This window comes from Prevotella herbatica (genome assembly GCF_017347605.1).
Classification (GTDB): domain Bacteria; phylum Bacteroidota; class Bacteroidia; order Bacteroidales; family Bacteroidaceae; genus Prevotella; species Prevotella herbatica.
In genome coordinates, this window is record NZ_AP024484.1 from 2929902 (window position 1) to 2987572 (window position 57671).

The 57671-nt window shown below is 37.6% G+C and carries 53 protein-coding genes (2 of these 53 cut by a window edge); 42 read left to right on the top strand and 11 right to left on the bottom strand.

The annotated features are described in order from the left end of the window. The 5 genes in view from prwr041_RS11025 to prwr041_RS11045 are tightly spaced (at most 36 nt apart) and all read left to right on the top strand, a layout consistent with a single transcriptional unit that may run on beyond the window. A protein-coding gene (locus prwr041_RS11025; RefSeq protein ID WP_207153819.1) for an NADH-quinone oxidoreductase subunit J family protein crosses the window boundary here: on the top strand, positions 1-513 show its 3' portion. Its footprint begins 9 nt before the window's first position; only the last 513 of its 522 coding nucleotides appear in the window; its start codon lies beyond the left edge, outside the window; its stop codon occupies positions 511-513. Next, entirely contained in the window at positions 510-821 is a 312-nt protein-coding gene (nuoK, locus tag prwr041_RS11030; RefSeq protein WP_018463932.1) for an NADH-quinone oxidoreductase subunit NuoK, read from the top strand. Before prwr041_RS11025 ends, nuoK begins: the two co-directional genes overlap by 4 nt. A gap of 5 nt (positions 822-826) precedes the next feature. Next, complete coding sequence (gene nuoL / locus prwr041_RS11035) at positions 827-2809, top strand: NADH-quinone oxidoreductase subunit L (protein WP_207153820.1); 1983 nt, start codon at positions 827-829, stop codon at positions 2807-2809. A gap of 36 nt (positions 2810-2845) precedes the next feature. Continuing rightward, positions 2846-4348: a complex I subunit 4 family protein gene (locus prwr041_RS11040; RefSeq protein WP_207153821.1), complete on the top strand. Its 1503-nt coding sequence runs from the start codon at positions 2846-2848 to the stop codon at positions 4346-4348. 34 nt (positions 4349-4382) lie between these two features. Then, the gene (locus tag prwr041_RS11045; RefSeq protein WP_207153822.1) at positions 4383-5882 is read left to right on the top strand and encodes an NADH-quinone oxidoreductase subunit N; all 1500 of its coding nucleotides are present in this window, start codon (positions 4383-4385) and stop codon (positions 5880-5882) included. A 74-nt stretch (positions 5883-5956) separates the two neighbouring features. Here the strand turns inward: prwr041_RS11045 and rd are convergent, their stop codons facing one another. Both rd and prwr041_RS11055 read right to left on the bottom strand, forming a co-directional pair. Beyond that, positions 5957-6118, bottom strand: coding sequence for a rubredoxin (rd, locus tag prwr041_RS11050; protein ID WP_207153823.1), 162 nt, complete (start codon positions 6116-6118; stop codon positions 5957-5959). Positions 6119-6146: 28 nt separating this feature from the next. Beyond that, complete coding sequence (locus prwr041_RS11055; RefSeq protein WP_207153824.1) at positions 6147-7340, bottom strand: anaerobic nitric oxide reductase flavorubredoxin; 1194 nt, start codon at positions 7338-7340, stop codon at positions 6147-6149. 235 nt (positions 7341-7575) lie between these two features. Between prwr041_RS11055 and prwr041_RS11060 the strand changes: the two genes are divergently transcribed. Then, positions 7576-10386: a rhamnogalacturonan lyase family protein gene (locus tag prwr041_RS11060; protein WP_237072229.1), complete on the top strand. Its 2811-nt coding sequence runs from the start codon at positions 7576-7578 to the stop codon at positions 10384-10386. A 31-nt stretch (positions 10387-10417) separates the two neighbouring features. Here the strand turns inward: prwr041_RS11060 and prwr041_RS11065 are convergent, their stop codons facing one another. The 3 genes from prwr041_RS11065 to prwr041_RS11075 form a co-directional block, all read right to left on the bottom strand. Then, complete coding sequence (locus prwr041_RS11065) at positions 10418-11497, bottom strand: acyltransferase family protein (RefSeq protein ID WP_207153825.1); 1080 nt, start codon at positions 11495-11497, stop codon at positions 10418-10420. Between the two features lie 7 nt (positions 11498-11504). Further along, on the bottom strand, positions 11505-14024 hold the full coding sequence (locus tag prwr041_RS11070; protein ID WP_207153826.1) for a HigA family addiction module antitoxin: 2520 nt from the start codon (positions 14022-14024) through the stop codon (positions 11505-11507). Between the two features lie 2376 nt (positions 14025-16400). Beyond that, on the bottom strand, positions 16401-17681 hold the full coding sequence (locus prwr041_RS11075; protein WP_207153827.1) for an ATP-binding protein: 1281 nt from the start codon (positions 17679-17681) through the stop codon (positions 16401-16403). Between the two features lie 815 nt (positions 17682-18496). On the opposite strand from prwr041_RS11075, the gene prwr041_RS11080 reads away from it, so the two are divergent. Beyond that, positions 18497-19585: an AAA family ATPase gene (locus tag prwr041_RS11080; protein WP_207153828.1), complete on the top strand. Its 1089-nt coding sequence runs from the start codon at positions 18497-18499 to the stop codon at positions 19583-19585. Continuing rightward, a complete protein-coding gene (locus prwr041_RS11085) occupies positions 19582-20238 on the top strand; it encodes a DUF4276 family protein (protein ID WP_207153829.1) in 657 nt (218 codons plus the stop codon). Before prwr041_RS11080 ends, prwr041_RS11085 begins: the two co-directional genes overlap by 4 nt. Before the next feature lie 187 nt (positions 20239-20425). On the opposite strand, the gene prwr041_RS11090 is transcribed toward prwr041_RS11085, so the two are convergent. Next, positions 20426-21391 (bottom strand): type II toxin-antitoxin system antitoxin SocA domain-containing protein, encoded by a 966-nt coding sequence (locus prwr041_RS11090; protein WP_207153830.1) that lies wholly within the window; start codon positions 21389-21391, stop codon positions 20426-20428. Between the two features lie 767 nt (positions 21392-22158). Here prwr041_RS11090 and prwr041_RS11095 point away from each other — a divergent pair. Beyond that, complete coding sequence (locus prwr041_RS11095) at positions 22159-22902, top strand: DUF6577 family protein (protein WP_207153831.1); 744 nt, start codon at positions 22159-22161, stop codon at positions 22900-22902. 23 nt (positions 22903-22925) lie between these two features. After that, positions 22926-23990 carry a nucleotidyl transferase AbiEii/AbiGii toxin family protein gene (locus prwr041_RS11100; protein ID WP_237072230.1) on the top strand — a complete coding sequence of 355 codons (1065 nt, stop codon included), beginning with the start codon at positions 22926-22928 and terminating at the stop codon, positions 23988-23990. A gap of 253 nt (positions 23991-24243) precedes the next feature. On the opposite strand, the gene prwr041_RS11105 is transcribed toward prwr041_RS11100, so the two are convergent. Together prwr041_RS11105 and prwr041_RS11110 are read right to left on the bottom strand one after the other, a co-directional pair. Continuing rightward, positions 24244-24420, bottom strand: coding sequence for a PG1828 family lipoprotein (locus prwr041_RS11105; RefSeq protein WP_207153833.1), 177 nt, complete (start codon positions 24418-24420; stop codon positions 24244-24246). Positions 24421-24627: 207 nt separating this feature from the next. Continuing rightward, the gene (locus prwr041_RS11110) at positions 24628-25269 is read right to left on the bottom strand and encodes a DKNYY domain-containing protein (RefSeq protein ID WP_207153834.1); all 642 of its coding nucleotides are present in this window, start codon (positions 25267-25269) and stop codon (positions 24628-24630) included. A 637-nt stretch (positions 25270-25906) separates the two neighbouring features. On the opposite strand from prwr041_RS11110, the gene prwr041_RS11115 reads away from it, so the two are divergent. The 9 genes from prwr041_RS11115 to prwr041_RS11155 all read left to right on the top strand — a co-directional run bounded on the left by prwr041_RS11115 (position 25907) and on the right by prwr041_RS11155 (position 34064). Continuing rightward, the gene (locus tag prwr041_RS11115) at positions 25907-26311 is read left to right on the top strand and encodes a LytTR family DNA-binding domain-containing protein (RefSeq protein WP_207153835.1); all 405 of its coding nucleotides are present in this window, start codon (positions 25907-25909) and stop codon (positions 26309-26311) included. Positions 26312-26454: 143 nt separating this feature from the next. Next, positions 26455-27264 carry a DUF2589 domain-containing protein gene (locus prwr041_RS11120; RefSeq protein ID WP_207153836.1) on the top strand — a complete coding sequence of 270 codons (810 nt, stop codon included), beginning with the start codon at positions 26455-26457 and terminating at the stop codon, positions 27262-27264. A gap of 105 nt (positions 27265-27369) precedes the next feature. After that, entirely contained in the window at positions 27370-28182 is an 813-nt protein-coding gene (locus tag prwr041_RS11125; protein ID WP_207153837.1) for a hypothetical protein, read from the top strand. 57 nt (positions 28183-28239) lie between these two features. After that, a complete protein-coding gene (locus prwr041_RS11130) occupies positions 28240-28821 on the top strand; it encodes a DUF2589 domain-containing protein (RefSeq protein ID WP_237072231.1) in 582 nt (193 codons plus the stop codon). Further along, entirely contained in the window at positions 28811-29053 is a 243-nt protein-coding gene (locus prwr041_RS11135; protein WP_207153839.1) for a hypothetical protein, read from the top strand. Before prwr041_RS11130 ends, prwr041_RS11135 begins: the two co-directional genes overlap by 11 nt. A 453-nt stretch (positions 29054-29506) precedes the next feature. Next, positions 29507-30307, top strand: a complete 801-nt coding sequence (locus tag prwr041_RS11140) for an N-acetylmuramidase domain-containing protein (protein ID WP_207153840.1) — start codon at positions 29507-29509, stop codon at positions 30305-30307. 217 nt (positions 30308-30524) lie between these two features. Continuing rightward, positions 30525-30992, top strand: a complete 468-nt coding sequence (locus tag prwr041_RS11145; RefSeq protein WP_207153841.1) for a hypothetical protein — start codon at positions 30525-30527, stop codon at positions 30990-30992. Beyond that, complete coding sequence (locus tag prwr041_RS11150; protein WP_207153842.1) at positions 30989-31996, top strand: BMP family ABC transporter substrate-binding protein; 1008 nt, start codon at positions 30989-30991, stop codon at positions 31994-31996. Before prwr041_RS11145 ends, prwr041_RS11150 begins: the two co-directional genes overlap by 4 nt. Next, on the top strand, positions 31977-34064 hold the full coding sequence (locus prwr041_RS11155; RefSeq protein ID WP_207153843.1) for a C13 family peptidase: 2088 nt from the start codon (positions 31977-31979) through the stop codon (positions 34062-34064). The genes prwr041_RS11150 and prwr041_RS11155 overlap by 20 nt, the downstream gene beginning before the upstream one ends. On the opposite strand, the gene prwr041_RS11160 is transcribed toward prwr041_RS11155, so the two are convergent. Continuing rightward, positions 34039-34869, bottom strand: coding sequence for a hypothetical protein (locus prwr041_RS11160; RefSeq protein WP_207153844.1), 831 nt, complete (start codon positions 34867-34869; stop codon positions 34039-34041). The genes prwr041_RS11155 and prwr041_RS11160 overlap by 26 nt on opposite strands. Positions 34870-35063: 194 nt before the next feature. On the opposite strand from prwr041_RS11160, the gene prwr041_RS11165 reads away from it, so the two are divergent. From prwr041_RS11165 to prwr041_RS11195, 7 genes are all read left to right on the top strand, one after another. Beyond that, entirely contained in the window at positions 35064-35813 is a 750-nt protein-coding gene (locus prwr041_RS11165) for a hypothetical protein (RefSeq protein ID WP_207153845.1), read from the top strand. A gap of 5 nt (positions 35814-35818) precedes the next feature. After that, positions 35819-36355, top strand: coding sequence for a fibroblast growth factor (locus prwr041_RS11170; protein ID WP_207153846.1), 537 nt, complete (start codon positions 35819-35821; stop codon positions 36353-36355). 328 nt (positions 36356-36683) lie between these two features. Next, positions 36684-37163, top strand: coding sequence for a hypothetical protein (locus tag prwr041_RS11175; RefSeq protein WP_207153847.1), 480 nt, complete (start codon positions 36684-36686; stop codon positions 37161-37163). 214 nt (positions 37164-37377) lie between these two features. Beyond that, positions 37378-38604: a BaiN/RdsA family NAD(P)/FAD-dependent oxidoreductase gene (locus tag prwr041_RS11180; RefSeq protein ID WP_207153848.1), complete on the top strand. Its 1227-nt coding sequence runs from the start codon at positions 37378-37380 to the stop codon at positions 38602-38604. A 162-nt stretch (positions 38605-38766) separates the two neighbouring features. Beyond that, positions 38767-41235: a phenylalanine--tRNA ligase subunit beta gene (gene pheT / locus prwr041_RS11185; RefSeq protein ID WP_207153849.1), complete on the top strand. Its 2469-nt coding sequence runs from the start codon at positions 38767-38769 to the stop codon at positions 41233-41235. Between the two features lie 49 nt (positions 41236-41284). Then, entirely contained in the window at positions 41285-42025 is a 741-nt protein-coding gene (locus prwr041_RS11190; protein WP_207153850.1) for a YebC/PmpR family DNA-binding transcriptional regulator, read from the top strand. 5 nt (positions 42026-42030) lie between these two features. Beyond that, positions 42031-42291, top strand: coding sequence for a TIGR03905 family TSCPD domain-containing protein (locus tag prwr041_RS11195; protein WP_207153851.1), 261 nt, complete (start codon positions 42031-42033; stop codon positions 42289-42291). 61 nt (positions 42292-42352) lie between these two features. On the opposite strand, the gene prwr041_RS11200 is transcribed toward prwr041_RS11195, so the two are convergent. Next, positions 42353-42751, bottom strand: a complete 399-nt coding sequence (locus prwr041_RS11200) for a hypothetical protein (RefSeq protein ID WP_207153852.1) — start codon at positions 42749-42751, stop codon at positions 42353-42355. Positions 42752-42837: 86 nt separating this feature from the next. Between prwr041_RS11200 and lepA the strand changes: the two genes are divergently transcribed. Beyond that, positions 42838-44631: a translation elongation factor 4 gene (gene lepA, locus prwr041_RS11205; protein WP_207153853.1), complete on the top strand. Its 1794-nt coding sequence runs from the start codon at positions 42838-42840 to the stop codon at positions 44629-44631. Positions 44632-44678: 47 nt separating this feature from the next. Next, a complete protein-coding gene (locus tag prwr041_RS11210) occupies positions 44679-45275 on the top strand; it encodes a Crp/Fnr family transcriptional regulator (RefSeq protein WP_207153854.1) in 597 nt (198 codons plus the stop codon). A gap of 96 nt (positions 45276-45371) precedes the next feature. Here the strand turns inward: prwr041_RS11210 and prwr041_RS11215 are convergent, their stop codons facing one another. Further along, the gene (locus prwr041_RS11215; RefSeq protein WP_207153855.1) at positions 45372-47660 is read right to left on the bottom strand and encodes an NADP-dependent malic enzyme; all 2289 of its coding nucleotides are present in this window, start codon (positions 47658-47660) and stop codon (positions 45372-45374) included. Positions 47661-47812: 152 nt separating this feature from the next. Between prwr041_RS11215 and prwr041_RS11220 the strand changes: the two genes are divergently transcribed. The 14 genes from prwr041_RS11220 to atpA all read left to right on the top strand — a co-directional run. Next, positions 47813-48445, top strand: a complete 633-nt coding sequence (locus prwr041_RS11220; RefSeq protein ID WP_207153856.1) for a TetR/AcrR family transcriptional regulator — start codon at positions 47813-47815, stop codon at positions 48443-48445. Then, positions 48442-49230, top strand: a complete 789-nt coding sequence (locus prwr041_RS11225) for a Rossmann-like and DUF2520 domain-containing protein (RefSeq protein WP_207153857.1) — start codon at positions 48442-48444, stop codon at positions 49228-49230. Before prwr041_RS11220 ends, prwr041_RS11225 begins: the two co-directional genes overlap by 4 nt. Next, complete coding sequence (locus prwr041_RS11230; protein ID WP_207153858.1) at positions 49227-49745, top strand: KdsC family phosphatase; 519 nt, start codon at positions 49227-49229, stop codon at positions 49743-49745. The genes prwr041_RS11225 and prwr041_RS11230 overlap by 4 nt, the downstream gene beginning before the upstream one ends. Before the next feature lie 9 nt (positions 49746-49754). Next, positions 49755-50321: a Maf-like protein gene (locus prwr041_RS11235; RefSeq protein WP_207153859.1), complete on the top strand. Its 567-nt coding sequence runs from the start codon at positions 49755-49757 to the stop codon at positions 50319-50321. A gap of 195 nt (positions 50322-50516) precedes the next feature. Then, positions 50517-51866 carry an SLC13 family permease gene (locus prwr041_RS11240; RefSeq protein ID WP_207153860.1) on the top strand — a complete coding sequence of 450 codons (1350 nt, stop codon included), beginning with the start codon at positions 50517-50519 and terminating at the stop codon, positions 51864-51866. A gap of 55 nt (positions 51867-51921) precedes the next feature. Then, positions 51922-52899 (top strand): 6-phosphofructokinase, encoded by a 978-nt coding sequence (gene pfkA / locus prwr041_RS11245; RefSeq protein WP_207153861.1) that lies wholly within the window; start codon positions 51922-51924, stop codon positions 52897-52899. Positions 52900-53035: 136 nt separating this feature from the next. Then, on the top strand, positions 53036-54565 hold the full coding sequence (gene atpD / locus prwr041_RS11250; RefSeq protein WP_207153862.1) for a F0F1 ATP synthase subunit beta: 1530 nt from the start codon (positions 53036-53038) through the stop codon (positions 54563-54565). A gap of 4 nt (positions 54566-54569) precedes the next feature. Then, complete coding sequence (gene atpC / locus prwr041_RS11255) at positions 54570-54827, top strand: ATP synthase F1 subunit epsilon (RefSeq protein WP_207153863.1); 258 nt, start codon at positions 54570-54572, stop codon at positions 54825-54827. Further along, positions 54824-55096: a hypothetical protein gene (locus tag prwr041_RS11260; RefSeq protein ID WP_207153864.1), complete on the top strand. Its 273-nt coding sequence runs from the start codon at positions 54824-54826 to the stop codon at positions 55094-55096. The genes atpC and prwr041_RS11260 overlap by 4 nt, the downstream gene beginning before the upstream one ends. 6 nt (positions 55097-55102) lie before the next feature. Next, positions 55103-56176, top strand: a complete 1074-nt coding sequence (gene atpB / locus prwr041_RS11265; RefSeq protein ID WP_207153865.1) for a F0F1 ATP synthase subunit A — start codon at positions 55103-55105, stop codon at positions 56174-56176. A gap of 41 nt (positions 56177-56217) precedes the next feature. After that, positions 56218-56454 carry an ATP synthase F0 subunit C gene (atpE, locus tag prwr041_RS11270; RefSeq protein WP_207153866.1) on the top strand — a complete coding sequence of 79 codons (237 nt, stop codon included), beginning with the start codon at positions 56218-56220 and terminating at the stop codon, positions 56452-56454. Positions 56455-56538: 84 nt separating this feature from the next. After that, positions 56539-57042 carry a F0F1 ATP synthase subunit B gene (atpF, locus tag prwr041_RS11275; protein WP_207153867.1) on the top strand — a complete coding sequence of 168 codons (504 nt, stop codon included), beginning with the start codon at positions 56539-56541 and terminating at the stop codon, positions 57040-57042. 6 nt (positions 57043-57048) lie between these two features. After that, positions 57049-57585 (top strand): F0F1 ATP synthase subunit delta, encoded by a 537-nt coding sequence (locus tag prwr041_RS11280; RefSeq protein WP_207153868.1) that lies wholly within the window; start codon positions 57049-57051, stop codon positions 57583-57585. Between the two features lie 17 nt (positions 57586-57602). After that, positions 57603-57671: the 5' portion of a F0F1 ATP synthase subunit alpha gene (atpA, locus tag prwr041_RS11285; protein ID WP_207153869.1), read on the top strand. 1518 nt of this gene lie beyond the right edge of the window; 69 of the gene's 1587 nt are visible here — the first part of the coding sequence; the start codon lies at positions 57603-57605; its stop codon lies beyond the right edge, outside the window.

Genomic DNA, 57671 nt, shown 5'->3' on the forward strand with positions numbered 1-57671 from the left:
TTAGTTATGTTTTGCATTTTGGCTGTAGTCATTCTTGGATCAGCCGTAATGTGCGTAATTACAAAACGAATCATAAGAGCAGCAACATTTTTGCTCTTCGTTTTGTTTGGTGTTGCAGGAATTTATTTCCTGCTTGACTACACATACCTGGGTGCCGCTCAGATTTCTGTTTATGCCGGAGGTATCACTGTTATGTATATCTTTGCTATTCAGCTTGTTTCTAAGCGTTCACTTCAAGGACTTATTGAGCGTTTCAAGGGTAGCCGTGTCATAAGCGGTTTGCTTTTATCGCTTGTAGGTCTTGCTACTGTAGGTGTAGTTTTAATTAAGAATAATTTTATCAATGCTGCTGCTCAGGTTACTGATACAGAAGTTCCTATGGATCAAATTGGTACAGCCCTTCTTGGAAGTGGTAAGTATCAGTATGTACTTCCATTCGAGTTCATTTCAGTATTTCTTTTGGCATGTATCATTGGAGGTATAATGATTGCACGAAAGGAGGACAAGAAATGAATATCCCTGTAGAATATTTTATAGCACTTAGTACACTGCTTTTCTTTATTGGAGTGTTTGGCTTTGTTACGCGTCGTAACCTTGTAGCTATGCTTATCTCTATAGAATTGATATTGAATTCTGTAGATATAAATTTTGCAGTCTTCAACCGCATTCTTTTCCCAGCACAGTTTGAAGGTTTCTTCTTCACATTGTTCTCTATCGGAGTAAGTGCAGCTGAGACAGCCGTGGCTTTGGCTATTATTATTAATGTTTACCGTAACTATCACAGTGACCAGGTGAACAGTATTGAAAACATGAAATTCTAAAAGAAATGGAATACAGTTATGCATTTTTAATACTTCTTCTACCATTCTTGAGCTTTTTGGTTCTTGGTCTTTGTGGTATGAAGATGAAAAAGCCGGTTGCCGGTTTAATCGGTACTATAATGTTGGGTAGCCTTTTCGCTATGTCATTGTATACTGCTTATGAGTATTTCTTTGTTATAGGAAGAGATGCTGCTACTGGTTTATACCCGACAGTTACCGTATTTAATTTTACTTGGTTGAAATTTACCGAACTTCTGACATTCAACATTGGTTTCCGTCTTACTCCAATAAGCGTAATGATGTTGATCGTTATCACAACGGTAAGTTTTATGGTTCATATTTACAGTTTTGGCTATATGGCTGAGCGTGATGACAAGTATAAGTTTGAAGAATACGAACATGGTTTCCAGCGTTTCTATGCTTATCTTTCTTTGTTCACCATGAGTATGCTTGGACTTGTTGTAGCTACAAACATTTTCCAGATGTATATGTTCTGGGAGCTGGTTGGTGTATGTTCTTATTTGTTGATTGGATTCTATTATCCTAAGCATTCTGCCGTACACGCTTCAAAGAAAGCTTTCATCGTTACTCGTTTCGCTGACTTGTTCTTCTTGATAGGAATCTTGTTCTTTAGCTACTATGTCGGAACATTTAATTACGACATGAATGCTAACCCTGAGCTTATCGGTAAGTTAGCTTCTGTAGCTGCTAAATATTCTTGGTTGTTGCCTTCAGCATTATTCTTAATGTTTATTGGTGGTGCTGGTAAGAGTGCGATGTTCCCATTGCATATTTGGTTGCCAGATGCTATGGAAGGCCCAACTCCTGTATCTGCGTTGATTCATGCTGCAACTATGGTTGTTGCTGGTGTTTACCAGGTAGCAAGTCTTTTCCCAATTTGGGTGCAATATGCTCCTAATCAACTTCATTGGGTAGCTTACATTGCTGCTTTTACTTCGTTCTATGCAGCTGCTGTAGCTTGTTGCCAGAGCGATATCAAGCGTGGTCTTGCATTCTCAACTATATCTCAGATTGCTTATATGTTGGTTGCACTTGGCGTAAGTTACGCTATCGACAATCATGAAGGTGGTTTGGGTTATATGGCAGGTATGTTCCACTTGTTCACACACGCTATGTTTAAGGCTTTGTTGTTCCTTTGCTCTGGTGCTATTATTGTCATCATAGGAAGCAACTTCAAGCAGTATATGGGTGGACTTCATAAGTATATGCCTATTACAAACATTTGTTTCCTTATTGGTTGTATCGCCATCAGTGGTGTATGGCCTTTGGCAGGATTCTTCTCAAAGGATGAAATTGTTTCAGCTTGTTTTGAGTTCTCTCCATTCATGGGATGGTTTATGACTCTTGTATCAGGTATGACAGCATTCTATATGTTCCGCTTGTATTATGTTATTTTCTGGGGACAGAGCTATTATGAGCTTGATCCAGAGAATCGCAAGAAGCCAGGTGAGGTTCCTTTCGTTATGTGGGGACCATTGGTATTCCTTGCAATAGTATCAATATTTGCTGGTTGGATTCCTTTTGGACATTTCATTTCAGCTACTGGTCAGAGTATGGAGATTGGATTACAGCATTTTGAGTTTTCTGGTGTTGCGTGGTTCAGTTTGTTGGCTGCTGCCATTGGTATTGGTCTTGCGACATGGATGTATCTTCCAAAGAACAATCCTGTTCCAGATATGCTAGCCAAGAAAATGCCTAGACTTCATAAGGCAGCTCTCAATCGTTTTTATATTGATGATGCTTGGCAGTTCTTTACTCATAAAATCGTGTTTGGTTGTTTCTCTAAGCCTATTGCTTGGTTTGACCGCCATGTTATCGATGGTACTTTTAACTTCATGGCATGGAGTGCTCAGGAAGCCGGTGAGACTATTCGTCCATGGCAGAGTGGAGACGTTCGTTCTTATGCTGCATGGTTCCTTACTGGTACTGTAGCTTTGACTCTGATTTTGCTTTGCATTCTCAGCTAATGAATAATGAAGATTTAATAAAGAATAAATAGAAAAATGAGTATATTAACATTATTCGTAGTAATTCCGGTACTTATGCTTGTTGGTCTTTGGTTAGCAAAGAATGACAATCAGGTACGTGGTGTGATGGTTGTTGGAGCCTCTGCGTTGCTTGGTCTTGCAATATGGCTTACTATCACTTTCATTCAAATGCGTCATGCGGGTAATACCGAACTGATGCTGTTTACATATAGCACACCTTGGTTTGCACCTCTTAATATAGCATATAGCGTTGGTGTTGACGGTATATCTGTTGTGATGATATTGCTTTCTGCTGTTATCGTTTTCACAGGTACTTTTGCATCATGGCAGCTAGAACCAATGAAGAAAGAATATTTCCTTTGGTTTGTTCTTCTTAGCATTGGTGTTTTCGGTTTCTTTATATCAACCGATCTCTTCACCATGTTCATGTTCTATGAAGTTGCTCTTATCCCAATGTACCTTCTTATTGGTGTATGGGGTACAGGGCCTAAGGAATATGCAGCAATGAAGCTTACCCTTATGCTTATGGGTGGTAGTGCTCTTTTGATTCTCGGTATTCTCGGAATATATTATTTTAGTGGTGCAACAACAATGAATATTAATGAAATTGCTGCATTACATAATATACCAGTAGCAGTTCAGAAGGTATTCTTCCCATTCATATTTATTGGTTTTGGTGTACTTGGTGCTTTGTTCCCATTCCATACATGGTCTCCTGACGGTCATGCTTCAGCCCCTACGGCTGTGTCAATGCTCCATGCAGGTGTGCTTATGAAGCTTGGTGGTTACGGATGTTTCCGTATTGCCATGTATTTGTTGCCTGAGGCTGCTCAGCAACTATCTTGGATATTCCTAGTACTTACAACATGTTCTGTCGTATATGGTGCACTCGCTGCATGTGTACAGACTGACTTGAAATATATCAATGCCTATTCATCAGTATCACACTGTGGTATGGTGCTCTTCGCATTGTGTATGATGACACAGACTGCAATTACAGGTGCTGTTCTTCAGATGCTTTCACATGGTCTTATGACAGCTTTGTTCTTCGCTTGTATCGGTATGATCTATCACCGTGCCGGAACTCGAGACGTACGTTATCTTGGTGGTTTAATGAAAGTTCTTCCATTCCTTTCTGTATCTTATGTTATAGCAGGTTTGGCTAACTTAGGTCTACCAGGTTTCTCTGGTTTCGTTGCTGAGATGACAATCTTCGTAGGTTCATTCCAAAATGCAGATACTTTCCATCGTGTATGTACGATAATCGCTTGTACATCTATCGTTGTAACTGCCGTTTACATTCTTCGTGTTGTTGGTAAGATTCTTTTCCAGAAGGTACCAAACAAGAAGTTCTTTGAACTTCATGATGCAACTTGGGATGAGAGGTTAGCAATTGGAGGTCTTATCTTCTGTGTTGCTGGTCTTGGTTTGTTCCCACTATGGGCAAGTAATGTAATCAGCGATGCAGTTGCTCCAATTATCAATCATATTATGAGCACTACAGTAGCTGCTCTGTAATGTAGATTTTAATAATTAAGATTAAAGATTTATTATGAATATAGATTATAGTCAATTTTTAAATATGATACCAGAAGTCACTTTGATGGCTCTTTTGGTAATCGTCTTCATTGCAGACTTTGCAACATCACAGCGAGCTGTAATACCTACTCCTAATGGAGAGGCTAACAGTTCTTCGCGTGCATGGTTTAATCCTTTGGTTTGTCTGCTGATGGCAGCACATATTGTGATAAATATATTCCCAACAACAGCTTCTGTAGCTTTTGGTGGCATGTATTATACAAACCCTTCTGTTGGTGTTATCAAGACTATTCTTGCTTTAGGAGCATTGATCGTATTGATACAAAGTCGTGAGTGGATACAGCGTCCTGATACACAATTCAAGGAAGGAGAGTTCTACATTCTTATTGCTTCAACTCTTCTTGGTATGAATATGATGGTTAGTGCAAATCACTTTCTATTGTTCTTCTTGGGACTTGAAATGGCATCTATTCCAATGGCTTGTTTGGTAGGTCTTGATAAGTATCGTCATAATTCTGCTGAGTCAGCTGCTAAGTTCGTTCTTACTGCAGCCTTCTCAAGTGGCATCATGCTCTATGGTATATCATTTATCTATGGAGCAATGGGTACTATGTATTTTGATGATATCGCAGTTAAGATTACAGCTACACCTCTTACTATAATGGGTATGGTGTTCTTTTTCAGTGGACTTGGTTTCAAGATATCTTTGGTTCCATTCCATTTCTGGACAGCTGATACCTATCAGGGTGCGCCAACAACTATCACAGGTTATCTTTCTGTTGTTAGTAAGGGTGCGGCAGCATTTGCTCTTTGTTCTATCTTGATCAAGGTATTTGGTCCTATGGTAGAATATTGGCAGTATATGTTGTTTATAGTTGTTGTTCTTTCAATTACTATAGCCAACTTGTTTGCTATTCGTCAGAGAGACCTCAAGCGTTTCATGGCTTTCAGTTCTATCTCTCAGGCAGGTTACATCGTTCTTGCTATTGTTGGTAACTCTGCAATGAGCTATACAACTCTTAGCTTCTATGTTCTTGTCTATGTTGTAGCCAACATGGCTGTGTTCTCTGTTATCAGCAGCATCGAGGAACATAATAATGGAACAGTAGATCTGGAGAGTTATAATGGACTTTATAAGACCAATCCAAAGCTTGCGTTCCTTATGACAATTGCTTTGTTCTCTCTTGGTGGTATTCCTCCATTTGCAGGTATGTTCAGCAAGTTCTTTGTTTTCATGTCTGCAGTCAAGGGTGCATCTTTATCTACAACACCAGGTGTTCTGGCTTATTCTGTGGTATTCATCGCTTTGATTAATACAGTGATAAGTCTTTACTACTATTTGTTGATAGTAAAGGCAATGTATATCAAACCAAATGAGAAACCTCTTCCTTGGTTCAAGAGCGCAAGTAGCACAAAGTTGGCCCTTGCTATCTGCACAGCAGGAATAATCCTATTTGGTGTATTCAGCATGGTTTATTCATGGATAGATAGTGCATCTGTAGCTTCAATGTAATCTACAGATATAACATAACAAAAAATCCCAATGTTCATTACGAGCATTGGGATTTTTATTTGTTAGTTTATTTATTATTTCTGTACTTGGAAATCATCTTTTGTTACTCCACATACTGGACATGTCCAGTCATCTGGAAGATCTTCAAATGATGTACCAGGAGCTATTCCAGCATCAGGATCTCCTACCGCTGGGTCGTATACGTAATCGCATACATCGCAAACATACTTTTCCATGTTGTCAAATTTTAAATTGTTAATAATCTTATTTTGTTGCTTTTGCAAATTCTTCACCATATTCAATGCAGTCATCTAAGTCTTTCTCGTCTGGAACCCATTGTTTCTTTATTCCATCGTTAACGACTTCAAATCCTGCTTCCTTCAAGTGTGCAGTAATCATTTTTGGAGCATCACCGTTCCAACCATAAGAACCGAACGCTGCAGCTTTCTTTCCTTTATATTTTATTCCGCGAGCCATTTCCAATATTCCGGCAATTGCATACGAATAACCGTTGTTTATTGTTGGCGAACCAACTAATATGGCTTTAGACTGGAAAATCTCTGTTAGAATATCATTCTTGTCAATTTGTGAGGCATTGAACAATTTTACAGTCACATCTTTATCTACGTTCTGAATACCATCAGCAATTGCTTCTCCCATCTTACGTGTAGATTGCCACATCGTATCATAGATAATTGAAATCTGGTTTTCTTTATATCCGTTACACCAATCAATGTATTTGTCAATAATCTGTTTCGGATTCTCTTTCCAGATGATACCATGGCTAGGGCAAATCATCTTAATATTAAGATTCATACCAATAAGCTCTTTCACTTTTCTGCTCACCATCATACTGAACGGATTAATGATGTTAGCGTAGTATTTCTGCGCTTCCCACATCAAGTCATCCTGCTTCACAGTATCGTTATATAGTGATTCTGTTGCAAAGTGCTGACCGAAGGCATCATTAGAGAATAATATATTTTCTCCAGAAAGATAGCTGAACATTGTGTCTGGCCAGTGAAGCATTGGTGCTTCTATGAATGTAAGTGTATTCTGTCCTAAATTAAGAGTATCACCAGTTTTGACGTTTACAAAGTTCCAGTCTTGTGGATGATAGTGACCACGGATAATAGATTCACCTTTCTTTGTGCAATATATCGGTGTACCTGGAATCTCACGCATTAATTCAACCAACGCACCACTATGATCAATCTCGTTATGATTCATTACAATGTAATCAATCTTTTTCAAATCTATAGTCTTCTTCAGTCTTGCTACAAATTCCTTATCATAAGGTTGCCATACTGTGTCGATAAGTGCAGTCTTTTCATCCTTAATGAGATAAGCGTTATAACTGGAACCATGCATTGTGGAGAGCTCGTCTCCGTGGAATTTGGTAAGCTCCCAATCTATCTTACCAACCCAAGATACTTTATTTGTGATTTGTTTTGCCATTATCATTTTGTTTAATATCCTACTTTTTTCTATACGCAAAGATATGAATTATCTTTTTCTTGGTGTAAACTAAACTTAAATATTTGCTTTAATTTAACTATCTTTATCAAAAAGTACAAATCTACAGAAAAACGAACGATTTTCGCCGTTTCGCATGAATTCTATTCCGTTACTTTGTCGCAACAAACAATCAATCTAATAACTAATTGATTCTTTAGAACTTTAATGTTTAATAATGAAAAAGATTTTATTATCCTTTTGGATTCTATTCTTGTGTCTAGGGCTTAATGCCCAACGCATGACAGATGCACTTGATCGTGGTCTTGTAGTAGTTCATCGTACAAATGGAACTAGCAATGAGGGAACTTTCGTAAGTTGGCGAATCCTTGCTAATGAGTATTATGATGTTACCTATAATGTTTATAGGGATGGTATCAAACTAAATGATAAGCCCTTGAGCGTGTCAAATTATAATGATACAGGTGGTAGTACTACTAGTGAGTACACTGTAAGCGCTATCGTTAAAGGGGTGGAGCAACCTCAATGCAAACCTCAGACATCTTGGAATTGTTATCTTTATAAGCTTATTGATCGTAATTATTCTGGCTATAAGGACATCACTCTTCAAAAGGTTTATTCTAATGCAGATGGTTCTGATATCACAGCTGATTATGAGCCTAATGATATCAGTATGGCTGATCTTGACGGTGACGGACAACTAGAAATACTTCTCAAGCGACTTAATACGAAAGATGCATCTTCTTTGTATCTGGAAAATGCTACAGATTATGCGATTCTTGAAGCATATAAACTAGATGGTACGCGAATGTGGTGGATTGATTGCGGTCCAAACATGGTGAGCCTTAATAGCACAGAACTTAATATTGTTGCTTATGATTGGGATTGTGATGGCAAAGCTGAAGTCGTACTTCGTGGTGCTGATGGTATGAAAATTCATTTCTCTGACGGAACAACTAAGGTTATCGGCGACGCAACCGTAAATACAAGAAATACGTTTGCTCATACTAATGCGCAGTATTGCTGGACTCACACAGGTAATGAGTATCTTCTTTATCTTAACGGAGAAACTGGTAAACCATATCAGGTTATGGATTTCCCACTAAAGAGATTAGAAGATGGTGAAACAGATCTTAAAGCAGCTTGGGGAGATGACTATGGTCATCGTTCATCAAAATATTTCTTTGGTGCTCCTTTCCTTGATGGTCGTAAAGCTAGTTTGTTCTTAGCTCGTGGCATCTACACCCGTGAGAAGATGATCGCTTATGATATCAATCCGCAGACGCATGAGTTTACTACCCGTTGGACTTGGAATTGTAATCAACCTGGTAGTGAATGGTATGGTAACGGTTATCATAATTTCTGTGTTGCCGATGTTGATATGGATGGCAGAGATGAGATTGTGTATGGTTCAATGGTCATTGATGATAATGGAAAAGGACTTAGCACAACTGGTCTTGGTCATGGTGATTCTCAGCATGTCGGTGACTTTGATCCATATCGTCATGGACTCGAGTTCTTTGGTTGCAATGAAGATAAGCCTGGAAACAATTATCGTAATGCAACTACATCTGATATGTATTATCGCTTTGAGACAACAGCCGATGATGGACGTGCTTTGATCGGAAAATTCTCTGATAGCTTTCATGGATGTCAAGCTCGTTCTTCTGCTTCAAATTTAATAAGTTCAGTTACCGATAATGTTCTTGGAATCACTGCTGATACTTTTCTAAAGTGGAGTGATTTGAATTTCCGAATCTATTGGGACGGTGATTTGTGTGATGAAGTTCTGAATAGTCCTGGTACTGCTAAGGAGGCTAAGATAGAAAAGCCTGGTTATGGCAGACTCTTTACATCTTTAGGCTGCAACATGAATAATGATTCTAAGAATAATCCTTGTTTTCAGGGTGATATTCTCGGAGATTGGCGCGAAGAGTTTATTGTAAGATGTGGCGGAAACCTCAGAATATATACGACAACATATCCTACTGAATATCGTAATTATACTTTGTGGCACGATTCTCAATATCGCCAAAGTGAAGTATGGCAGATGGAAGCATACAACCAAACTCCTCATATAAGTTATTTCCTTGGAAAGGCTGAAGGTATAACGGTAGCACCTCCTCCAAGTACGCTCACTGATAGGGTTGAAATTGCTGACGGTGCATCTATCAATACAGATAATAACGATAAGCATTTGCTTTTGGCTATGACTGATAATATGAATGTCAGCGTTGTTGATGGTGCTGCTCCATATATCCTTACAGACAATGCCCCTACATGGGTTGAGGGACATGATGATAATGCTAATATCACAACTACTACTTATACGCATACCATTACTGGTGGTGCATTCACAGGCGAGATGCGTCTTATTAAGCAAGGTGATGGCATATTGAAACTGCCTAATGTTACTGAGACCTATACAGGCAATACTGATGTATGGAATGGTGAACTAGATTTTGATGGAAATATGCCTTCAAGTCGTGTGTGGTTAAATCGTTTCGCTATATTGAAAACAAATGGTGGTAAGTTTGGTGCAGGTATCACAATGGACTATGCTTCAAAACTTATTCCACAGGGTGATGTATCTGCACGCTCAGTTACTTTGAATTTCGGTTCTCGAATTGTTATGCTATTGTCTTCTGCCAAGATCTCAGCTGATACGTTACGTATAAATAAGGTAGACTGGACTGATGGTCCAAAATATCTTGCTCCAGTCATTGAGTTCACTGGTAATACCAAACCTAATGATGGTGCCTATCTCCTTGGTACTTTTGCTAGGGTAGAGGGCAGTTTAAGTGATCTTACCATTGAAGGTATCAGTGGCGTAACCTACAAATTGGAAATGTCAGGCAACAATCTCTATTTAGTTATTGGAAACGGACAGGTTTCTACAGGTATCAACGAAATATCAAAAGATGATTCTCAGGGTAAGTACTATAATATAAAGGGCATGAAAATGCCAGATGTAAAAGCGTATAAAGGCGTTTACATCAAGGATGGCGTGAAAGTTATGAAGCGCTAGAATGAAGATAAAGTTGTAATGCGATTTCGCATTACAACTTTATAAATATATGTTTCTTCCACAATGGATAACCCATCAGTGCATGCAATAGCATGAATAAGATAGCATAAACAAGTGATGCTACGTATGGATTGATGACGACAGTGTTTATACCGTTGTATATGCCTAGTTTCAATCCTGTTGCTCCGAATATAATACTAACTAGTTCGCTGACTACATAGAGAAATAGGGGATTGGTTCCGAATATCAAAGCCATGTTAAGTTTTTCCTTCGCTACCCCCTTTATATCAATGTAATACATCAGTAATCCCTGACATATAGCAGCTAGTCCGCAAGTCATGCACACATAGCTTGGACTCCATATTCTTTTATTTAATGGCAATCCAAAGCTTACAAGATAACCTATGATGACTAGTATGCCGCCTGCAATCAAAAACTTCATCACCTTGTCTTCTGTGTCTTTTGCAGATGCCATTAGCTTTCCGCAATAAAAACCTATCATCGTGTGGGCTATTGCTGAAATCGTACTTAGCAACCCTTCTGGGTCTACAGGACTTTTGTGATATAGATGATCATATCCGAATATGCTTGTATCAACTTTTGATAGTATGTTCAAATGCGAGTCATAAGCATATCCGTTGCCAAACACGAGTATTGCTGCATATCCAGCAAGCAGTACTACAATTGTTATTGGTATATATTTATGCTTAAAGCTCAGTGCAAATATTGATACGGCAAGATAGCATAACGCAATTCGCTGCATCACTCCCCAAACTCTAAGGTGAGCGAAGTCAAGTCCTTTGCCGCTTAATAGTAATCCAAACCAGTTGATCAGCAATCCAATCGCAAACATCATGATTGTTCTCTTGGCAATTTTTCTGGCTGTGGTCTTGCTCCATGTGAAATTACTTTTCTTAAAACTAAGGAAAGTTGATATTCCCATGATAAACAAAAAGAATGGAAACACCAAGTCGCATGGAGTCATACCGTTCCACTTGCTGTGTTCTAGGGTAGAGTATATCATTTTTCCACCACCATTGTTTACAGTTATCATAAGAGCCACGGTAAGTCCTCTTAAGACATCAAGTGATATCAGACGTTGCTTTTCCATATCTATTTTATTTTAAAAATTCTATAACTTCCTTTGCCATTTCAATGGCGTCACCTTCAGGCTTGGCGCTATACTCATTATGTTGAAGTGTCCAAGGTTCTTCTATTGCATACCAGTCTATCTGTGGACCAGTAGGCATTGCCATAGCAAAGAGTTCCGAACTTGTCTTTGTGGCATTCTTGCCAGCTCCTAGAGCATCTTCATCTGGCAGTTGGTTCTGTTTCATCTGTTTTGCCAATGCGTCCATGTATATACTCCAACGCTTATAGTAGAAATCTTTCAGTAATCCTTCCCATTCCTTGTTAGCATAGTCGCGAAGTCCACCCTTGTCTGCGCAGATGCGATTACCCCATGTTGTGATCTGTACTCTTGCGTTCCATTCATACAAGTCTTTTTCTGCGTTGGTATGTCCCAGCTTTCTTGCAGCTTCAGTCCAGTGACCTAATCTGAATTCACTTCTTGTTCCAAGCAACTTGTCTTGCAGAAGTATCATCTTAAGAAATCTCTTTGAGTCTTTGTCAAATTGTCCGATGCTGAATCCGTTGTAGTCAGCAATAGTTTTAAGATATTGCAGTCTTCCTTGGTCGGCAAGTGCTTGACGGCATATATCAACAAGATCATATTCAAAGTTGTTGTTACCTTTAAACTTGTCAGCAACGCTAACCATCAGTCTTGCAGCTTCAAGTGTTGATGCAGGATCATAGTAGTTACGCATTTTCGACCAACTCTTAACTTGGAAATTGTTTAATCCTGGTCTACCACAGAATATGCTTTCGTGAGGTCCCTGTTGGTTGTTTCCTGCAGGGCAGTTGTATATTGTTTCTGAAAGTATGCTCCAAGCCTTTTGCAGATTAGCGTCGTTGCTTGAATATCTTGCTTTTACATAATTTCTTACCCAGTCTTCTTTCTTAAACTTCTCTGGTATCCAAGGCAGTTCGCTCATCATTTCAAACATCACGGGATTGTTTTCAGAACCTTCCATTGTGAATCCAATACCTTTTATATGTTCCGTATTTGGCGAAATAACCTTTGTCGCATAGAAGTTGTTTATCAGTTGATCCATGCGTCCGTGAAGTCCAACATTGGCACCAAAGTTCTCCAATAGGCAAAATAGCCAATCGTGTTGTTCATATCCTTTATCTCGTTTCCATATCGAAGGGATACCAAACATAGGGCGACATTCAGAGAATAGGTCAGCAATCAGCAAATCGCCATTCTTCATATCAGCTATCATCTGTTGACGTGGATTCTCTGTCCAACCTTGTATCACCCAAGTCGCCTTGTTGTTAGTACGTTTCATTGCGTCCATCACCGCCTTTCCTGCTTTCGCGTAGTCAATGTTCGCGTCATCGTTGGTCTCATGGAAAGGATCCATACTATAATAATTCGCTTTACCGTATAGTTTCGTTAATTCCTTATAATATAGGTCTGCTATCTTGTCGAAATGCTTATCCGTTGCTGATAGATTAGCTGGTCGTGTATATCCGTTCCATGTTCCTCCGTCTGTCACGTTGAGTCCTAGCTTTGTCTTTGCGTCGTGTGGCATCATACCGCAGAAGCCTGGCAATACTGGTTGCATGCCATATTCATTCATTCGTTTCAGAATCTTTTTCTGCAATGCCTCTTGTGCATTATACCAAGAGTCGGGTAGTGGACCTCCCCAACCTTCAAGGTTATTCATTTCCCACCATGCAAGGAATGCTGGTCCGGCAATGAACTTACCAATTTCTTCTTTGTTGTAGCCTAGTTTCAGTAGCATGTTTCTCCACACCACTTCTTCGCCAACAATCGCTAGCGGAAGGTTTACTCCGTGAAGAGCCATCCAGTCTATTTCTGTCTGCCATCTTTGCCAGTCCCAGAAAGCCATGGAATAAGAGAACGTACAGTAATTGAAATCATATCTTAGTTTCAAGTCCGTCTCATGGCGTTCCGGTTTTAAGATCTTAGGAAGTTTGTTTGGAATATCAGCTTTCATGTTGTTCCATGTCAGTTGTATTCCTGCATAGTATTTCAGATACCAGTTCAATCCCGATGCAATATTAACCCAAGTATTTCCTTTGATTAATATTTTATCTTTGTCTTGTGACAGTTCAAAAAAGTCTTTCTTGCTATTTACGAGTTCTGTTTCAAACTTATCTCCAGCCCCCTTGTCTATACGTTCAAGTAATCCTTGAATTGGATTCGCTTCAGATATAAGACTACATAAGAGAAAAATTGATAGTAATATATGTTTCATTTGGTGTTGTTTATTGTAGTGACTATGTGTTTCCCTTTTAGCCATTTGTACATCATAATTCGACTGCATTTTAAGTAAAGGCTCGTGATCTATACTTAACGCAGCTTCAATCATAAGTGCAAATTCTGTAGTGACAGGGCGTTTGTAATTTAAGATTTCATTTAAAACAGAGTATGACATGCCAATCTCTTTTGCCAACTGACGTTGTGAGATCCTTCGATATTCAATTTCATCCTTTAGAATTTCTCCAGGATGAACGGATATGTTTGGTATTACTTTGTTTGCAGTCATATACTTGCAAAGATATTAGTTTATTTTGTAATTCACAAATTATCGAACATAAATTTTGGAATGGATTTGGCTTAGAAGATATAGGGACTTCAAATCGTTCAGGTCAAAATTCAGGTAACAGGGACTATATATAGGGTGAGTAGTCTTTAAATTATTAAATCAATAAACTTACGAATTGATTATAAAATTATGACAAGTTTCTTTGCTTTTCCACTCGTTTGTATTACTTTACCTTCGGTGAAGATAAGCTGCACTCGGGAAAACAAAATTAAACCCGTTTTATTTTGCTTTTCCACTCGTTTGCATTATCTTTGCACATATAAGTATTGCTAGTTAAAGCAAACGAATAGACATAGTGATTTAGAACAATATGGAACTTTAAAAAGATGCAATTATGAAGAAGTCAAAACAAACAAAGTCTAATGATCCTGTAAAGATTCTCAGGATGATTTCTCGCAATGAAGAATTAGAAAGGCGAGACGGAAAATTTCAACGTCTGTTGATTAGTAAGAATAAGCGGAAATATGACCGCAATAACTCAAAAAGGGAGTTGGGCAACATGAAGGAGCTCGACTCCCATTTTATTTTTATACAAGCCTGTTGCTGATTCCTTCTTTGTAATTGTTTTATTTAATGGATAGCTATTTCTATTCATTTGTTTCTAAGCCTACTATCACAGCGAAGTATTTATTTAAGTACCTTCACACATTAATGTGAAGGCTTTTTTGTTTAATCTCCCGCAGATTTATTGCTTCAACTTAAACGGCCTGTTCTCCCGCAGATTACGCAGATAACCCCCAAAACAACATAACTACAAGATGTCTTTCTCTGCGAAATAATGCAGCTTGCTGCGTTCCTCTGCGACCTTTGCGTTATCTGCGAGAGAATAATACGCAAGAGGACTTAATCAATGTACAAGGAAATCCCATATGTCTCCCGCAGATAGCGCAGATCCACGCAGACAAACAGCAAACAGCACACAGCAAACAGCATGAACTACATTATCTTCCCTGTGTCCAAACTGTCTTTGTCAGCGAGATCAGCGGCATCTGCTTTAGCAGATCCATTTGAACAACCTGTCTTTTGTCTGCGTAAATCTGCGTAATCTGCGGGAGAATCGGCCGTTTATATTACGGTTTAGGATGATGGAAGAGCAAGCAAGCAAGAGCAAAGCCAAGTTTACTTGAGCTATGTTGAGGGCAGCTGATATTTATGGAATAAAAATATAAGGAAAAAACGTCAATAAAATCAATGTAATTAAAAGATTAGTTTTTAATAGAGTACGTGTAAAATGACTTAAAATCAAGGGATATTTATGGAGAATACTACCCCTAAATAGAAAAAGATTCCAGAAAAAAAGAAAAATAACCTACACTACCTACATTTTTGACTTAAATAATTACTAATCAGAATATTAGCCCATGTATATTAGTGCGTTTTCCTACATCTTTCCTACATGGTTCCTACATTATAAACGCGTATTTGTACCTCAAACGATGGGATTCGATCAAATTACAATATCCAAATCGCTTTTTTGTTCTGCCATTAGGTCGTTCCTCTGGCAGTAAAGTAAATCACAGTAATGCCTTTCTTTAGAATTATAAAGCTAGAAATGTTACTTCTGTTTGTAAATAAAATTTTAAAATAAATAGATTTATATGGCATTTTGATATGCCAATCTTTTCAGTAAAGGATTTCATACAACTATATTGATTATCTGTAATCGCTTTAAAAAATGTATAGTGATTCAGAATGTATAACTACAAATGTGTATACCAATTCCAGTTATAGTCAAAATGTATGAAGTGTAGCGAAAATAAAATCACCAATTTCGGTGCGCCTTTGAGTAATAAGGGCCTTATCACTCTGCAAAGCATGTAGGACAACAGAGTGATTAGGCCCTAATCACTCCCTAAAATGTATAAGAACGGACTTATATACATCATCTAACGTATTGGATAACAATGCGTTTGGTGAAATCATGTAGGAAACGGCATCAGAAAATTAAAAATAAAAAAATATTTTAGATACTCATGACTCAATTAGTTTCATAATTTTACCATCGGAAAGAACTAAATTTGTGGAGGATCGTGTGCTAACTTTTGATAAAGTTATATAGAATTTCTAACTTAATATGGTTAATCGCAGCGCTCACAGCGCTACCTAGCTGCATGGTATGGATTGCAGGATAACAACAAGGGGATGTGCGTTAGCACATCCCTTTTACTGTTTTTATGGTTCCCCGCAGATGATTATTGTTTGTTTTCCCGCAGATAAATTGAGTATGCTTATGTGGGGGGTGTTCTCTTGCAGATGGTCGCAGAGGAAAGACAGGTGGGGGAGATGAATCAGCCGGAAAACGAATCAACTACACCTCTATACTGTATAAAGAGGAAGGCAGGTTAGTTGACCTTGTCTTTTATATGGTAGCATAGAATATCTAATGGCTTTAAGTTCAGGCTTTGCTTTTAATAAAGTGGTGAGTGAATTAGCCTTGATACTGTATCCTGCTTTGACTTCAATAGGAAGTATATGATCATCGACTTGTATCAAAAAATCGAGTTCTAAGCGTGAATTCTCTGCTTGATAATAACATATTGGACATACACTTTTACTTTTCATCTGCTGAAATACAAATTGCTCAGTCATTCCCCCTTTGTACTCGGTAAAAATATCGTTTTTCACTAATACTTGTACAGGAGTCGTTTGTACCATAGCCCCTAATAAACCAACATCCGTTGTATATAGTTTGAATGCTGAGAAATCATTGTATATATCAAGTGGTAATGCAATCTTCGTGCAACGCGAAACTTTATAAAGTAAGCCAGCACTTATAAGCCATTGGATAGCCATTTCAAAGTCTTTGGCTCTAGCTCCAGATCTTATCGCTCCATAAATAAACTTTTTATTTTCTTTGAACAGTTGTGATGGGATACTATTCCAAACCATTCTTATACGTTGCGCTTGGTCTTTTGGGGCATGTTTCGAAAAGTCCATTTCATAACCGTGTAGTATTTCATTCTGAATTCTACGCACTTCTTGTAACGCATCTGTTTCTACGTATTTTTTTACAACTTCAGGCATACCACCTACGTAATAGTATTGGCGTAGCAGGTCAATAAATTTATCATGCAGCAATGAAATTGTATCGAAGTCACGACTAGCAAGAAGTTTGTACGCTTCATCTTCTCCTTTTGCTATCAGAAATTCTTCGAAGTTCATTGGGTATACATTCATCTCATTAACTTTGCCAACAGGATATGAGATACCCTCGTGTAATGAGATGCCTAACAAAGAACCTGCAGCAGCAATATGGTATTCAGGGGCATCCTCACAGAAATATTTCAAAGCTTCAATAGCTTCGGGAATGTCTTGAACTTCGTCCAAAACAATAAGGGTGTCATTTGGGGTGATGTCTACACCTGTAAGTGCACGTAGGGCACGTAATATTCTGTTAACATCGAAGTCTTGTGAGAATATCTGCTTTGCAAGTTTGTTATTTCTGCAAACAACGTAAGCCTCTTTAGAATATTCTCTTTTTGCGAATTCTCTTAACAGCCAAGTTTTTCCTACTTGGCGTGCTCCATTTAGTATAAGAGGCTTTCTGTCTCTTTTACTTTTCCATTCTGTAAGTTGTTGTAAAACAGTTCTTTCCATATTGTATATACATTTTTATGCACATGATATATGCTTATAAATACATAAATACGCACATAATTATGATGCAAAGATACATAAATCTGCACATGTTTAATACATTTCACAACACTTTTTTTTACTTTATTTTTAGTACTATTTTTATTCATTGATAAAAATACAACAAATGTTGTTTGCCGTTTTCAATTTGGTACTAATAAACTAAGCCATGTTTATTGGCGATAAAAGTATAATTGTATCCCTAATAAACAACTAGGTGGAGCTACGTATTCTCCCGCAGATGACGCAGATGAATGCAGCAGGGCTGCATTATTTCGCAGAGATTATAGCTTGACGTTAATGTAGTTCTTGGGGTTCGTCTGCGATCATCAGCGAGATCTGCGAGAGACATTGGGGTTTCTTTGTGCAATAGCGTGAGTACGCTTGTGTGATTATTCTCCCGCAGATTACGTAGATTAACGCAGAGAAAATGCTTCTTATAATTATAAAATTCATTTATTAATACCACGAAATGAAGTTTTTTGAGAAAAGGGTATAGCAGTTATCTTAAAAATCACTATATTTGTAACTTAATAAAATGCCATTATTTACATGGGGTAAAATAAATGAACTGTGTTAACATATAAAACATCGAGTATTAATATGCTGGATTTTCATATAGAAAAATACATAGTTACATATCCTAATCTTAAGACCATTAATGACATAGTGCTTCTTGAATGCATTTCATTTCAGGGATGTCACAATAATATGAATAACCATCAGTATGCAAGAAATTGGAGTTACTGATAACTGAAGAAATATAAAAACTTAATATGATAGAGCAAATTATTATCGAAAACTACAAATCAATCTGTTCTGCAAAGATTCCTATGAAGAGTCTTAATGTGCTGATTGGCTCTAACGGAGTTGGAAAAAGTAATTTCATCTCATTTTTTGACCTCGTAAAAAATATGCTAGATCAGAATTTGGGTAATTATATTTTAAGTAACGGAGGCATTGAAAGATTTCTCTATGGAGGATCAAAAAAATCTAAATATATAAAAGGAATTATTGATTTTAATAATACTAATGCTTTTTTCTTTAAATTAAATCCAACAACAGATAATAAGGCTTTCATTGAAGAATCTGGAGATTATTTCAATGGAATCGACGATGATGCAAAGAATTATACTATATGGCATAAGCATTATTATGATAAAGCTGTAGAAGAGTCAGGAATTATGCAAGCAAATAATTCTAGAGCAGCATATTTGAAATCATATATTAAGAACTTAATAGTTTATCATTTCCATGATTCTAGCAAAAGCTCTCCTATGAGGCGTGACTGTCCTGTTGATGATAATGAGAGATTAAAACATGATGGATCAAATCTGGCAGCATTTTTGTACAGACTTCAAGAAACAGAACCAAAATCATTGAAATTGATTGAAGGTGTAGTTAGGTCTATTGCTCCATACTTTAAAGGCTTTAAACTTCAACCCAATCGTATAACTCCAGATCGTATAAAACTAGAGTGGGAAGAATTTAACTCTGATATGTATTTAGATGCTCAAAGTTTTTCTGATGGAACAATCCGTTTTATTGCATTGGCTACAGTATTGTTGCAACCATATTTGCCGGATACGATTATTATAGATGAACCAGAGCTAGGTCTTCATCCTTCAGCTATCAATAAGTTGGCAGCTCTAATGAAAAAAGCCTCAAAGAAGACACAACTAATTGTGGCTACTCAGTCTGTAAATCTTGTAGATTGTTTTGAAGCCGAAGATATTTTAGTTGTTGATAGAAAAGATAATCAAACAGAATTCAATAGGTTGTCATCTGATGAGTTATCTGCATGGATAGGGGAGTATAGTCTTGGAGAGATATGGGAGAAAAATGTGATAGGAGGTCAGCCATGAAAAGACTTTGTATCATCGTTGAAGGTCAAACGGAACAAGAATTTGTTAAGACACTTATAGCTCCTTACTTGTTGGGATTTGGAATTTATTCTGTTGAACCTATTCTTATACATACTAGCAAACATGGGCGTGGAGGTTTCGTAAATTACGAACACCTAAAAAATGATGCGTTGAAATTATTATCATCATCAAAAAATGATATTATAGTCTCAATGTTAGTTGATTTCTTTAGATGTCCTGAATTGCCACAAAAAGAGCGTTATGAAAAGATAGCTGATCATAAATCAAAAGTGGATGAAATGGAAAAGTGTATTGGCGATGATATAAACGACTCTCGCTTTATTCCTTACATTCAGCTTCACGAATTTGAATCTCTGCTCTATTCTTCGAATAAAGGATTTGAAGCATATTTTTCAGATGATGAACAGAAGAACACACAAAAGATAATAGATGAATATCCAAATCCTGAAGATATAAATTCTAGTCCACAAAAAGCTCCATCAAAGCGTTTGCTGGCTATCAAAGACGATTATGATAAAGTGATAGAAGGTAATATTATAGCTTTGGAAGTAGGGTTTAAGCAAATTATGGATAAATGTCCAAGATTCAAGGCTTGGATAGAAAAACAAAAATCTGCTTGTGAAACAGTTTAGATATAAAACGCTTCTCGACTACGTCGTAGCGACAGGATGTCAATGATTTATGATTTACATTCAGCATTTAATATCTGATGTTTGATCTATCTATTTTATGTAGGGTAAATTCTTGTATGTGTGCAAGTTACAGTTTGCTCCCGTCATTAATGTCGGGAGCAAAGCAATCTGGCATCATATATGGCTATTAAATTGTATTCAATTTAAATGCTTCATTGTATGAAATAAGATTGTCGCAGTCATGATATTCTTTGTGACTCATTGCTGATATTTGCGCTGAAGACATATCTTTGAATTTATCAACGATAATATTCAGTATTCCAATTTCTTGTGGAGTGAGTTCCTCTAAATCAGGTTGCTCTGTGATATACAATTCTGTTCCACAGGCACCAGAATTAAACTCAACCAATTCTGATTCTACACCATCAATTAAACTATACACCCGATCCCATCTTAATGGCACTGGACCATATTGTATTGCCATGTATGATAAACCGGTAATGCCTTTACCATACGTCTTATATGATAAGAAATCAGTATAGAAAAGTAACTTGTTCATCTTTGTGTTGAAGACTCTACCACATTTGTCCAATAGAAAGAGAATTGTGCTTCTTAATTTATCATACGACTGTGTGGCATATCCGTTGCACAAGCCTCGTGATGATGTGGAGAAAATCATCTTTTCTTCTATCTTATGATCATTCATAGAGACTTTATGTAAAGCAGTAAGGAGCTTTTCGTAGTCTTTTACCTCAAACTGATTTTTGGCATTTTCAACGAATGTGCGAAAGACTTCTGGATTCTTGATTAAATTCAATATCTTTCCGTTAGCCTCACTCGGTATATCGCCATTTTCGTATAGACGATATTGATTATCTCCGAAACCAAGTATCTTTGACATTTTAGATGCAGACAAGTCATACATCCTTCTTATTTTCTTTATTTCATCAGGAAACGGTATTCCGTATTTCACCCTATATTGATTATAGACTTGAGAAAGATTTGCTGTATCAATTTCGGTTGTTGTAAATCTTTCCTTAGTATCTTCACATAAGTAATATGATGAAATATACTGGAACTTCTCTTTGCGGAATTCCAATTCAGCTTTTTCTGTTTTAAGTATAGCGTTTCCTCCTGTGAATGGACTTTTCATTGTTTTAATCTTTAAATGGGTATTTGATTATTTTCTACAAAAATACAAATAAAGTTGAATATTTGCAATTATTGTTGTTGATAATTAACTTTAAAGTTGTTTTTGTCTGTTATCATGGAACTTCACCAGAACAACAGTTCTATCTTTGTGCATTCCTGGTAATGGTTTGTTTATTTGTCTATTCTCTCGTAGATTTGATTCATTGCATGTGTAAACGGGCGATTCTCCCGCAGATCTCGCAGATTTACGCAGACAAAAGACAGTTAGGTAAATGAATCTGCCAAAGCAGATGCATCAGATAGCACAGAGAAACGCAGTTACGACACAGTGGAAGAATAGTAGTTTAGGTTGATGTGTTTTATCTGCGTGAATCTGCGTAATCTGCGGGAGACTATGTAGTTCAAGCTATTGCATTTTAATCTGCCGGAGAATATATCTGCTTTAGCAGATGCTGTAGTTACATACAAAGAAAAGAATATCAGTGGGATATCTGTGGGGAATAGACTGTTTTGCAGATATACGTAGTAATTATAGCTTTAATTTATAAATGGCTTCAAAGTGAGGAAAGTATATTTGTGCATATTTGGCAATAAATTGAGTGTATTGCCAAATATGCACTATTTTGTCAGAAGTTAAGTTAACAACCCTGTTTGGTGGTTATTAGTATTAAAAATAGATAATAATTAGTGCATTAATGGCAATAATTATTGATATTTGCCTAAATTGCACTATTTTTGTAGCAGTAATAAAAAGAAGATAAACATTGTATGATAGGAAATGTAGATATATTAGACTACGCCAAAAGAACTCAGACATTTACCTGTAAACAGATGTTGAGTGATTTTGCTAAGGACGGGAAATCATTCTCGCCAAATACTATCACATCTGCTTTGAGACGCCTAGTAAAGAATAATATTCTGCAAAAGGTAGATCGTGGAATGTTCCGTTTGTCGCAAACCGTGAAAATAGGTTTTTCTGCTTATTATGACGAAGAAATGTCTATGATTGAAAGTCTTGTCCGCACCAAATTTCCGTTCATAAGATTTTGCGTGTGGAACAGTTCTGACGTAAAACGCTTCTCGCATTATGTAAGCAATATAAATGTGATATTTGTAGATGTAGAGCGAGATTGTGAGAAGTCTGTCTTTAATGCTTTGATTAATGCCTTGCCCGACAAGAATATTTATCTGAAACCATCTCAGGATGATTATGTGCATTACATATTTGGTAAGCCAACTATTGTTGTCAGAACACTTATATCAGAAGCGCCACTGATATTACTTGGTGATAAAAGTACACGAGTTTCTTTGGAAAAGGTTCTTGTTGATTCTGTCCTTGACAAAGATTTCTTTTCTTTTCAGGAGTATGAAAGTCTTAGGCTATTCAGAAATGCTTACGATGTCTGCTCTGTTAATGAGCAAAAATTATTGCGCTATGCCAGAAGACGCAATAAGGTAAATTTAATTAAGAATATAATCACAGAAGTAAATAATACTAATATATTTGATTAATGATAAACGCAGAAAGTCGTTCTATGAACTGGATTAACCATGTTTCATCTCTATATCCTTCATTGGACAAAACTCTTATAGAAAAATCCATCCGTGCATTTTCATTGCTTGAATCCCTTGCGCGTTCTGGCTGTCCATTTACGTTTAAAGGAGGTACGGCTTGTATGCTTCACCTTGGTAGCAGTAAAAGATTATCAATAGATATTGACGTAATTTGTCCTCCAAATACGGATATTAAGAAGTATGTGGAGAAATATTCTGACGAATATGGATTTCAGAATATAGAATTGGTTGAAAGAAAATCTTCACATAATGTACCTAAATCTCATGCTAAATTTTTCTATCAGGTAAGTTATGTTACAAGTTCAGAAGAAGATAAAATTTTATTGGATGTGCTGTTTGAAGACATCCACTATGGTGACGTTAAGCAATTGCCAATTAGAAGTCCGTTTCTAAAGATGGACGGCGAAGATGTTTTGGTAAATGTACCGTCTGTAGCTGATATTCTAGGAGATAAGCTTACAGCGTTTGCACCTCACACAACAGGTGTTCCATTTTTTAAGGATAAAAGGAACTGTTCCCTGGAAATTATCAAGCAGATGTTTGATGTGGCTTCTTTATTTGATGTTGTTTCAGATTTTAAACAAACACGAAACACATTTACCAAGTTTGCTGATGTTGAACTTGGTTATAGAGAACTAAAGAATTTATCATATAAGGATATCCTTCTTAATACAATAAATACATCTTTGTGCATAGCATTGCGTGGAAATGTAAATTCTGAGGATTTTATCCAACTACAAAATGGTATCAAACGAATTGGCGGTTTGATTATTGGTGAACATTATGTTATTGACACAGCAATCAAAGATGCAGCAAAGGCTGCCTATCTTGCAACGATCATATTATATGACGTTAAGTCAGAAGTAAAACATTATAATGATAGTAGTGTTGATGAAATAAAAGATATGACCATAACAAAATTAAATACTAAGCTCAATAAACTGAAGAAATCTAATGTGGAAGCATTCTATTATTGGGCATTGATTGATGAAATGTTTAAAGCACATATTGTTATTGATCATTAATTTTATCTTTCAGTGGTATAAAGTTTAAAACCGTGATCAATAGTCACGGTTTCTTTTTTTATAAGTCTTTTCAAATAGAGTGGTGTATTTCTTCAATAGTTAGACAGCATTCAACTTGAATGCTTCAGTATATGAAATATGATGGTTTACGTTATGATTATCAGAAGACTAGGGGAGTGGTATAAACACAAAAAAACCGCTAGACTCTTGGAGTCCAGCGGTTAATCTCTCATTTTTCAGTTCGAGCTTCTGTTTACTTAACAGCAGCAGCAGTGTCAGTAGCAGCTGTATCAACAGCAGCTGAATCATTAGCTGAATCAACAACAGCTGTATCAGAATCAGCGTTTGCAGCAGGAGCTGCAGTTTTGTTACCACATGATGCGAAAGAGATAGCTGCGATAGCTACGAACATTAAAACTAATTTCTTCATTTTCTTTGCTTTTTTAAATCTGTAAAACAATCATTTGTTTATTAAAACGTTGCAAAGGTAAGTATTTTTTTAATACGTTGTTCACTTTTTAACGATTTTTTTTGCCTCCCTTTGTAACTTTTTTGTAATCTATTGTAAATCAATGCTTTATAAATGATAAATAAATGTTAATGATTTTGTGCACCCAAACAAAAGTGTTTTTTAGCATTATTGATTATCTATCTTCTTACCATGATAATACATGTTGAAGCCGTCTGAAGCGTATCCATTGCCCTGATATTTGAAGTTGTTTGCACTAGAAACATCTGGTAATTTTTTTCCTCGATAGTATGCATTGAATGCATCTTTGGCATATCCACCCTCAATAATCTGGAATGAACTGGCAGTGGCATCTTCGACTTTGTTTCCACGATAATACACGTTGAACGCATCTTTGGCATATCCACGACCTATTTCTTTGAATGTGCTTGCACTGGCATCATCAAGTTTCTTTCCGTTATAGAAGACATCAAAGTTCGTCTTATGGTACCTTGATGTTTCGCATCTGTTATTATCGTAGTCTTCGTTATCGTCTCTATTATAAATAATGTCATCAGCATTGCTTATTCTATAGCGGCTATCTATCCTGAAACTGTTGGGATCTACATATTCCAGAATGTTACCGTTTTGGTAGACGTGACGGGAATCCTTGGCGTAACCGTAGCCTAAGTCCTGGAATGTTTCGATGTTGGCATGTCTTAACACCATTCCATGGTAGTAAACATGATTATCGTCGTGTGTGTAATCATGTTGAGCGAATGCTGTGATGGACATTGCTAGAATAATTGCGGTTAAAATGGTTTTCTTCATATTTAAGTTTATTATTTGAATTGTCTTTATATACTATATGTTATTGCAAATTTACAATATATTTTGTTATTATACAAATATAAATGTTTACTTTTTGAAGTTACGAAAAAAGTCTATATCCGGTCTGATAACGCAAACTTGCATTTCACTAACACGAAATTCTATTTCACGAAATTAAATTTTCTAGCTAGAGACATTTTCTAACTTTGTACACATTAGAATGATATTCAATCAGTTTACCCCTAAAAACAATAAAATCCTTTTTCCCCAGTGTCTCTCTTTTTTATCAGAATGCAACGATTCTACAAAAGCAGTTGCGATTGGCTGATGGCTTAGTAAATCTGGACGACCTAAATATAACCATAGAAAATGAGAAAGATGAAAACGCATATAGAACAGTCTTTTATCATAAAACGTAGGTTGGGAAAATTTATTCCATAGAATATCCGTTGTCAGTAACAGCCGTAGGAATGTATATAATGGCAGAGAAGCGGATTCTAATTTCATACACAGACAAGGATTAAGAATTGTTGTTTTTCTCTCACCGTAGTATATACCGCAGATTCGGAGACACTGACTAAAACAGATAACTTTGTTTTCACTTGCATGATTTTTAATTATCAAAATAAATTTCAATATGGAAATAACTAAAAAACCGAAAAAAAACAAGGCACTTAACCTTCATGAGAAAAACCAAGTCATAAAAGTCAATGACGGCTTCTTTGCAAAGCCACTCAATGAGGATTACCACATCAAAGTTTATTATGATGAAATCATCTGGGTGGAGGCTATAAGTAACTATTCGTATATCCACTTCAAAAAATCTAAAACCATGAGTCTTGCTTATAATATAGGTAGGGTTGAAAAACTTCTGCTAACGGAAACATTTGTTCGTATAAACCGGTCTGAAATCATTAATATCCATCTTGTGGATAAATACTGTGGGAATATGGTTAGCATTGCTGGACATGGTTTCACGGTAAGTCCTTCATGCCGCCAGTATGTGTTCTCGTGTTTTCTTGAATTGCGCAGAGATGAATGAAATGCCTTCGATAGCAATAATATGTGTTTTGACAACAGAAATACACCACCTCATGAAAATTCTTTGCCTATTCCAAACTAAAATAGGATTTTTGCATTGTAAGCTTACCTTTAACAAAATAGTATTAATCTAAAAAAAAAATTATGGCAATTAGTAATGCACCATCGCAAGTGGCAACCAATGCGTTGCAGGCGATACCTTTCAGTTCTATGATCGGTGGTCCTTTGAAGGCTTGTATTGAAGCCCAGGCCATGGCAGCCAAAACAACATGGGACTTCATTCAGGAAGTAGGGTTGAATACCAACCCCGATACAGGAGAGAAGACTGCGGTCAACGTGTCGTTCTCATTTAATCAGAATGGTCGTTTGGTACAGCTGAATGTACCCTTACTTACCATTGTTCCTATTCCGTATATAGCTATCAATAGCGTTGACATTAACTTTAAGGCAAGCATCTCTGCTTCTTCTTCAAGTGTGAATGAAAACACGGAAAGCACATCAATGGGTGGCAGTGCGGAAATCAAAGCCGGATTGAAAATCGGTCCATTTCACATGGATGCCAAGTTGAATGCCAACTACTCTTCAAAGAAGGATTCCAAGGCTACTGAAGAATCTAAGTACAGTGTAGAATATACGATGGACATAGCAGTAAAGGCAGGTCAGGACAGTATGCCTGCTGGTCTTGCTAAAGTTCTTGAGTTGCTTGGTAATTCGCTTGACGTATCAGATCCAAAGGGAACTTTGGAATTGAATGCTCAAAAATTTAAGGTTGGTGATAAACTCATCGCTACGTATAAGAACAAGGACGGTTTGTTCGCACCTGGAGATATCAAGTGTGAAGGTGATAAACTGACATTCACTGAAAGTGGTGACAGTGTAACAACCGATCTCGTCGCTGGAACTTATAAGATTATGGCAGGAGGTTGCACCGCTGAAATTCTCGTTGAAGCTTAAGTGAGCATACTTAATAAAAGGCAAGGATGAAAATCCGGGATGCGGTTTTTTAATGCCGCATCCTTTTTCGAAAACCTGTAATATATTCAATAAATAAAAAACATTATGGCACAATTAAGTTCTGTCATCGGCTCGATTTTGCGAGACATCATCTCTGCACAACACGAGGCCAATCTTTATTCCCTTTCTTTAAGTGAATCTTATGGGAAAGACGGTAAGGTGAAAGATTTCCAGTTGCCCAATGTCGTGGTGAGCGATATGGAGTTGGAACTGAAATATGGAATAGTCAGCACTACTGAAAATCAAGAGCAGCAAAATATTAAATATTCCAAATTCCGGCAATTTATCAAGGAAGTTTGCACGGAAGCGGCTAAAACAACTATTACAAGCGTCGTTTCAGCTGTTCTTACGTCTGACATACGTAGAAATGAGGAAGACAAAAGATTTTTTTATCATCTGAAACAAGAAGAGGAACTGAATAAGAAATTCCGTTCATTCCTTATGCGTAATATGCGCAATGCCTTTGACAACAGCCTGCATGAGTCGTTGGATGCAAGCACGGGACTGGTTTTGGAGGATGTTGTTGTAAACAGGCTCATGATAGTTGTTAAAAAGAAATTTCTTCAAGACACCGATCTTAGCACCTTATTTGACGGTGTGGATGGCAATTCTTTAAGGAATGAGTTGGAAACTGCTGCTAATTCAGCCTTGACAGACTTGGTAAAAACAATGTCTGAAGGACAATCGTTTAAGAGGGTCAAGACGTTCCCTCAATTGGATGTCGCCGTTACCGCCGAAGAACTGGCAAAGATGCCAGAAGAAGCGATACATTCATTTAAACTGAAATTCAGTCCGACGGCTTGCAATATTACAGAATTGGATAATGACAATGATCTCGATGATTTTGTCATGGATTAAAACAACGGAGGATTAATTATGGAAGATAAGAAAATCAGAAAGACGAGCAGTCAGGTGATGGAGCTCCAACAACTGATTGCCGGACCGCTGATAGCAACGATTGAGGCTGATGCACTTTCCGCCCAAAAGTATTTGGATTATCTGATGCGGGTAGCCTTTGAGTCATACAATCCGGTAACAGGAGAAACGGGCAAGTTGAGGATGCTTACATTCACCTACAACGAACAGGATGTAAACGGCTCTAGCAAGAAGAATGTAAGTATTCCATTACTCACACTCGTTCCATTGCCATTGCTTCATGTGGAAGAGGCAGATTTCGATTTCGACATAAAGATACTTGACGCACTGTCGGAAAATGTGGAAGAAAAGTTTTCTGTGGAAAATGGAGAGAGTGTTAAACAACCGCAAAGCACAGGTTTCAAGATGCGCGCCTCACTTGCTCCGCAGCGGGAAGTCAAGGACGACCTGCAACAAAGCCTTTCTGCCAATATGAAAGTGAAAGTAAGAATGAGGCAGGCGGATATGCCTGCAGGATTATCAAACCTGTTGCATCTGACAGCTAATAATGTACAGGTGGAAGATGCCGAGGCGGAAGAAGAGATAAACGGTAATACGGAAGGAGGTTCTGATGGGCGATAATAATATAGGCAGTCATGCACAGGAACAGAAAGTAGGGTTGAAATGTCCCCAATGCGGTGTTTTTATAGAAACAAGTATATTTCAACTGCTCACTACGAATGCCTTGATATGTCCCTCATGTAATCTCAGGCTGAACATAGACAGAATGAAATCAAGACCTGCGTTTGAGGCTCTCCGCAAGGTAAAGTCTGCACAGGACAATGTGGAAAGCAAGAGTAAGTTTAATAGATGACACGTCATGTTTGATAAGGTAAGAAAGTTTTTCTCAACAATCGCCAATCAAATAAGGACTTTGACAGAGCATAAGAAATCTGAGATCGGCGAGAAGGTTTTAATAAAAAACGATCAGTCTAGAAGAATGTGCCTTGTTCTTTCACAATTGGAGCTAGTCAGGATGAAACCACAAGTAAGGTTACTGAAAGTAGATAATATTTTCGATGTGCTTCGGTTTATGCTACGGCTTTGCGATGTGGAGCATGTGGACTGCAAAATGATTGGCGGGTGTATGCGATGTATTGTCAGGTTACCAGAGAATGCCGGAACACTGTCGCTGACTGAAAAGAAAGCGGATAATAGTTGCAGGATTCTAGCTATATTAAATATAGACGTACCGCTCATGAATCCTCAAGTAGAGGAAGTAGTATTCAAATTAAAACAACATTAGAAATTTAAAAGTAATAAGACAATGAAAACAATTAAATTAGGTTACACAGGCAATGAAGTTCAGTTGTTGTCTGACAGTTTGAAAAGAAATGGTTATCCGGTGGATTCCACTACGGTTTTTACCGAAAGTATGTCACAGTCTGTTATCAAATTCCAGGCTGCAAATGGTTTGGATGCGGATGGCATCGTAGGTTATCGCTCGTGGGAGCAACTTCTATTCAATGGGCGTGCAACCACACAAAAATTGGTGGAAGATGATTTTCAATTGCTTGGTCTGCTGCTTGATTGTGAGCCTGCTGCGTTGAAAACGGTACAGAAGGTCGAGACAGGAGGTCGAGGAGGATTCTTTGCTCTAGGTAAACCAGCTATTTTGTTTGAGGGACATATCTTTTGGTCACAACTGAAGAGTAGAGGCATTGATCCGAACAAGTTTGTTGCGGGGAATAGCAATATACTTTATCCGAAATGGGAGAAGGGGCATTATAAAGGAGGCTTGGGGGAATACGATCGCTTAGAACAGGCAAGGACTATTCACCGTGAGGCTGCTGATGCGTCAGCTAGTTGGGGAATGTTCCAAATAATGGGATTCAACTATGCATCATGTGGAGAGAAAAGCGTGGAAAGTTTTGTAAAATCCATGCATGAGAGCGAATGTAAACAACTTATCCTATTTGGGCGTTTTATCCGTCAGGCAAAAATGCTCCCTGCTTTACAATCAAAAAGTTGGGCGACTTTTGCGAAACAATATAATGGTCCGGCTTACGCTAAAAACGAATACGATAAGAAGTTGGCGGCAGCCTATGCAGGCTTTTCGCATAAATAAGAAAGGGGCTGAAACATTATAGCTACTTGATGATAATGCGCTATTTATCATATTTTTAATATATTAGCAATAAATTTTCCCCATTATGTATATGTGTTCTCGTGAATTTTAAAAAAATGTTTATATTTGCAAAAGAAAAGTTCAGTTAACGGCAATTTTAAAGAGGTTCTGATTGCTCGTTAATGAATACATTTAAGAACCTTCAATAAAAAAAGCTATGAAAAAAATACTATTATTGACTTTAATGTCATTGTGCTTGATAGCAACATCCTGTTCCAAGGATGAGAATACTACTTCTCAGCGTACAACTGAGGATGTTACGGCACGGTTTAAATCTTATTTCTATGATGCAAGTGGAAATGTAAGGTGTGTCAAACTATCGAATTTTTCCGCACAAGAATGGGCGATAGCTGCACAAAAAAGCTCGGACATATTGGAAGTGTTCAATGATATTACTGGTATGGACGCTCCTCTCACTGATTCATATAAATACAGGTTCGTCTCATCAGATGGGCAAAGTACCATCAGTATCTCAGGAACAAAGAATGCTGATGCAAATGCGCAATATGCTACAATAAGAGTAAGTATTCCTTCATGTTCCGAAATACAGACCATACATATAGGTACAGAACAGTATTTCAAAGGGACTAATGATGGGGATGTACCTATTGTATTTCTAAGATGAGTAGATTTTCAGGATTACTTTTGATTGCATTATTGTTTCTGTTATACGGTTGTAATTCAGAGTATACTTATGAACAGGTAGACAATCCGAAACAGTTGGTTCGGATTGTCTTTTCGCCTGGCGCTTTGGGTGATTTTTCGTATAGCGACGATATACTGCGAGGAATATTGCTGGAGCAGAAAGAAAGCGGATTCAGATTATATTGCCAAACCCCTTCAGATATGAATAAAACTGAAACCCTTATACGTCAATGGCAGATGGAAGATGGGGATTCAACTTGTTTCTATACCATATTGGCAGGAAGCCAATTCGAGAAAGTGGCGAAGTACACCCGACCGGATAGAATGCGCAGCAACTATTTGATGTTTGAGACAAAAGACACATCTTTAAATGTTTCTACTTTCCGTTATTGTGGATATGGTACATCCTTTCTTGCCGGTATCGCCGCCTATGCCATGACTAAATCAGATTCGACGGCATATTTGGGTGGGTGTAAGGATGAATCCTTTATTGAAGACTGTTACCAAGGATTCAGGGACGGATACATTTATGCGGGAGGTCATGGGGTGGCAGAAACTTATATATCTGATTCTTCTGATGGTTTTTCGATGCCATCACGTGCTTATGAAATGGCGGATAGCCTTTTTGAGAAATATCCTTTCATTTATGCCATGGCAGGAGGTTCAAACAATGGTGTTTATCTCTATTTACGTGAACATCCAGGCAAACAGGTCTATACTAATGGAGTGGATATCGATCAGTCGCCTTTTTGTGACAGAATAATCGGCTGTATGATAAAGCACATAGGAAGCCGTGTGGGAAATTATATCCATAGTTGGATAAAGGGAAATGTAGTTCCCAAGCATATTGAATATGGCTTGAGTTCTGGAAGTATAGGTTTTGTAATTGCGGAACCATACAAAGCAAAGCTAGAGACCATTGTAAAGAGTGCCACAGGTACAGCTATAAGAAAGGAAAAAGAATATGAAAATACATCATTTTAAAATTTACATCTTATTGCATATAGTGGTATTTCTTCTCGGCATGTCGTCCTGTACCACAGAAAAATTCGTAGGATTGGATGAACAAGTTAGAAAAGACTACCACATTGCAGTTGTATTGCCATACAGTGATGGTATGGAAGAACAATGGAGGCATTCAATAGACTGGGCTCTGGAAGATTTGAATAAATCGCTGATACCTCAACGGGGCATCCGCATTACGGCTGAATGGTACAACGAAGATGATTATTCCATTAAAGATCTTTTTACTTCTTTGGCTGAAAAGACAGATATTTATGCCATCATCGGTCCTTTATATTCTGCCCATGCTGCAATTGCCTCAGAATGTTGTGCAAAGACAGGTAAACCTTTATTACCAGCTTTAGCCTCTTCAGAGCAGATGATGCGTGCCTATGCAGGCAAGGGATTTCTTTGGTGTTTGACGGAGAATGACATTTCACAATGTGAAGTTCTTCTTACCAAAGCTATACAAAAGGGAGCAAAGACAGTGTCTCTGATAACGAGTGATGACTTGTATGGCCAGACGTTTTCTGATTGGTTTGCTTTTGAGGCAAAAGAATTGGGATTGTCTGTCTATGGCATGGAAGTCTATACGGACACAGATCTAGAAGAAAAAATGCGTAAGCTCATTTCTGGTCAGCCGGACTGTCTGATATGCGTGTCTCCAAACAATGGGATAACCAAGCGGATGAATGATATAAGGCGGTCAGTCTCTAACGACAAGCCTTTCTTTTTGTTCTCTGATGGTGCATTCCTTTTACCCAAGGATAAAAATTATGAAGGAATGGAAGGTGTTGTGCAGACACATGACCCCTCTTCTGGCTTCCAAATCAGTTATGAAACCCGATACGGGAAATCTCCATCATTCGGCAATGCTCATTTCTATGATGCAACGTTGCTTGCCGGACTTGGTATTCTTCAGGCGGATATTGATGGAAACGATGATGTGAATGAAGCAATCAAACATATTGTGAGTATGGATGGAGATGAAATCAATGCCTGTACGGATGAAGGGATGAATCGCATAGTCAGTTCTATTTTAAGGAAAGAAAGACATCATGTTACAGGTGCAAGCGGCAAACTTCATTTTGATCCGACTCTTTATACGAATGTGCTGCATTCGGTATATTGTCATTGGACGGTCTATCAAGGAAAACATCTTATTCTTGAATATAATACGTCGGATGACAGTAATCGTACCTATGCTTCTGTAGTAAACTGGAACTGGAGGGTTACCCAGATGCAGGACTTTATTTATTCAAATACGACCGAATATGCACCGAAAAAAGATTTGTATGCTCTTATTATCTCGGCAGCCAAAGGTTGGACTAACTACCGACATCAGGCTGACGCATACGCTGTTTATCAGCGACTGAGGGAAAACGGATTGGATAAGAAACATATTATCTTAGTTGCGGATGATGATTTGGCTTATAATGCGTTGAATCCGACACCAGGTAGTGTCCGCCTGTCTGATAATGGGAATAATCTCTATACCGATATACCAATATACAGACATCCCTCGGACATTAGCTGGAAAGAATATGAGAAAATGATTGTAGACAACGAGGATTGTATCCTTCCGTCTGACAGTACAACGAATCTTCTAGTGTATTGGGTCGGACATGGTACACCCAAAGGGTTGCAATGGGCGGACCAAACTGTTCGTGCAGATGAAATCGGAAGCTTTTTTAATACATTGGCAAAAGAAAGGCGTTTTCGGAAAGCATTGCTTTTGTTTGATACCTGTTACTCAGGAATGGTTGGAGCCAAATGTGAAGATATACCTGGCTTACTGTGTATTACCGCAGCCAATGCAATGGAAACTTCCAAAGCAAACAGATATAGCCCCTTTTACAATACATGGATGTCAAACAGTTTTTCTGATGCCTTATTAGGTATGTTGGATAAAGACAGACATCAAAGCCTCTATGAAGTTTACTCTACGCTGTATAACCAAACGATAGGTTCACACGTATCAGTTTATAATGCGGAGAGGTTTGATAACCTGCACAAAGCGGGTATCAACGAATTTCTGTATCCGCGTTGATATCCGGGTATGCCTTTTTTATGGCATTTTGTGTATCTCTCACTATTCCGTCTGCAATTTTACAGACGGAAAGTGATGACTTGGAAAACATGGGAAGTACCACCATTATATAATTTCTGAATTGTTTGTTTGCATTAATCTGTTTCCATTGTTCTAAAACAGTTCCGTTATTTTGACCGTCAACAGGAAATTGGTTAAAGAATTGTAGCAGCTCATTGAAACGCTTTTCTCTGTAACTTTCCCCCATTTTTTCCACGACTTCCATATATTCATAACATTCAAACATCTTAGTTAATAAGACTTTATCTATGCGTTGCATGGTTGATGATTCACACACCATCTTGAAGGCATGACCTTTCAATGTCCAATAGTGGTATAGGCGATGTTGATTTTTAAATTTCTTTATGGAATCCTCCTTTACATTATTTAGTCCAACAGAGATACCGGACTTGAAACTTTCAGACAGGAGGATGTCTGCTTGGTAATATTTCTGCATCTTGTTCAATTCTGATATATTGGAAGCCAGTTCTTCCTGTACCATTTTGATGGCTTCCTTATCCTCTTTCCTTTCAGTATAACTATTCATAAGGCTATCTCCATAATAAGTGATGCATAATCCGATAATAATGACGGATATTTCACGTAGGTAATCTTTGAGCCATACTAAATGGTTTGGTATCCGTTTCTTGATTTTTGTCCAAGTTGAATTCATCTCTTTGTGGCTTTTATATTTTGGCAAACATAGTAAAATAGATGTGAAAGGAAGTATAACTTGCTTGAAAGGGATGTTTTTGTATTTGAACATCTATTTTTTATTATTGAATGCTGCTTAAAGAGCATTCAATCACATATATACAGGTTTGGATAACGCAACAGTCACTATCACTCAAATGATTGTTATCTCAATTTTTACTTCTTTATTTTTGCACTGGTAAGTTTACAAATAACCAGGCGTAACCGAAAAGCCTAAGATAGAGTAGGGAAAAATATTATCTAATTATGATAAACAAAAAAGTAAAATGCTTATTATTAATATTAAGCTTGTTATTACCCGATTTAGTTTCGGCACAGTGTCGCAACGTATTCGAAGCACGTCAGAAAATGAATCAATTGGTTATGTTAGAAAATGCTAATGGAGGACTTTTCTTAAAAGAGATAAATAATTTGAAAATAGATAGCGATCAATACATAATTAATCATGATACTGTAACTGTTGGATTATTGGTTCTAAATGATAGCCCTACTGACAGAAATAAACATGATTATAGCGCATACTGGAAAGGTAAAAATCAAACAAGCGGTCGTTATACATGGGTTTTTGTTTTGGACGATTTTAAAAATCGGTGTAAAATGAAAGACATTGATAGTAAAAAATATGACGTTAAATCTGGCGCTTTATCTAAAAGACTTTGTCAATTTTTAGGACTTTCAGATACAGACAGAAGGGATACTCTTGTTTATATGCGAGTCTTAGCAAAAAAACTTTTTCGTCCATCGTATAATACCGATATAAAAAGGCGAACCACACAAGCTTTTGCTGGAAATAACGATTACATCAATTTGGATATTAACAATCGACTTTGGATGTCACAGCAACAATTTTCCAATACTTATCCATGGACAAGGATGGGATATACCTATGATTGGGGAGAAGATGATTATATAGGGGTGACAGAATTTATTCTAGAGCCCAATACAACATTTGTTAGCAAACCAAATTACTATGTTGTAGGTGATTATTTAAAATAAATAATATGCAAAAAGTTGATTTATCGAAACTTTTACTGATTCAATCAGTAGCTTTCAAAGGAGTGTTCCTCCGTATGGACGGAAAAGGTATCAAAACGACAAGCGGTTCTGGTGCAGGTAAAGTTAATTGTCAGAAAAGCTTGACAACAATATGTGTATTCAAATTACATCAAGAGAAAGATGGAACTTTCACTATTGAATCTGTTGAATATCCTGGAGTATTTCTTCGTATGGATGGAAGTAGTGTAAAGAGTTTCTCTGGTTCCGGTGCTGGTTCTGTAAATTGTCAGTTTGGTGCAGCCGAATGGGAACATTTCAGACTTCGTGATCAAAAAGATGGCTCTTTTGCAATTGAATCAGTAGCTTTTCCTAATGTCTATCTTCGTATGGATGGTGATAATCCACAGGGAAAGGATGATGATTTTGGAATTGTAAATTGCCAATTTAATGTAGGGAGTTATGAGTGTTTTTATCTTGTGAATAGAATTGAAATGCCTACTGATGAAAAGCTAGGAGACATAATGAATAAGATAAAAATCTGATAAATAAGAAATAAGGTTCTGTTTAGTTACAATTTTTGTTCATAAATGAAAGACGGAGATTAGTCCTTATTGACAATCTCCGTCTTGTTTGTTTATTATGTAAATAAGAATAGAATTGAAGTACTATAGAAATTCGGATGATAATGCGAGATTTGTCATATTCTAAATGTATTGATAATAATATCCCCCCTGAAATATATACATAATATTATCATAAAATTTAAAAAAATGCTTATATTTGCAGAATGAAAACTACGTTAACGGTAATCTTAAAGAGGTTCAGATTGCTCGTTAATGAATACATTTATAGATTATTCAATAAAAAACTATGAAAAAAATACTCTTATTGACTTTAATGTCATTGTGCTTGTTTACAACATCCTATTCTCAGGGCAAGGATACTACAACGGTATGTTCTACTTTTAAACGTACAACAGAGGATCTAACGGCACGTTTTAAATCTTATTTCTATGATGAAAGTGGACATATGAATTGCAGTAAACTACCGAACTTTTCTGCGAAAGAATGCGCAGTTGTCGCACAAGACGGCTCTGACATCCTAGAAATGTTAACTGATATTACTGGTGTTGACGTTCCTATCACTGATACATATAAATACAAGTTTGTATCATCAGATGGGCAAACTACTATCAGTATCACAGGAAAACTGAATCCCGGTAAAACTTTTGAATATGCGACAATGGAAGTGAATATTCCTTCATGTCCTGAAATACAGACCATACATATTGTTACAGGTGAGTATTTCGACAAGATTGAAGAGGATATACCTATTAGGCTTATTAAATGAGCAGGTTTTCATTAGTACCTTTGATTGTATAGCAGTTTCTGTTATACGGTTGTGGAACTCATGCCTTTCGATTCTATTACTCCTTATTTCCGTTTCCCCCTCTCTATTTCATCGTATCTTTGCACTCCAAATTTACTTTTTACAGAAAAAGTATTGAAACTTATGAATTTATTCATAACTTAGCGGAATAATTTAAAAAATACGGTATCCATATATGATAAAAATGAATGTCGCTATCGTCGGTGGTGGTGCTTCGGGATTCTTTGCAGCGATAAGAGCTAAGAGTAAAAATCCAAACGCCAATATAACTATCTTTGAGAAAAATCAAAATGTTTTGGCTAAGGTGATGATTACTGGTGGGGGAAGATGTAACCTGACTAATACCTTTGAAGAAATTTCAGATCTTAAACATGCTTATCCAAGGGGACATAAACTGATGAAACGCTTGTTTAAGCAATTTGACTATAATGAAGTTTATAAATGGTTTGAGGATAATGGCGTTCCATTGGTTACTCAAGAAGACTTGTGTGTGTTTCCTGAATCACAGGAAGCAGCATCTATCGTGAATTGTCTTATCAATGAGGCAAAGCGTCTGGGAGTAAACATTATGACCGGATATAAAATGGAAAAAGCTGTGCAGACTGAGGACGGACTTTTTATGTTGTATTTCAAGAACGGGAAGACGCAAGTTTTTGACAGAGTCGCAATTACGACAGGTGGATCGCCTAACATAAACGACTTGCAGCATTTGCGAGAAATGGGACATGGAATAGAAGCACCGATACCTTCACTTTTTACATTTAATATATCAGATAAAAAGATATTGGCATTGATGGGTACTGTGGTTAATCCTGTTATAACTTCAATTCCTTCAACCAAGTTTCGCTCACAAGGACCGCTGCTTGTTACGCACTGGGGATTCAGCGGACCTGCAATATTGAAACTGTCATCACATGCTGCACGATATTTGCATGAAAACAATTATAATGTAGACATATCAGTGAATTGGGCGAATGTGGTAAATCGTGATGAAATAGAGGAATATATAAAGAATATTGTAAACGAATATCCAAATAAGCAGCTTGCTTCGCTCAGACCTTATGATATGCCTTCACGACTCTGGACATATATTATAGATAAACTAAGTTTGCCAAAGGAAAAGAAATGGTCGGAATTAGGCAAAAGTGGTATAAACAGAATGATAGAAGCCTTGACGAATGATATTTATCACGTAAAAGGGAAGGGAGCATATCGTGAAGAATTTGTTACTTGTGGAGGAGTCTCATTGAGCGATATTGACTATCATACTCTTGAAAGCAAAATATGCCCACACTTGTTTTTCGCAGGAGAAGTGCTTGATATAGATGCAATAACAGGTGGTTTCAACTTGCAGGCTGCCTGGACAACCGGATATATTGTGGGGCAGAACATCGTGGAATAGCTAGCGAATAATATGTGCAAATGTACAGAAAAAAAATAATTATGATGTGTAATATCTAGATATATGTATATTGATGAACTAAAAATCAATGATTCTTTTTGTGCATGTGATGATTTTTTTGTATTTTTGCAGAGTTTTTGAGTAAATATAAAAATCATTATAATGAATATTTCTTATAAATGGCTTAAAGAATACGTCGATTTCGACCTTACACCGCAGGAAACTGCTGATGCATTGACATCTGTGGGACTAGAAGTAGACGCTCTTGAAGAAGTTCAGACTATAAAGGGGGGGCTTGAAGGACTGTATGTCGGCAAAGTACTGACATGCGAAAGTCACCCAAACAGTGATCATCTGCATATAACAACGGTAGACTTAGGAAAAGGTGAACCACAGCAGATTGTTTGTGGCGCCCCAAATGTGGCTGCTGGTCAGAAAGTAATCGTTGCCGATTTGGGCTGCGTTTTATATGATGGTGAGGAGTCATTTACCATTAAGAGAAGCAAACTACGTGGTGTTGAGTCATTAGGTATGATTTGTGCCGAAGACGAGATTGGCGTAGGTACAGATCATGCAGGAATAATTGTTTTGCCAGAGGATGCTGTTGTAGGAACTCCTGCAGCTGATTACTATCACCTTGAAAGTGACTGGATAATAGAAATAGATATAACTGCTAACCATGGAGATGCTTTGTCTCACTATGGTGTAGCGCGCGATTTCTATGCTTGGTTAAAGCAGAACGGATATGCAACAAGTTTGCATCGTCCTGATTGCTCTGCATTCTGCGTAGATAATGAAGATCTGAAGATTGATGTAGACTTGCAAAATACTGATGCTTGCAAGCGCTATTCATGTATAAGTATTTCTGGATGCGAAGTGAAGGAGAGTCCTGAATGGTTGCAGAATAAATTGCGCATTATCGGTTTACGCCCTATTAATAATATTGTGGATATCACAAATTATATAATGATGGCTTATGGTCAGCCTATGCATTGCTTTGATGCAGACATGGTGAAAGGTCATAAGATCGTTGTGCGCACTCAACCAGAAGGAACAAAATTTGTTACTCTAGACGGTGAGGAGCATACACTAGGTGCTCGCGACCTGAGTATATGCAACGCAGAAGATCCGATGTGTATCGCTGGTATCTTCGGCGGAAAGGGTAGTGGAACTTATGATACTACGACTAACGTGGTATTAGAAAGTGCATACTTCCACCCAACATGGATTCGCAAGAGCACTCGTCGTCATGGATTAAGTACAGACGCAAGTTATCGTTTTGAGCGTGGTATTGATCCTAATGGCAATATCTATGCATTGAAGCAGGCTGCTATCTTGTGTAAAGAACTTGCCGGTGGTAAGATCTCTATGCAGATAAAGGATGTATATCCAGAACCTATTGAAGGTTTTAACGTAGATTTGTCTTATGAATATGTACATAATTTAATAGGTAAGGAAATAGGCAAGGAAACCATCAAAGAAATCGTTACAAGCTTGGAAATGAAGATTGTATCTGAGACAAATGAAGGTATTTCAATTGTTGTTCCTCCTTATCGTTCTGATGTTCAGCGTCCATGTGATGTTGTTGAGGACATACTTCGTATATACGGATATAATAATGTAGAAATTCCTACTCAGCTAAAGAGTTCTCTTACAATAGCTGGTGATGAAGATAAGAAACATCGTCTTCAAAACCTTGTGAGTGAGCAACTTGTAGGTTGTGGATTCAATGAAATATTGAACAACTCGCTTTCAAAACTTTCTTATTACGCAGATAACGATTATAACGCATACAGTCTTGATACAACCGTTAAGGTGATGAATCCGCTTAGTGCTGATTTGGGCGTTATGCGTCAGACAATGTTATTTGGTGGTTTGGAGAGTATTTTGAGAAATGTTAATCGCAAAAGCAGTAATCTTCGTTTCTTTGAGGTTGGTAACACCTATAAGTATGATAAGTCTAAATGGACTGAAGAGGATCCTGCAAGAGCATACGGTCAGGAGCAGCACATGGCTCTTTGGCTTACAGGAAAGCGTGTAGAAGGTTCTTGGATTCATCCTGATGAAGATTCTAGTTTCTATGAGCTAATGGCTTATGTAAAGAATATCTTCGCTCATGTAGGTCTTGGAATAAACAAACTTGTGCTTGAAAAGAGCGACAACAATATATTCTCTAAGGGGCTTGTTTACAAAAACCGCGGAGGTAAAGTGTTTACAGAGATTGGTATTCTAAATAACAAGGTTCTTAAGAAATTTGATATAGAACAGACAATCTTCTATGCTGATATCTATTGGGACAATGTTACTAAGGCTGTGAAGAAGGAAACTTTGGAATATCAGGAGATAAGCAAGTTCCCAGCTGTGAGCAGAGACTTGGCATTGCTGATAGACAAGAACGTAGAGTTTGAGCTGATTGAGCAGATTGCATTGCAGACTGATAAGAAACTATTGAAGAGTGTAGACTTGTTTGATGTATATGAAGGTAAGAATCTGCCTGCTGGTAAGAAGAGCTACGCCATTAACTTTATCCTACAGGATGATACAAAAACCCTGAACGACAAGGCCATTGACGCAATCATGCAGAAGATGATTAAGCAGTTGTGCGCTAAGCTAGGTGCTGAATTGCGATAAAAGATAAAGATAATTTAAGTAAAAAAATAATCGATAAATTTAAAATTCAATGGGAAGAGCATTTGAATATCGTAAAGCTACGAAGATGAAAAGATGGGGTCACATGGCCCGTACATTCACAAAATTGGGTAAGCAGATTGCTATTGCAGTAAAAGCTGGTGGTCCTGAACCTGAGAACAATCCAACACTTCGTGCTCTCATTGCAAACTGCAAACGTGAGAACATGCCTAAGGACAACGTCGATCGCGCAATCAAGAATGCGATGGGCAAGGACCAAAGTGATTATAAGGATGTTACTTATGAGGGATATGGCCCTCACGGAATAGCTGTGTTTGTTGATACTCTTACAGACAATACTACACGTACTGTAGCCGATGTTCGTTCTATATTCAATAAGTTTAACGGAAACCTTGGTACACAGGGTAGTCTTTCTTTCCTTTTCGATCACAAATGTGTATTCACATTCAAGAAGAAGGATGGTATTGACATGGATGAACTTATCCTAGACCTTATTGATTATGGAGTAGAAGATGAATATGATGAAGACGAGGAAGCTGGCGAGGTAACTATTTATGGTTCTCCAACAAGTTTCAGTGACATTCAGAAGCATCTTGAGGCAGACGGTTTCGAGGTTACAGGTGCAGAATTTACTCGTATTCCTAACGATTTGAAGGCGGTAACTCCTGAAGAGCGTGCAACTATTGAAAAGATGGTTGATAAATTGGAAGAGTTTGAGGATGTACAGACTGTATATACCAACATGATGCCGGAAGAAGATACAGAAGAGTAAAAATTATGTCTCGTCATATTTCATATAAGCCAAAGGGTGTATGCTCTCGCATGATAAATATTGATGTTGATGACAACAATATAATCACAAATCTGGAATTTGTGGGTGGTTGCGATGGCAATACGCACGGAATTATGGCATTGGTCAAGGGAATGAAAGTTGATGATGTTAAATCAAGATTAAAGGGAATTGCTTGTGGAACAAAAGCTACAAGTTGCCCTGATCAACTTGCAATAGCTCTTGATAAACTAGAAAAGGGAGAATAATTTATACAGATAAAACAAAAAAACAGAAATCTTTATTTGATAGAGATTTCTGTTTTTTTTATTATTTTATTTCTTTGTTATTGAAGTCATGCTTGAAAAGAATTTCCTGTGGGTCCTTGTGTGAATGAACAACATATCTGAAATTCAATCCTCCGTCAATATAACCTTTTATACCAGTGTTATCAGAAATGCCTTTCTTCAATCCGTCAATAATCTTCTTGTTGTTTTTGTTGATGATAACAGCATTGTCCATCTTGTCAGAGAATGAACAGTAGTATATAATTGTTCTGGTAGAATTTTCGAAAGTCATACTGTCAGTACGAGTATAGTTGATAAACGGTGTAGGACAGTACTTCTGAGTGTATTCTTTAGTCTCTCTTTTTGCACGTTCATCAATGGTTTCATGGTGGCAAGCTGTGAGAACAAGCACCGAAATAATCAAAATAAATGTTTTTTTCATAATACAAATGCTTTATTTTCGTGCAAAGATAATAATAAATTGCGGAAAAATCGTTATCTTTGCGCTTTAAAAGGATATAAATTAACATGGATAATATAAATAAAATACGTAATTTCTGTATCATTGCTCATATTGATCATGGTAAATCAACATTGGCTGATAGACTTTTGGAGCGAACAAAGACGATCCAAATTACGGGAGGTCAGATGCTTGATGACATGGATCTTGAGCGAGAGCGTGGAATTACTATTAAGAGTCATGCTATACAGATGGCATATAAGGCTAAGGATGAGCAATCATACATTCTTAATCTTATAGATACTCCGGGACACGTAGACTTCTCTTATGAGGTTTCTCGTTCTATTGCGGCGTGTGAGGGTGCTTTGCTTGTAGTTGATGCTACACAGGGCGTTCAGGCTCAGACGATATCAAATCTGTATATGGCGATAGAGCATGACTTGGAGATTATTCCTGTAATCAACAAGATTGATATGCCTAATGCTATGCCTGACGAGGTAGAGGATGAAATTATAGATCTTATTGGTTGCGACAGAAGCGACATATTAAGAGCATCTGGAAAGACAGGTGAGGGCGTTGATGATATACTTGAAGCTGTAGTTGCTCGTGTTCCTCATCCTGTTGGTGACGTGAATGCTCCAGCTCAGGCTTTGATTTTTGACTCAATATTTAATAGCTTCCGTGGAGTTATCGTACTTTGTAAGATTATTAACGGTAGCATAAAGAAAGGTGAAAGGGTAAAGTTCTTTAATACAGATATGGAATATACTGCTGATGAAGTAGGTGTGTTGAAAATGGATATGGTTCCATGCAGCACATTGTCTAGCGGTGAAGTGGGATATATCATAAGTGGTATAAAGAACGCTACTGAGGTAAAGGTAGGTGATACAGTCACGTCTGTAGTAAACCCATGTAAAGAGGCTATTGCTGGATTCCAGGAAGTAAAGCCTATGGTGTTTGCAGGTTTATATCCGATAGACCCTAATGATTATGAAAATCTAAGGGCTTCTTTGGAAAAATTGCAGCTTAATGATGCTTCGCTTACATTCTCACCTGAGAGTTCTATAGCTTTGGGATTTGGTTTCAGATGTGGATTCCTTGGACTTCTGCACATGGAAATTGTTCAGGAACGTTTAGAGCGTGAATTCAATATGGATGTAATCACAACAGTTCCTAACGTTTCATATATGGTATATGATAAGCAGGGAAATGAGAATGAAGTTCATAATCCATCAGGATTGCCAGATCAGACATTAATAGACCATATTGAGGAACCTTATATCAGAGCTACAATCATTACTGGTGCTGAATATATAGGTCCGATAATGAAGTTATGCCTTGACAAGAGAAGCGAGCTTATAAATCAGGAATATGTGAGTGGTAACAGAGTAGAGTTGCACTTCATGATCCCGTTGGGGGAAATTGTGATAGACTTTTATGATAAGTTGAAGAGTATATCAAAGGGATATGCCTCATTTGACTATCATGTAGATTCTTTCCGCCCATCAAAATTGGCTAAGTTGGATATTTTGCTGAACGGTGAACCGGTTGATGCCCTTTCAACGTTGACACACGAGAGCAATGCTGTGAACTTTGGACGCAGAATGTGCGAGAAGCTGAAAGAGTTGATACCTCGTCAGCAATTCGATATAGCAATCCAGGCAGCCATAGGAGCTAAGATAGTTGCACGTGAGACCGTAAAGCAGGTGCGTAAGGATGTAACAGCTAAATGTTATGGTGGTGATGTCAGCCGAAAGCGTAAGCTCTTGGAAAAGCAAAAGCAAGGTAAAAAGCGCATGAAACAGGTTGGAAATGTGCAAGTTCCGCAGAAGGCATTCTTGGCTGTCCTTAAACTTGATTAATTTATACTATAATACTTGGAAGATAACTAAAATTTGGAGGAAACTTTATGAAAGAACTAGTAAACACACCACGCGATATTGCACGTGAATTAGCACGAAAGTATAGCACGATGACACATGAAGAACTAGATACTTTGGAAAGTATTCTTGTTCCGATGAAAATCGCAAAGGGTGAAATGATTATCAAAGAAGGTGATATTTGTGAGAATATCTACTATATTGATAAAGGACTTGTGCGCCAGTTCTATTTTAAGAATGGCAAGGAAGTTACTGAACATCTTGGTGAAGACCGTACAATATTCATGTGTATAGAAAGTCTTTTTAAAGAGACTCCATCACATTTGCAGGTTGAAGCTTTGGAACCTTGTATGATTTATGCTCTTCCTAAGCATCATCTTGAAAGTGTAGCTCTTCATAATGTCAACATTCAGATTCTTTATCGAAAAATACTCGAAGAAAGCCTGATACTTTCTCAGGTACATGCAGACTTAGTAAGATTTGAAACAGCTGGTGATAGATATAAGAAAATGTGTAAGTTGATGCCTCAGGTTGTTTTGCGTGCTCCATTAGTGTTTATAGCAAGTTATCTCCAAATGACTCCAGAAACTTTGAGTAGGGTAAGGGCTTCTACTCTGGTTGATTAATAGTGATATCAATGTGTAATTTCCAAAAGAATTTATATAAAAAAGAAGGATGAAGTATTTTTACTTCATCCTTCTTTTATATTTAGGCTTATTGTCTTATTTGTTGTTCTTAAGCTTTTCAACGTAAGCGTCAATTACTGCAACAGCGGTAATATTTACAACATCGTTTACAGAACTTTCAAAGTCTGTGAAATGTATAGCCTTGTTTAATCCCATTTGGATAGGGCCTATAATCTCGCAATCAGGGTCTAATGCCTGAAGAAGTTTATAGCTACAGTTTGCACTGCTCATGTTAGGGAATACAAGTGTATTTACATCTTTGCCCTTGAGACGGCTAAATGGATATTTGTCGTCACGCAATTCTTTGTTGAGCGCAAAGTTGACTTGCATCTCTCCGTCGATAGCGAGCTCTGGATATAAATCCTGCATGTGTTTTACGGCTGAATGCACTTTAACAGGACTTCCCTTGTCGTCTGTTCCGAAGTTTGAATAACTAAGCATAGCAATAACTGGTTCCTCATTGAAGAACTTGACTGTATGTGCGCTTAGTTTTGCAATGTCTGTAAGTATATTCTCGTCAGGATGCCTATTGATAAGTGTATCTGCAATATAATATGTACCCTTCTTAGTATTCAGAATATGCATTGTTCCAAAGGTGTTAAACTCAGGTCTTACTCCAATAACTTCCTTTGCAACCTTTATCGTATTGCTATATTTTGTGTATAGACCTGTGATGAAAGCATCTGCATAGCCGTTTTCAACCATGCTCATACCGAAGTAATTGCGCTCATACATCTTGTCGTAAGCTTCGTCGAAAGTATAACCTTGGCGAGAACGTTTTTCTGTAAGATGTTTAGCGAATGTAGCACGGCGACCTTGTTCCTGGTCTGCTCTCATGTCAATGATTTCTACACCACTAAGGTCTAGTTTCAAGCGAGTTGCAAGGCGAGTTAGACGGTCTGGATTACCAAGAAGTATTGGATTGCATATACCTTCCTGCTTAGCTTGAACAGCAGCCTTCATCATAGTAGGGTGTCCGCCTTCGGCAAATACAACCTTTTGTGGATGTAAGCGAGCTGTATCGTGAAGTTTGCGAGTCAGTGCAGTCTCTTGTCCAAGAAGTTGGAGCAAGTTTTTCTTATATGCTTCCCAATCAGTAATAGTTTTACGTGCTACACCACTTTCAATAGCGGCTTTAGCAACGGCAGCACTAACTTCTGTGATAAGTCGTGGGTCAACAGGTTTTGGGATGAAATATTTAGGACCGAACGTAAGGTCACTGACATGATATACGTCATTGACAACATCTGGAACAGGTTGTTTTGCAAGGTCGGCAATTGCTTTTACTGCAGCCATTTTCATTTCTTCGTTGATAGCTCTAGCATGAACATCAAGAGCACCACGGAAAATATAAGGGAATCCAATTACATTGTTTATCTGATTAGGATAGTCACTACGTCCTGTGCTCATTAAAACGTCAGGACGACTTTCCATAGCATCTTCGTAAGAAATCTCTGGAACAGGATTGGCAAGTGCGAATACGATAGGGTTATTAGACATTGAGCGAATCATATCCTGTGTAAGGATATTACCCTTGCTAAGTCCCAAGAATACATCAGCATTCTTCATTGCTTCTTCCAAAGTATGAATACCTTTGCGGCTAGTAGCAAATAATGCTTTCTGTGGAGTGAGCTTTTCTCTGTCTTTAGTTATTACACCCTTAGAGTCGAGCATTATGATATTCTCAACTTTTGCTCCAAGAGCTACATATAGTTTGGTGCAACTAATAGCTGCTGCGCCAGCACCATTTACAACAATCTTGACTTTACTGATGTCTTTCCCAGTAACTTCAAGAGCGTTAAGAAGTCCAGCAGAAGAAATGATCGCAGTTCCATGCTGGTCATCATGCATTACTGGTATATCTAGAGTCTTCTTTAATCGTTCCTCAATATAGAAACATTCAGGAGCTTTAATATCCTCAAGATTTATACCACCGAAAGTAGGTGCAATCTTTTCTACAGCTTCGCAGAACTTTTCTGGATCTTTTTCTGCTACTTCGATGTCAAACACATCAACACCACCATAAATTTTGAATAGTAAGCCTTTACCCTCCATTACTGGTTTACCACTCATAGCACCTATATCACCAAGGCCAAGAACGGCAGTTCCATTACTGATTACGGCAACAAGATTGCCCTTGTCAGTATATTTGTATACACTGTCCGGATCAGCTTGAATCTCAAGACATGGGTATGCAACACCAGGTGAATAAGCTAAACTCAAATCAGTTTGTGTGTGATAAGGCTTAGTTGGCTTTACTTCAATTTTGCCCGGACGTCCATTCTCGTGATACTCCAGAGCAGCTTCCTTAGTAATCTTTACCATTTTCTAGTAATTAAAGTTCAATTCTCTACTTTTAATTTTTCCTTCTAACATGCGCAAAGTTAGTAAAAAACGTTTAAATGAGTGCGAGTTTTTTGTTATTTTTTGTAACTTTGCAGAATAATATTTAAACTCATTACGGTGAACGGTTGCTTATGCATAAAATTAATATTCAAACTGAGTATCGGGAACAGTTGAAAGACCGCATTCTGAATTTAGCCATGCATGAATTCTATGTTAATGGAATCAAGCGTGTCAAAATGGATGACATAGCGAAAAAACTGGTCATATCAAAGCGTACTCTTTATGAAATATACAACAAAAAAGAAGATCTTTTACTTGAGGGTATAAAGATGTCTGAATGTTTGTGTGATAATCACATGGAGGAATTTCAAAAAGAAAAGGCTCCAGATGTGATGGATATTCTTGTGGAATTTTATAAGGTACAAATGGAGAAGGTTCGTACAGTAAATCCTTTGTTCTTTGCTGAATTACATAAGTATTCTAAAATTGTTAATTATCTTTCTAAGCGGCACGAATTGCGTAGGAACAAGTCGCACATGTTTTTTAAGCGTGGTATTAGGGACGGGTATTTTCGTGATGACATTGATTATTCTTTGGTTGAACGTTTCAGCAATGCAACAATGGAGTATGTGATGGATAATAAGTTGTATGAGACTTATAGCATGCAACACATCTTATATAATGTAATGTTCTTGTTTATGCGTGGTTTCTGTACTGATAAGGGACTGGCTATAATGGACATGAAAATAAAGAGGCTAAAATGAAAATTTCATTGATTGGCTCAGGAAACTTGGCTACAAATATAGGAGTGGCTTTATTTAATTCAGGCAATAAAGTCGTTCAAGTTTATAGTAACACTCTTTCTCATGCCACTTCTTTAGCTGATAAAATAGGGGCAAATGCCGTAGATGATATTTATAATGTAAGTGATGAAGCTGATTTGTATATCGTGGCTTTGAAGGATGATGTGCTAGAGAACATCATTCCATCACTATGTAAAAATAAATCTGATAAGTTCTTCTTTCATACAGCAGGTAGTATGCCAATGGATATCTTTAAAGGATATGCAGAGCACTATGGGGTGCTTTATCCTATGCAGACTTTCTCAAAACAACGCATTGTAGACTTTAAAGTAATTCCTTGTTTCATAGAGGCTTCTGATGAGTTGGCTAAATCTATACTTGAAAATATTTGTAGTGATATATCTGACCGAATTAATGAGCTCTCAACAGAAAGAAGAAAGTATTTACATCTAGCAGCTGTATTTGCATGTAACTTTGCTAATCACTGTTATGAAATTTCGTCGGAGATATTGAATGAAAATGGTATACCTTTTGATGTGATGCTGCCTTTGATTGACGAAACTGCAAAGAAGGTGCACGATGTGAAACCAAAGGATGCTCAAACTGGTCCTGCTGTGAGATATGATGAAAACGTAATTAGTCGTCAGATGCAATTACTGGATGGTAATCCATTTAATCAAGAAATCTATGAACTTATGAGTAAAGCAATCCATTGTACCGCAATAAATAAAAATTCAGACCTATGATAAACTATGATTTGAGTAAGGTTAAAGCTATCGTTTTTGATGTCGATGGAGTTTTGTCTGCTGAGACAATAGTATTGTCGCATGACGGAGAGCCTTTGCGCACAGTGAATATAAAGGATGGTTATGCCATTCAACTTGCTGTTAAGATGGGTGTTAAAATAGCTATTCTTACAGGTGGAAATACAGAGGCTGTGAGAATGCGCTATGAGCATCTTGGCGTTGAGGATATTTACATGAACTGCGCTGTTAAGGTTACTGTTTATGATGAATTTCTTAAAAAGCATAATCTTAAAGATGATGAAGTTATTTATGTAGGTGACGACATTCCTGACTATGAGGTTATGCGACGTTGTGGTTGCCCTTGTTGTCCAGCAGATGCATGTACTGATATTAAGAGTATCTGCGTCTATATAAGTTCTCGTAATGGAGGACATGGTTGTGGACGTGATATCATAGAACAAGTGCTTCGTGCTAATGGAAAATGGCTAAGTGATGCGAAGGCTTTTGGATGGTAATATATAATTATGAACTATAAAATAATACTTGCCAGTAATTCTCCACGTCGTAAAGAATTACTTTCTGGTTTGAATATCCCCTTCAAAGTATTTGTAAAGGATGATATTGACGAGACTTATCCTGAATCTACACCTGTAGACGATGTTTCTTTGTATTTATCAAAACTTAAATCTTCTGCTTATTTGAAAGATATAAAAGAGGATGAATTGATTATTACTGCAGATACTGTAGTTGTTGTGGATGAAGAGATCTTAGGCAAACCAAAAGATAAAGAGGATGCCGTTAGGATGTTGCGAATGATTAGCGGACGTACGCACAAAGTCATTACAGGCGTCAGTCTTACAACAATTTCTAAACAGCTTAGCTTCAAGGTTACAACTGAAGTTACATTTAAGAACTTAGAAGATGAAGAGATCAATTATTATATCTCAACTTTTAAGCCGTATGACAAGGCTGGTTCTTATGGAATTCAGGAATGGATAGGGTATATAGGGGTTACTTCTATTAAAGGAAGTTACTTTAATGTGATGGGATTTCCTGTGCAGAGAATATATGAAGAGTTGAAAAATATGTGATACATATTGTCACTAAATATTCAGAACGGTCACTATGTTTTTGCGTAGTGACCGTTCTTTGTAATCTATACTTTGCAAAACCCAGTTCATTGTGGTTACAATCTTACACTTTATCGTTAAACCAATATAAAAAACTGATATCATGTTTGAATGTTTCAGAATAATTGTTAACTTTGCGACTAAATAAAATAAACTATGACGCTTATAATAGTCGCTATAATACTGCTGAGCTTTTTGCTCATCGCTACAGAAAAAATCACCAATGTGAATAAAGCTGCAATAGCTATTTTCGCTGGTACTGTAGGATGGGTCTTATATATTTGCTATGGCACTGATTTCGTAATGAGTCAGCATTATGGTGAATATGCAAGTTTCCTTGACAGTGCGACTTCTTCAAGCGTAGTAGTGAAACAATTTATTGCCAAACGTATTTTTCTTCCTTATGTAGGTGAAGCTGCTGAGATAGTTCTGTTTCTGTTGGCAACAATGACGATTGTTGAAATATTGAACAATAATGGATGTTTTGATTTCCTTTCTCAATTGCTTAAGACAAGAAATAGTAAGAGAATGCTTTGGTCGCTTGGAATTATTACGTTTTTGATTTCGGCAAATCTTGATAACCTCACTACAACTGTTATGATGATCACGATGATGCATGAAGTTGTACCAAGTCGTCGTCAGAGGATGATATTTGGTTCAGCTATAGTTGTAGCGGCAAATGCAGGCGGAGCTTTAACTGTTATAGGTAATCCAGAGGGATTGGTGTTGTGGAATATCGGAGCTGTGAGTGCTACTAATTTTTCAATGTCTCTTATAATTCCTTGCATTATCGCTTGGGCTATACCAACGTGGATGCTTGGTCGCATGCTTCCTGGTAGATTGGATACCGAATGGGTGGTGATGCCATATAGAGGAGATGATACAAATCTTAATACTTGGCAGAGATTACTGATGCTATTCGTAGGAATAGGTGGACTTTGGTTTATCCCAACTTTCCATAATATAACAAAGTTGAGTCCATTTCTTGGTGCATTATGTGTTCTTTCAATCTTATGGATCGTTAATGAAATATTCAATCATAAATTGATGAATGCAGACCAAATGATACAACGTCGCACCCCGCGCGTGTTGCAGTATGGAGTGATTCAGATGATGCTTTATGTAATGGGAGTTATGCTTGCCCTTGGTGTAGTTAAAGAAACTGGTGCAACTAAATTGTTGTGGGATTTTCTTCAGGAAAATATAAATAGTGTTTGGATATATGGTGTTATAGCAGGTGTTGTTAGTTCTGTTTTGGATACATTCGCAACTGCAATGAGTTTCATTCAGATAAAACAGAATATAGAATTGAACGACATATATTATAAGGTGATAGCATTTTGTGTAATGTCAGGAGGAAATGTATTAGCAATAGGTAGCATGAGTGGTATCGCTTTATTAAAAATGGAACGTATGCATATTGGTTGGTATTTCAGGAATGTAGGATGGAAATGCGTGCTTGGAACCGCTGTAGGCTTTATGGTACTGATGTTGGTGAATTTATAAATACGAGAATATAAAACTTATCAAGAATAAAAAAAATTAAGGTAATAATTTGATTATGGCAAAAATTAAAACAATAGGTATTCTTACTTCTGGTGGTGATGCTCCTGGAATGAATGCTGCTATTCGTGCGGTTACGCGTGCCGGAATTTATAACGGTTTCAATATTAAGGCTGTATATCGTGGATATGATGGCCTTATTAATGATGAGATTGTTGATTTCACGACAGAGAATGTCAGTGGTATTATCAATCAAGGTGGAACGATACTTAAGACTGCTCGTTCGACAGATTTTATGACAGACGAGGGAAAGAAAAAGGCTTACGATAATATTGTAAAAGAAGGTATTGACGCGCTTGTTGTAATCGGTGGAAACGGTTCTCTTACAGGTGCTATGTTATTTGCTCAGGAATATGATGTTTGTTGCATCGGACTTCCAGGAACAATTGACAATGACCTATTTGGTACAGATAATACCATAGGTTATGATACGACAATGAATACTATCGTGGAATGTGTTGACCGTATCCGTGATACAGCCCAAAGTCATGAACGAATATTCTTTGTTGAGGTTATGGGACGTGATGCTGGTTTCTTGGCACAGAACTCTGCTATTGCGAGTGGTGCTGAAGCTGCTATTATTCCTGAAGACCGTACTGATGTAGACCAGTTGGCTCAGTTTATGGAACGAGGAATACGTAAAAGTAAAAAGAGTTGTATCGTGATTGTGAGCGAAAGTCCTAAATGTGGTGCTCTTTATTATGCAGACCGTGTAAAGAAAGAGTTCCCTGAATATGACGTACGTGTTTCTATCTTGGGACATCTTCAGCGTGGTGGTCGTCCTTCTGCACGTGATCGTATCCTTGCAAGTTGTACTGGCTTAGGTGCTGTTGAGGCTATCATGCAGGGACAGCGTAATATTATGGTCGGAATGAGAAATAATGAAGTTGTGTATGTTCCGATGAGCGAAGCAATACGAAGTGACAAACCTTTTGATCGTAAATTGATACAAGTACTAGATGAACTTAGTATCTAATATTAAAAGGTATTAAAAAGTGGTTAATATGTGGTTAATAATGGTACAAAACTCGGATTTGTTTTGTAGTTTCCGCAAATATTCGTACTTTTGCTATATCGAAAATAAATAGAACATTAATATAATATAGTAGCTTATGTCACAAATTATCGGGCGCATTTCTCAGATAATCGGTCCTGTTATCGATGTTTATTTCGATACCAAAGGACAGGATGCTGAAAAGGTGTTGCCAAAGATTTTCGAAGCTCTTAAAGTAAAGCGCACGGATGGCAGTGACCTTGTGATTGAGGTTCAACAGCATATCGGTGAGGACACAGTGCGATGCGTTGCTATGGATAATACGGACGGTCTTCAAAGAGGACTAGATGTTATTCCTGTTGGAAGTCCAATAACAATGCCAGCTGGTCAACAGATAAAGGGCCGTATGATGAATGTAATAGGTAAGCCTATTGATGGAATGGAAAACCTTGATATGCAAGGTTCTTATCCTATCCACAGAGATGCTCCTAAATTTGATCAATTGTCTACACATAAAGAAATGTTGGCGACAGGTATTAAGGTTATTGACCTTTTGGAGCCATATATGAAAGGTGGAAAGATTGGTTTGTTTGGTGGTGCTGGTGTAGGTAAAACTGTTCTTATCATGGAGCTTATCAATAATATCGCCAAAGGCCATAATGGATATTCTGTATTCGCCGGTGTAGGAGAGCGCACACGTGAGGGTAATGACCTGTTGCGTGATATGCTTGAAAGTGGAGTTATTAAGTACGGTGAGAAATTCCGTAAGGCAATGGATGAAGGCAAATGGGACCTTTCTCTTGTAGATAAGGACGAACTTTCAAAGAGTCAAGCTACACTTGTTTATGGACAGATGAATGAACCACCTGGTGCACGTGCTTCTGTTGCTCTTTCTGGTCTTACTGTTGCCGAGGAATTCCGTGATCACGGAGGTCCTAATGGCGAGGCTTCTGATATAATGTTCTTCATTGACAATATCTTCCGTTTCACTCAGGCTGGTTCTGAGGTGTCTGCACTTCTTGGCCGTATGCCTTCTGCCGTAGGTTATCAACCAACATTGGCAAGTGAGATGGGTACTATGCAAGAGAGAATTACATCAACAAAAAATGGTTCAATCACATCTGTTCAGGCTGTTTATGTGCCTGCTGATGACTTGACTGACCCTGCTCCTGCAACAACATTTACCCACTTGGATGCTACAACCGAACTTTCACGTAAGATTACCGAACTTGGTATTTATCCTGCTGTAGATCCACTTGGTAGTACTTCTCGTATTCTTGACCCACTGATTGTTGGTAAAGAGCATTATGAGTGTGCACAGAAAGTGAAAGAAATTCTTCAGCATTACAATGAATTGCAGGATATTATTGCTATTCTTGGTATGGATGAACTTTCAGACGAAGATAAACTTACTGTGAACCGTGCACGTCGTGTACAGCGTTTCCTTAGTCAGCCATTTACTGTTGCAGAACAGTTTACTGGACTAAAGGGGGTAATGGTGCCAATCGAAGACACTATCAAAGGTTTTAATGCTATATTGGATGGTGAGGTTGATGACCTTCCAGAACAGGCATTCCTTAACGTTGGTACAATCGAAGATGCCAAAGAGAAGGGTAAGATGCTGCTAGAGTCAGCAAAGGGTAATTAAACTGATGACGGATATGAGTTTGAAACTAAAAATCGTATCGCCGGAAAAGGTGGAGTTCAACGGTGAAGCCGACATTGTTAAGGTTCCTGGATTAATGGGGATGTTTGAAATTCTCAGCAACCATGCTCCGATAATATCGGCACTTCAAGAAGGTATTGTTGAATTTGTTACCAATGAAGGTCGAAAAGAGGTGGCTATAACCGGAGGTTTCGTGGAGGTCCAGAAGAATGATGTCAATATCTGTGTAGAAAAAGCACAATGAGCATATTGATAATTTTTCTATCTGTATTCTTTTATGTCCTTTTAGGTACAGCTTACGTTAAAGGATATGATTTCGTAAAAAGTCATGCTCCGGGTAATTTAGTAAATTTCTATCTTATTATGGCAACAATACGCATATTACTTGTGGCTACGATAGTCGCTGTTTATGTGTTGTTGTCTAAGGATAGGAACGATTCTATCCATTTTGCGGCAATGTTTCTAGGAATGTATGTCGTAACGATGGTAGTAACGCTGATTTTAAAACATTAAGTAGAAATGAATCACATCAAACGACTGTTAGGTATTTTAATGGTAATGCTTGCCGTATTGCCGACTTTCGCAAATGGCAAAGGTGGTGATCCAAATATTAAGGATGTGGTGCTTGAGCATATCAAGGATTCTTATGACTGGCACATTACTAATATTGGAGATAAGCCTTTGGTAATACATTTGCCGATAATCGTGAACAGTTCAACTGGTTTCCATGTATTTTGCAGTTCGCAATTTTCAGAAGTTGCAGATGCTAAAGGATACCGTCATGGACCGTTTAATTTAGCAATAGCAAGCAAGGGCGACAATGCCGGTAAAATAGTTGAGATAGACAAGTCGGGGGCAGAACTGCGTCCTTTTGATATCTCTATTACTAAAACCGTGGCGGTGATGTTTATAGATGTCATCATATTGCTTTGTTGCATTTTGATACCTGCCAGATGGTACAAGAAACGTAAAGCTGGTGATCCTGCTCCTAAGGGATTTATAGGATTTATTGAAATGATGGTGATGTATGTCGTTGACGAAATCATCAAACCAGGTGTAGGAAAGGGTTATGAGAAATACACTCCATATCTGCTTACATGTTTCTTCTTTATATTTACATGTAATTTAATGGGCTTGATGCCATTTCCTCCTGGTGGTGGAAACGTGACGGGAAATATTACCGTTACATTTCTTTTGGCATTGTGTACATTTATAATAGTACAGTTTAGTGGAAACAAACATTATTGGAAAGATATCTTCTGGCCTAATGTTCCTACATGGTTGAAAGTACCGGTACCAGTTATTCCTGTTATCGAATTTGTAGGTGTCTTCACAAAACCGTTTGCTCTTATGATTCGACTTTTCGCCAACATGATGGCTGGACATGCTATCGGACTTGCTATAACATGTATAATATTCCTTGTCGCAAGTAAAACTGCAGCAGTATTTCTTAGTATGTCTGCTTTAAGTATTGTGATGAGTATATTTATGATGTGTTTGGAATGTTTGGTATGCTTTATTCAGGCAATGGTATTCACTATGCTTAGTGCAGTATTCATTGGATTGGCAAGAGCTGAACCAGAACACGAATAATTAATATAAAAAATAAAATAACAATTTAAACATTCAAGATTATGATTTCATTATTATTAGCAGCAGAAGGTGTTGCAAAATTAGGCGCCGCAGTAGGTGCAGGTCTCGCAGCTATTGGCGCAGGTCTTGGTATTGGTAGAATTGGTGGTCAAGCCATGGATGCTATGGCACGTCAGCCAGAAGTTATGAATAAGTTATTCACGAATATGATCGTTGCAGCCGCACTTATCGAGGGTGTTGCCCTTTTCGCTGCCGTAATCGCATTCTTGTGTATTTAATATAAAACTTTTTTGGAGGAATGTTGCAATTGGATTAGTTCCAAATGTATAAAAACATTCCTCTACATATAATTAAAACAGTGTATGGATTTATTGATTCCTAGTACTGGCTTGCTATTTTGGATGTCTTTGACGTTCCTTGTCGTACTATTTATCTTATGGAAGTTTGGTTTTCCTGTTATCGTAAAAATGGTAACAGAGAGAAAGGCTTTCATTGATGATAGTCTACGTCAGGCTCATGAAGCAAACGAAAAACTAGCTAATATACAGAAAGAGGGTGAATCCATCTTGCAGGAAGCGCGTGAGAAGCAAGCCGTAATATTGAAAGAAGCTGCTAACACACGTGATGCAATTGTTGAAAAGGCCCAGGATAAAGCACGTGAGGAAGGTGCCCGCTTGATTAACGATGCCAAAATAGAAATTGACAACGAAAAGCAGGCTGCTATAAGTGATATCCGAAAGCAAGTAGCAACATTGAGTGTTGAAATAGCCGAGAAGATTCTTCGCGAAAAACTTGGTAAAGACAAAGCTCAGATGGATTTGATTGACCGTATGCTGGATGACGTTTCTTCGGCAGAAAATAAATAATTAGTTATGGATATAGGAGTAATATCGGTAAGATATGCGCGTGCACTGCTAAAAGGCAGTACAGATGCTAAAATCGAGGATTCGGTGTATAAAGATATGCAAATTCTTGCAAAGAGTTACATCGATGTACCTGAACTCAGATTTACGATAGACAATCCAATGCTTTCAAAAGACAGTAAGGAAAATCTTCTCGTTACTGCGGCAGGAAGCAATGTTTGCGAACTTACGAAGACTTTCATTTCTCTTGTCTTGAAAGAAGGTCGTGAGGGAATAATGCAGTTCATGGCTAATTCGTATATCACACTTTATAGAAAACAGAAGAATGTCATCCGTGGCAAACTCATTACCGCTGCTGCCGTATCTGATAACACAGAGTTGAAAATGCGACAGATGGTGGAGAGTAATACTAATGGAACTGTGGAGTTTGAGACCGAGGTTGAACCTGATATTATCGGGGGCTTTATCCTAGAGTATGATACTTACAGAATGGACGCTAGCGTGAAATCAAAGCTTAACGGCATCCTGACACAGCTTAAGAAATAATTTTTAAAATACAAATTATGTCAGATAAAATAAAACCAAGCGAAGTGTCTCAAGTTCTTCTTGAACAGCTCAAAGGTGTCAATGGC

Bases quoted from the DNA above. Each gene is read 5' to 3' on its own strand.
- prwr041_RS11230 (WP_207153858.1), top strand. From the start codon at position 49,227: ATGATAAACTATGATTTGAGTAAGGTTAAAGCTATCGTTTTTGATGTC.
- atpD (WP_207153862.1), top strand. From the start codon at position 53,036: ATGTCACAAATTATCGGGCGCATTTCTCAGATAATCGGTCCTGTTATC.
- atpB (WP_207153865.1), top strand. From the start codon at position 55,103: ATGAATCACATCAAACGACTGTTAGGTATTTTAATGGTAATGCTTGCC.
- prwr041_RS11105 (WP_207153833.1), bottom strand. From the start codon at position 24,420: ATGAAGAAATTAGTTTTAATGTTCGTAGCTATCGCAGCTATCTCTTTC.
- prwr041_RS11110 (WP_207153834.1), bottom strand. From the start codon at position 25,269: ATGAAGAAAACCATTTTAACCGCAATTATTCTAGCAATGTCCATCACA.
- pheT (WP_207153849.1), top strand. From the start codon at position 38,767: ATGAATATTTCTTATAAATGGCTTAAAGAATACGTCGATTTCGACCTT.
- prwr041_RS11200 (WP_207153852.1), bottom strand. From the start codon at position 42,751: ATGAAAAAAACATTTATTTTGATTATTTCGGTGCTTGTTCTCACAGCT.
- atpF (WP_207153867.1), top strand. From the start codon at position 56,539: ATGGATTTATTGATTCCTAGTACTGGCTTGCTATTTTGGATGTCTTTG.
- prwr041_RS11130 (WP_237072231.1), top strand. From the start codon at position 28,240: ATGGAGCTCCAACAACTGATTGCCGGACCGCTGATAGCAACGATTGAG.
- nuoL (WP_207153820.1), top strand. From the start codon at position 827: ATGGAATACAGTTATGCATTTTTAATACTTCTTCTACCATTCTTGAGC.
- prwr041_RS11210 (WP_207153854.1), top strand. From the start codon at position 44,679: ATGAAAGAACTAGTAAACACACCACGCGATATTGCACGTGAATTAGCA.
- prwr041_RS11190 (WP_207153850.1), top strand. From the start codon at position 41,285: ATGGGAAGAGCATTTGAATATCGTAAAGCTACGAAGATGAAAAGATGG.
- prwr041_RS11170 (WP_207153846.1), top strand. From the start codon at position 35,819: ATGCAAAAAGTTGATTTATCGAAACTTTTACTGATTCAATCAGTAGCT.
- prwr041_RS11175 (WP_207153847.1), top strand. From the start codon at position 36,684: ATGAAAAAAATACTCTTATTGACTTTAATGTCATTGTGCTTGTTTACA.
- prwr041_RS11140 (WP_207153840.1), top strand. From the start codon at position 29,507: ATGAAAACAATTAAATTAGGTTACACAGGCAATGAAGTTCAGTTGTTG.
- prwr041_RS11055 (WP_207153824.1), bottom strand. From the start codon at position 7,340: ATGGCAAAACAAATCACAAATAAAGTATCTTGGGTTGGTAAGATAGAT.
- rd (WP_207153823.1), bottom strand. From the start codon at position 6,118: ATGGAAAAGTATGTTTGCGATGTATGCGATTACGTATACGACCCAGCG.
- prwr041_RS11150 (WP_207153842.1), top strand. From the start codon at position 30,989: ATGAGTAGATTTTCAGGATTACTTTTGATTGCATTATTGTTTCTGTTA.
- prwr041_RS11240 (WP_207153860.1), top strand. From the start codon at position 50,517: ATGACGCTTATAATAGTCGCTATAATACTGCTGAGCTTTTTGCTCATC.
- prwr041_RS11220 (WP_207153856.1), top strand. From the start codon at position 47,813: ATGCATAAAATTAATATTCAAACTGAGTATCGGGAACAGTTGAAAGAC.
- prwr041_RS11065 (WP_207153825.1), bottom strand. From the start codon at position 11,497: ATGGAAAAGCAACGTCTGATATCACTTGATGTCTTAAGAGGACTTACC.
- prwr041_RS11280 (WP_207153868.1), top strand. From the start codon at position 57,049: ATGGATATAGGAGTAATATCGGTAAGATATGCGCGTGCACTGCTAAAA.
- atpC (WP_207153863.1), top strand. From the start codon at position 54,570: ATGACGGATATGAGTTTGAAACTAAAAATCGTATCGCCGGAAAAGGTG.
- prwr041_RS11180 (WP_207153848.1), top strand. From the start codon at position 37,378: ATGATAAAAATGAATGTCGCTATCGTCGGTGGTGGTGCTTCGGGATTC.
- lepA (WP_207153853.1), top strand. From the start codon at position 42,838: ATGGATAATATAAATAAAATACGTAATTTCTGTATCATTGCTCATATT.
- prwr041_RS11120 (WP_207153836.1), top strand. From the start codon at position 26,455: ATGGCAATTAGTAATGCACCATCGCAAGTGGCAACCAATGCGTTGCAG.
- prwr041_RS11155 (WP_207153843.1), top strand. From the start codon at position 31,977: ATGAAAATACATCATTTTAAAATTTACATCTTATTGCATATAGTGGTA.
- prwr041_RS11080 (WP_207153828.1), top strand. From the start codon at position 18,497: ATGATAGAGCAAATTATTATCGAAAACTACAAATCAATCTGTTCTGCA.
- pfkA (WP_207153861.1), top strand. From the start codon at position 51,922: ATGGCAAAAATTAAAACAATAGGTATTCTTACTTCTGGTGGTGATGCT.
- prwr041_RS11160 (WP_207153844.1), bottom strand. From the start codon at position 34,869: ATGTTCAAATACAAAAACATCCCTTTCAAGCAAGTTATACTTCCTTTC.
- nuoK (WP_018463932.1), top strand. From the start codon at position 510: ATGAATATCCCTGTAGAATATTTTATAGCACTTAGTACACTGCTTTTC.
- prwr041_RS11235 (WP_207153859.1), top strand. From the start codon at position 49,755: ATGAACTATAAAATAATACTTGCCAGTAATTCTCCACGTCGTAAAGAA.
- prwr041_RS11045 (WP_207153822.1), top strand. From the start codon at position 4,383: ATGAATATAGATTATAGTCAATTTTTAAATATGATACCAGAAGTCACT.
- prwr041_RS11145 (WP_207153841.1), top strand. From the start codon at position 30,525: ATGAAAAAAATACTATTATTGACTTTAATGTCATTGTGCTTGATAGCA.
- prwr041_RS11085 (WP_207153829.1), top strand. From the start codon at position 19,582: ATGAAAAGACTTTGTATCATCGTTGAAGGTCAAACGGAACAAGAATTT.
- prwr041_RS11215 (WP_207153855.1), bottom strand. From the start codon at position 47,660: ATGGTAAAGATTACTAAGGAAGCTGCTCTGGAGTATCACGAGAATGGA.
- prwr041_RS11040 (WP_207153821.1), top strand. From the start codon at position 2,846: ATGAGTATATTAACATTATTCGTAGTAATTCCGGTACTTATGCTTGTT.
- prwr041_RS11095 (WP_207153831.1), top strand. From the start codon at position 22,159: ATGATAGGAAATGTAGATATATTAGACTACGCCAAAAGAACTCAGACA.
- prwr041_RS11075 (WP_207153827.1), bottom strand. From the start codon at position 17,681: ATGGAAAGAACTGTTTTACAACAACTTACAGAATGGAAAAGTAAAAGA.
- prwr041_RS11195 (WP_207153851.1), top strand. From the start codon at position 42,031: ATGTCTCGTCATATTTCATATAAGCCAAAGGGTGTATGCTCTCGCATG.
- prwr041_RS11090 (WP_207153830.1), bottom strand. From the start codon at position 21,391: ATGAAAAGTCCATTCACAGGAGGAAACGCTATACTTAAAACAGAAAAA.
- prwr041_RS11225 (WP_207153857.1), top strand. From the start codon at position 48,442: ATGAAAATTTCATTGATTGGCTCAGGAAACTTGGCTACAAATATAGGA.
- atpE (WP_207153866.1), top strand. From the start codon at position 56,218: ATGATTTCATTATTATTAGCAGCAGAAGGTGTTGCAAAATTAGGCGCC.
- prwr041_RS11100 (WP_237072230.1), top strand. From the start codon at position 22,926: ATGAACTGGATTAACCATGTTTCATCTCTATATCCTTCATTGGACAAA.
- prwr041_RS11125 (WP_207153837.1), top strand. From the start codon at position 27,370: ATGGCACAATTAAGTTCTGTCATCGGCTCGATTTTGCGAGACATCATC.
- prwr041_RS11070 (WP_207153826.1), bottom strand. From the start codon at position 14,024: ATGACTGCAAACAAAGTAATACCAAACATATCCGTTCATCCTGGAGAA.
- prwr041_RS11115 (WP_207153835.1), top strand. From the start codon at position 25,907: ATGGAAATAACTAAAAAACCGAAAAAAAACAAGGCACTTAACCTTCAT.
- prwr041_RS11135 (WP_207153839.1), top strand. From the start codon at position 28,811: ATGGGCGATAATAATATAGGCAGTCATGCACAGGAACAGAAAGTAGGG.
- prwr041_RS11165 (WP_207153845.1), top strand. From the start codon at position 35,064: ATGATAAACAAAAAAGTAAAATGCTTATTATTAATATTAAGCTTGTTA.
- prwr041_RS11060 (WP_237072229.1), top strand. From the start codon at position 7,576: ATGAAAAAGATTTTATTATCCTTTTGGATTCTATTCTTGTGTCTAGGG.
- prwr041_RS11260 (WP_207153864.1), top strand. From the start codon at position 54,824: ATGAGCATATTGATAATTTTTCTATCTGTATTCTTTTATGTCCTTTTA.